Below are 45337 nucleotides of genomic sequence, written 5' to 3'. Positions count from 1 at the left end.
GGCTACTGCCGGGGGCCTCGCCGTGCTGCCCGGAGGAGACCGCCGTGCCCACCTTCGAGACACTCCCCCGCTTCACCACCGACCTCCAGCACCTCGCCCCCACCCAGCGTCGGCGTTTCCACCGCGTCGTCCTCGACTCCTTCGTCCTCGACCTCCGCACCGGGCTGTTCCGCCCCGGCCTCCATAAAGGGCGTGCGCTGTACGCCCGGCACCTTCGAGCTCACCTGGGATGGCAATGGCCGCGCGACGTGGGAGTGCGGACCGGAACAGATACCGGGCCTCTGCCACGTCGTGTGGCATTGGATCGGCGGACACGGCATCTTCACCGGCCCGTGACGGCGGGTGCGTCCAGGGGCCTGATCGGCGTGAGGGCGCTGTGGCGGCCATCATGTGATCTTGGCGGGCATGACGGAGTGCGCCGTACATCGTTGGGTGGGACGTGAAGCTGACTACCGAGTCGGGCGGAGTGGGGCGCTGGCCGAACAGGTGGTCGTCGCCGCGTGCGAGCTAACTGACGCCACCGACCCGACGCAGTGGAGCGCAAGCGCGGTGGAGGACGTGGCTGCCGCTCTGGAAGTGTTGGTCGGCGCCCTCGCCCGGCTGGACCCGGAGTGCGCGGAGATCCTCGCCGTCGTACCCGCTGCTGCGGCTGCCGTCCTTGAACRCGCTGAGCAGGCACGCGCCGGGACCGTCCCGCAGGGCCGGGCAGCTGGTGGTCAACGTGCTGCCGGTACCAGCACGGCGCTGCGTCAGGCGCTCGCCGCCCATGGCYTCRCCCGGTATCGCGTCCACCAGCTCGGTGCCGCACTGGTCACCGTGACCCTGGACCCGCCCGACGCCCAGGCCCTGGCCGTGCTGCTCACCCGGTGCGCCGGGGTTTCCCACCAGGCGCAGCACGCTGATGACGGGGCGGGCGAAGGGCCGGCCGAAACCGCGGCTGCCGCGCTCGCGGACGCCCTCCGCGCCCATGGAGCAGGCTCATCCGCTCGGGTCCTGGCCTCCGGACAGGTCAGTGCCGGGGTCACCCCGCAGACCGCGCAGGCCGTGGTGGCGGCGCTGGCTTCCCTGCCGGCCGCCGCGTCACGCGGCCGGCGGCGCGGGCTTGGGCCGGGCTTCAAGGGTGTAGCCGCCCGGTAGAGCGCCCGCCAGGCTTGCCGTCCCGCCGGCCCGAGAGGATGAGTCGTCGAGGTGTGTGCCCGGTCCCGTCCAGGAGCGTCCGTCGGTGTCGCAGCCTGGTACCGGAGTGTCCGATGGTCAGCGGTTACGGGGCGACTTCGTACGCCACGACCGTGTCCGGGCAGGTGTCGGCGAGTTTCACCAGCGCGGCGCGTTCCTTCTCGTCGACGGTCAGCTGCCACCGCAGCTTGGTTCCGGTCCAGTCCGCGGCGTAGGTGCAGTGGGCGCTCTTGGCCGGCGGGAGCCAGGCGGCCGGGTCCTTGTCGGCCTTGGAGCGGTTCGTCTTCGCGGTGACCGCGACCAGCGAGCGTTCCGCGCCGAGGTCGTTGGCGTAGGCCTGGCGGCGCTCGGGCGTCCAGGCGTGGGCGCCGCTGTCCCACGCTTCGGCGAGCGGCACCAGGTGGTCGATGTCCAGCTTGCCCGGGTCGGTGACCTCGACCTCGTCGTAGTACGACCTCCACACCCCGCCGCTCAGCGCGCACCGCTCCCCCTGCTTGGGCTTCGTGGTGGCCTCCGCGATCAGGACCTCGGCCCGGGTCGCGCAGCCGTCGCCGTCCTCGTCGACCCAGTGCTTGAAGCTGTCGCGTTTGTAGCCGTCCCGCTGCTCGTCCCCGTCCGGGATCTTCGCGATGGCGTCCGCGAGCGGCAGGCCGCCGTCGGCGGGTCCGCCGCCTGGCGCGCCGGACGGTGCGGGCTTACCGGGGAGCGCGCTGGAGTTTGTGGAGTCGGGCTTCGCGTCGTCTTCGATGACTTGTGGGGTGCAGCCGACCAGCGAGACGCTCAGGAGCGCGGTGGCAAGCGGTATGAGATGGCGGCGGGTCACGGTCGTGGTCCTGGAGGTGAGGCAGTGGTAGCCCCTCATACTCCCAGGTCAGCCGTGAGAGGTGACAGGAGGTCATATGTGCTGGCTGTAGCCCTCTTCAGCCGCAGTCGCCCGCCTATCTCGCCCCCGTCTCTTCTCCTTCACCGGGACATGGGCGAAAGCGGCCGCAGTGACCTGTGCAGACACGATGCCAGTCCGGCGGGTCGCGCAGCAGGAGGTGCAGCCCCTGTCGCAGCAGATGGTGCAACGTCTGTCGCAGCGGTGCCCCGGTCAGCGGTCCAGTGCGGGCAGGTGGGCCAGGCCGGTGTCGAGCATGATGCGGTCGAGGGTCTCGTGCAGGGCGCTGTCGGCACCGATGACGGTCTCGAGCCCGCCGGGCAGCAGATCGCGCTCCCGGTACCAGTCACGCAGCTGCGTCTCGTTGACGTCATCGGCGATCGGTTTTGTGGCATGCCGGGCGAGGGTTTCGTCGAACGGCACGTCCAGGTAGTAGCCGTGGGTCGGGCCGCGGTGGTCGGCGCGCAGCGCCGCGAGCATGTCGCCGTAGCGGTCGACGTAGAGGATGCCTTCGACCACGAGGTGATAGCCGGCGTCCAGGGCGTAGCGTGCCGTCAGGTCGATCAGTCCGATGTTCGCCGCTCCCGGCCAATCGTGTTCGCGGAGCACGATGCGGCGGAGGTTGTCCTGGCCGACCAGGGCCAGGCCGCGGCCGAACCTCTCGCGGAGGCCGGCCGCGACGGACGACTTCCCCGAGGCGCTGTTGCCGCGCAGCACGATGAGCCGGGTTTCTTCGGTGCCCACCATCACGGTGGTCACGCTACCGACGTCCGCTGACACCGTTGGGGCGTTCCCGGCGCCGACTGCGTCGATGCCGGGACGAGTGGCTTACGTAGTCCTAGCGGCGCGTGGATCTGCTCCCTGCAGTCGCGCGGGATGCCGCAGGGGATGCTGCCGCCCGACCTGGGCTCGAATCGAATAGTCGTGCCAGTCTGGCCGCTGTCCTGCAGGTGAGGTGATGGGAAGGTCGCCCGGAAAAGGGCCACGATGACCACTCCCCCGCCCTCGATCACGGATCCCGTGGGGCAGCCGTCTCGGACGGCACCGGAGGGCAGCCTCAGAATGGTGTGCCCCGGGTCTGTTGGATTCTTCGGGGCGGACTCCGAGTTGATCTGCCAGAGGAAGGACCGGCCGGGCCACACGCCGCCCGAATTCGGTGAGTTGCATGGACCGGCCTTGGGACGCGCGCTCCACGAGTTGACCGCCGAGGCCGGGCTTGTAGGAGAGGACGCGGTCCACCGAGGCTGGCGTGGAGCCTGCCGTGGAGGACCGCGTCCTCTGGTCGTCGCTTACTGACGCGTGAAATTGACGCCGTGCCAGCTCGCGCCGTTGTTCGGAAGTGGTCAGTCGGAGGCGAGGTCCCCGACCGCGAAGCGGCGAATAGCGGCCGCCTGAAGCTACTTGGTCTCGCTCTCCATCGCCTTTCAGTGGAGGACCGAGACGCGTGGGGTCAGTCGACCCGTGTGGCTGCCTGTTCAGCGAGTGACTGTGCCAGTTCACCGAGTCGGCTCGGGTTGCGCTTCATTGCTTTCGTGCTGAGGAACTGGAGTAGGTCGAAGAAGACGTCTTCGTCGGGGATCTTCTGGTCAAGGAGCATGGCGAGGGAGCCGGGCTCGTCGTACGGCACCTTGCGGGCTGGCCGTTCCTCGTCTGCGGCATCCTCACTCGCGCTTGGAGAGGCCGTGTCAGACCGCGGTTCCGGCACTGCTTGCTGGAGTGCTCGATCGCCAGGGGTGTCTTCTGACGGAGGACTGGAGGGCGATTCGTTCGTCTCGCCGTTTCCTATTACGCCGTAATAGCCGTCGGGCTTCCCGGCGTCCTGAGCGATAGACCCGGCACCCTTCGCCGGGTTCTTCCGGTTGCGTTCCCGCTTCTCCGTCTCCTTGCGGGTTCGCTCTTCCTTGAGTTCCTTGAGTGCTGTCTCCTGTTGCTCAGCTGGCTTGTTGCCCACGGCGCGCAGCAGGTCGATGGGCTCTTCGCCGATCCGGGCCTGTAGTTCTGGGGTGAGGTTGAGCAGGGCCAGGCGTTGTGACACCCATCCCTGGGAGCGGTGGAGTCTTTTGGCCAGGGCGGTCTGGCTGCCGTGGATGGCCAGGAGTCGTTGGAGGGCGCGGGCTTCGTCGAGCTCTTCGAGGTCTTGGCGGTGGATGTTGGCGACGAGGGCCGATTCGAGGAGTTCTTCGGAGGTGGTGCCCTGGTCGTCGCTGACCATGACCTTGACTGTGGCGATGTTGGCTTCGCGGGCGGCGGCGAGGCGGCTGCTGCCGTCGATGACGACGTGGGTGGTGTCGGGCTGGAGGTCGGCTTCGCGCTCTGGGTTGGCCTGGATGTAGGCGTCTCGGTTCATGACCGTGATCGCCTGCTTCTGGCCATGGGTTTTGAGGCTGCCTGCTAGGTCGGTGAGGTCGCCGAGGCTGGAGCGGGGGTTGTCGGGGTTGAGGCTGATGCGGTGTGTGGGGAGTTCGGTTGGTGGGGCGATGCCGTCGGTGGGGACTCCTGTGGCGGCGGCGACGGCCTGTCGGCGTGCGCTGATGGTGCGGGCTCCTCCGCCGAAGCGGCCGGCACCGAGCTGGTCGGCCTTGCTCATGCGATCTCCCGGGCCAGTGCGCGCATGCCGATTGCCTGCTGTGATTTGGGTGCGTACGCCAGCAGGGGCTGCTTCATCCGGACTGCTTCTTTCTGTTCCTTGAGGTCGCCGATGAGGCCGACGACTCGTGGGTCCTTTATGTCGACCCACCCCTGTAGTGATGAGGTGGCGATGAACCCGCGGCGGGAGTCGTAGAGGTTGACGACGATGCCGAGGTAGTCGATGTCGACTTGTAGGTCGCTGCGCAGATCGTCGATCTGTGTGGTGAGTAGTTCGTAGGCGTCGGCTGAGCTGTCTTCGGCTTGGACAACGATCAGGGCGCCGGACTGGCCGGGCTTTTCGCCGTCGCGTCGGCGGCCGTAGTAGGCGGCGGCGTCCATGCTGAGGCCGAGGCTGGGCGGGCAGTCGACAAGGATCACGTCGTAGTCGGCTTCGAGCGGGGCCAGTGCCCGCTCGAGCGCGGCTTCCCGGGCGCGCACAGCTGAGAGGCGGACGTCGAGGAGGAAGGCGTCGTTGCAGGCGGGTAGAAGGTGGAGTCGGCCGCCGAAGGTGTTGTTGTCGATGGGGACGATGAGGTCGCGGAGGTCGCCCTTGGGGTCGCCTGCCATGTGGTTGGTGAGACTGTCGCCGTTCATCGGTAGGCGTTCGGCGCCGAGTTGGTTGGTGAGGTGGCACTGCGGGTCGAAGTCGACCAGGAGGACTCTCATTCCGAGGCCGGGCAGGTTCTCGATGTCGAGGGGGTCGTTGGCCGGCTCGTGGTCGGTTTGTGTGTCACTCGCGCGTAGGGCTTTGGAGAGTGCCTTGGCGACCTGGGCGGCGTGCAGTGTGTTGGGGTCTTCGGCGAGTGCTTCACCGAGGCCGGCGGTGATCGCTGTTTTGCCGACTCCTCCCTTCTGGTTGCAGACGATGATGCGGCGAGTGATCTCGGGCCGTTCGACGTCTGGTGTGGGGTTGAAGTCGAGCCACAGCTGGACGGACTGGGCCATGCCTTGGATGAGGGAGACACGGCGGTCTGCGGCGACTTGGCGGAACTCTTCCCACTGGCTGGGCGGTAGGAAGGTCGAGAAGGAGTCGGCGCCGGAGGTGTCGACGGTTGCAGTGGCGGAAGCGAGGCTGCACCAGTCCCTGATCCCCTGTTCCACGGCGGCCTGGATCTCGATGCCATGTTGGGCTGCTCTGATTTTGAGGTTCTGCCGGAGCCATCCCGGCAGTTTGGAGACGACCTTCTCGCGGTCGCTGGAAGCGGCTGACGAACTCATGGGGGACACCTTACTAACGTTCATGATCCTTTGGGACATCGACACGTTAGCTAGGGGTGCTCGTTGGCGCATCGAAGTGGATGCCCCGGCTGCTCCGGGCTATTACGCCGTAATAGCTGACGTCGCCTCACTGAGACCGCCGCACGCTATTACGTCGTAATAGCTCGGCCCGGGCGCAGGGGAAGGTGAGTGAAACGCGAGAAGGCCCGGCTCCCCAGCGATCATCTGTGGGGAAGCCGGGCCTTCGGCTGTCAGGACGCCCAGTTCGTGGGAATGGAGCCGTGGTCGGGGTTGGGAAGGCTGGCGGCCGGGGCTGGGGAGGCGGGGTGCCGCATGGCGGTGATCGGGACGGCGCCGAGCTCAGTGCCCAGACCATGGCCAGGTGTGGTCCCACTCGCAGCCGCAGGAGTGGTCCGGGTGCGAGTGCCGTGAGAAGACGCCGTGAGTCAGGACGGCGCGCGGTATGCGGGGGATGAGGACCGAGGGGTCGTCGCCGGGGTGCAGGTGGAGGTTGCGCCAGCCGTGAACGCAGGCCATGGACGCTGTGCGCAGGTTCAGCGGGTGAGGTTGGCGAGGAAGGACTCGGCTGCCGACCACGGGGTCAGCTCGATGCCGAAACCACTGTGTGAGTCAGGGCCTTGGATGTGGACCAGCCGGCCGGACAGGTAGACGACGTCGCCGGTGCGGAACGCCCCGGTGTACGCACCGAGGTAGCTGCGAAGGTGGGTGATTCGGCGGGCGAACACGGACGGCTCGTCGACCGTGGACTCCGTGACCGTGTCCACCTCGATCCCGTAGAGCGCCGGCGTGACCAGGCCTTCGGAGTGATCCGTGATCCGGGCAAGGACGGAGATCGCCCCTACCTCTTTGGCGACCACCCCGGCGAACGTCTTGTCGCCGTCGGCCCTCAGCGGCTCACAGTTGATGTGCGCCCCCGCACCGGCTGTGAGGCCCTGCAGTTTGCGGGCCTCCTGGCGGATGAGCGCGTCGAAGCTTCCCCCCACCATGTACTTGGCGCGCCGCACGTACAGCCGGGTGAGGGTGTCGCCCTCGTAGGGGTGGATGAGGGCGCGTTCGGCGAACAGTGCTTGCGCCGCCTCGTAGCCGCGCGGCCCGTAGCAGACGAGATCGATGTCGGAGCGGGCGTTGCAGGCGCCGACCAGGAAGGACCCGGTCACGCCGATGACGTCCGCAGCGCCGGCTGCGACGATCCAGTTGATGATGGCGAGCAGGTCCTCGCTGACCGCTGTTTGGTCCAGGAGGCCGGGGGTCTGGTGGAGTGCGGCGAGGGTCTGGCGGCAGGAGTAGTGGGTGACGATGTCCTCGCGGGGTACGCCGGTGATGACGCATCCGACGGCGGGGGAGTAGAGGTAGCACTCGGGCCGGTCGGCGAGGATCCCGAATGCTTTGGACACGATGCTGTTCTGCCGGTACGTCCGGCCGAACAGCACGCGGTCGCCGCGGGTGTCCGGGTAGTACTTGACGTACCCCAGGAAGTGCGTGCCGGGGTGGACATCGCCGATGACTTTGAAGATCACCCCGGCGCGGTCCAGGAGGTAGTCGCGGTCACGGATGGTCGCCAGCGCTGTGCCCAGCGGCGAACTCTTTGAGGCCGGGGAAGAGGGCGGTATCGACCGTCCCGGTGCGCTCATACTGCTCGAGTCCCTTCGTGAAGAGGTGACGGCGGTACTGCCACTTCAGGTGCTTGTCCGTGCGGGAGGGGTCGGTGGGCCGCATCAGGGCGAGGAAGAACAGGGCCTTGACGAGCAGGTAGGCGCCCAGGTTCTGGCTGACCGGCTGTCCGCTGGCGTGCAGGCTCGCGTCGTCCAGCACGGCGAGGTAGCGGTGTCGCTGGCCGGGGCTGGCGGTGTAGCCCTTGTTGCCGCCCTTGAAGGCGATGATTTCCAGGGCCGGGAGGACGTCGTATCCGAGTGGGACCAGGCCGTGGTGCTGCCAGTCGATGACCCCGGCCGGCAGGACGTTGGGCAGGCCGTAGTCGAGGTGGCCCCGCGCCAGCGGAACCGTGCCGAGGCGGTCCAGCGCGTGGTCGAGCGCGGCGTGCGTGCGGGTGTTGTCCAGGTCGGGGTTCTCCTGGAAGACGTTGTGGGTGAACCCGGCACTGTCCAGCCACTGTCGCAGTGCGCCGGGCGTGGGCTGGACGCGGTGGGCGGCCTGTGCGCGCAGCAGCCGGGCGGCGACCTGCGCGGCGGTGTCGGTGACGTCGTCGGCGAGGTCGCGGCCGCCGTCCAGTGATGCCACCGCCCTCTCGTGCAGGGTCTGGTCGCCCAGCGACTCCTCCACGATGTAGTAGTGGCCGTCGTCGGTGACGCCCTCCTCCAGGACGTGCGGGACCGGGTAGTTAAGGTCCGCGATCCGGCGCTGGAATTGTGCCTCCGCTTGGAGCTCGGCTCCGCCGGTGCGCCGGTAGCGCGTTTTGTCGGCGGAGACGTACACCGCGCCGTTGGCGGTGGTCCGCTTCTTGACGAACCGCCAGGTGTTCTCGTTCATCAGCTCGCTCCTTCCGGCTCCTGTGCGGAGCCGTGGGTGACGGGGGTGTCGGGGATGGCCCGGGCCAGGGTCCGGACGTCCATGACCCAGCGCATATCACCCGCCGCGATACAGCGCCGCAGTTCGGCGAGGACGTCACTCCCGGGTGTGTCCGGCCGGGCCAGGTGGGCGCGGCGCCAGAATTTCAGCAGGGCCGGAAGCTGCGCCGGGGTGATGCCCGCCCGGAGGTGCAGTGAGCACAGGGGCAGGAACCAGGCGAGGAACTGCTCTCGTAGTGCCGGGCTGACGCGGTGCACTTCGCACAGCCGCTGCAGCCCCGTGGTGTCGTCGTACGGGATGCGCCCGTGCAGCGCGTACCGCAGCCGCGTTCCGTTGTGCCTGCGGAACAGGGCCCCGTAGGCGGCGATGTTCGCCGCGGCGTTCTCGGTGACCGTCATCACCGGCCGCCCGGCGCTGTGCCGGGCAGCGGCGGCCAATACGGCGATGTGCACGCCGGCCCGCGGGTCCAGGACCAGGCCGTCGAGCCCGAGCGGCACGAGGCTGATGCCGTGGTCGCGGGTGCGAGACAGGATCAGCCGCTGCGGGACGTTCTGGGCGATGGTCAGCAGATGTCCCGGTGGCCGGGCCCGGTGGGCGTGGAAGTCATCACGTGCGAGCACTGATGTGCCGGGGGGCCGGTCCCAGACCAGCAACCGCCGGGTGTGCGGCCGGGAGCCCTGGTTCCCGCATAACCGGCAAGGGTGGGCGACGGCGCCGGTCATGTGACCGCAGCGGGCGCAGAGACGGACTGCGGTGGGAACGACCGCCAGGGCGCCTTCCAGCAGGAGGTGTTCGGTCATCTCCAGCGCGAGGGCGGCCACGACGGGCGTGGTGTCGGTGAGAACGCCACCGGCCGGGGCCGCACCCGGTGTGTACTTGGCGGCGATCGTGCGTTCCTCCCGCTCCTGCCGGCCGACGGTGTCCCGGTCGGGGGCGTCACGGTGGCGCAGGTCTCCGGCCAGAGTGACGGTGTTCCACAGATGCGGGACCGGCCCGGCGCCAAGGAGGGTGTTGAGTGCTTCGGCCGCGCGGATGCCAGCTGCCTTGCCCGGCCGTTCGGCGATGGTGAAGGGGCCGTTCTGCACGGGCCCGTTGAGGTACAGGACGTTCATGGCCGTGGCCTCCTCAGCAGTCCGGCTGGGTGGTGCCGCGGGCGTGGAACAGGCCCTCGGCCTGTTCGTAGACCAGGACGGCGGCGTTGGGTGTCTTGCGCACACGGGCCTCGTCGACCAGTTCGGTCACCGGCCGGCGCTCCAGGACCGCGCGCAGCGCGAGGATCGCGGTGTGGTGCGTGAATGCCACGACATCCGCCGCGGACGCGGTGTGCAGGCCGTCGACGAACGCCGTGGCCCGCCGCAGGACGCCGCGGGCGAGGGACTCCCCGTCGGCGCCGGGGGGCGTCCACAGGTGCTTGCGGGTCTGCCGGTCCTGTGTCCCCTCGGGGTAGGTGGCGTACAGCTCTTGTTTGGTCATGTAGGTGGCTGCGCCGTAGTGCTGCTCGTTGAGGAGCGCGGTCACCTCGTAGGACAGGCCGGGCAGAGCGAGCACGGCGGTGTCGATGGCGCGGCGGTACTGCGAGGTGCGGATCGCCGGGTCGGGTCCGGTCAGCTCCCGCAGCGTCTGCCGCAACCACAGGCACTGGAGGAAGCCACGGGGCGTCAGGCCGACAACGTCCCGGGACAGGGCATGCGCGGCCGACCCGGTCCACGGACGGGGGTTCTCGTAGAAGCCGGTGTACTTGGTGGCGTTCTCGATGGATTCGGCGTGTCGAACGAGGAAGAGCATCTTCATCCTCTCTGGGAAGGTGTCGTGCCAGACAGCGCCGTGCCCGCACGGGAGGCGGGCACGGCGCTCTGTGTGTTCGAGGGCTACTGGGGAGTGGCGTTGGCGACCACAAGGAACTGGTCGCTCGCCAGGTCCATCACAACCTGAGCCTGGATCCACCGTGTAACCCCGGGCCGGGGCTGGTGCTGGAACGAGGAAGTGCCTTGTGACCTGCGATGATGGGAGTTCTCTACGCTTCCAGCACGCACGATCAGCAAGGCACTTCGTAAGTGAAATCCTCCCATACCCCAGCGGCGACCTTCGCGGCAGCCGATGATGCGTCCGTTCTCGGGTACGGCGGGCTCGCCGCCGCTGTCCGGCTCGCCGAGCGGTGCGATCTGCCGGGCCAGGTCACAGCGAAGGTCCGGCTGACCGGGGCCGGCAACGGTGCCGGAACGGCTGTGGACGCGAAGGCGATGTCGCTGGTGGCGGGCATGGTGGCGGGCGCGGACAGCATCGACGACCTCGACGTACTGCGGCACGGCGCGATGCAGAAGGCGTTTGCCGGGGTGCGGGCACCGTCCACCCTGGGCGCCTTCCTGCGCGCCTTCACCTGGGGACACGTGCGCCAACTACAGTCCGCCACACGGGCGTTCACCGGGAATCTGGTGGCGCACTGCAATCTGCTGCCGGGCGCGGACCGGGTGGTGTTCCTGGACATCGACTCCAAGGTGAAGCAGGTCTACGGCCCGGCCAAACAGGGCGCCTCCTTCGGCTACACCAAGGTCCGCGGCCTGCACTTCCAGATCGTCACCGCCTCCACCCCCATCGCCGCGCCGGTGATCGTCGCCTCCCGGCTGCGCAAGGGGGCGGCCGGATCCGCCAAGGGCGCCGCCTCCCTGGTCACCGAGGCGGTCAACGCGGTGCGGGCGATGGGTATACGCGGGCAGATCATCGTGCGCGCCGACTCCGCGTTCTGCTCGCACAAGGTGGTGGCGGCCTGCCACCGCGCGGGGGTGCGCTTCTCCTTCACCATCGCCCAGCACAAGAAGGTCCGCGAGACCGTCGCGGGCATCGACCCCGGCGCCTGGACGGCGATCAAGTACCCGAACGCCGTCTTCGACGAGGACGAACAACGCTGGGTCTCCGACGCCGAGGTCGCCGAGACCTCCTACACCGCGTTCACCGGGAAGCGGAAGGAGTACCACACCACTGCCCGGCTCCTTGTCCGCCGCGTCCGACGGCTGAATGCCGCCCAGGTCCCTGACGGGCAGGGCGAGTTGTTCGCCGCCCACCGCTTCCACGCCGTGTTCACCGACAGCCCTCTCGCCCTCCTCGATGCGGAGGCCGACCACCGCCGTCACGCCATCGTCGAGCAGGTCTTCGCCGACCTGGAGGACTCCGCTCTGGCCCACCTGCCATCGGGGAAGTTCACCGCGAACGCCGCCTGGCTGACCCTCGCGACCATCGCCCACAACCTCACCCGCGCCCTCGGCGCCCTGGCCTCCACGTTCCACGCCAGGGCCCGCACCGGCACCATCCGCCGCCACCTCATCGCCGTCCCCGCCCGCCTCACCCTCGGCGGACGCACCCTGACCTGGCACTTTCCCGACCGGTGGCCCTGGTGGGCGGCGCTGGAGAACCTGTGGACGGCCACCGGACACCGCCTGCGCACCTGACCGCCCGACCCGAACGCCCACCCACGACCCGAAAGATCTTGGAGACCCCGCCACCGGAACGGCCATCCGGCACCCACCCCTGCCCGAAACCCGAAAAAGCCCTCCCGGAACCGGCTCAGAAGCCTGATCAGGATTCACACGGTGGATCCAGGCTCAACCGTCGGTCGACGGGATTCAATATGTCACCCTGCTCGATCTGCGCAACTTCACGCAACCGCACCCAAGGCCCGCCAGGGACTGCCGCGTAGGCGTCGTCCAGGCACAGCTTTCGCCAGAACTTTTCCCAACTTTCGTCATGTCCGTCTACCTGCTGCCGCAGATAGTCAAGGTTGGACTTCGACCGGTCTAGCAGCGTTATCCGGGCGCACCAGGGCAGCATGGAGAGGGCCGGATAGAGATTGGCGCCGGCACCTACGTCGATCCCATGGACCAGCGGCTCGGAAATGTCACGAAAATGATCACTGAAGTGCGCTCGGACGATCGATATGATCGTCTCGTCGACGGAGAGTAATCTACTGTAGTTCTCCTGAACGTAAAGCGTGGGATCGAATTTTTCCCACTGCGCCTCCGCTTTCGACTGTGCCTGTTCTTCTGGTGATCCCAAAGGAATGCCCCACGGTATCGATGCGGTCAGTCCCCTGCTCCCCCTCCTCCTGGCCCGCTTCGGTGCAAGGAGGCACGGGGGGGCGCACGGCAGGCATCGGCACCGGACACGTGATCCGGGGGCTTGAACGGTCGGAGGCATCAGGCAATTCTGGTTCGATGTCGGCACTTCACCCTCCGTCCGTCCGGGTACGCAACGTCGTCGGGCAGGACATGCCCGACCTGCTCCGCTTGGATCGGGAAGTCTTTCTCGATGACCCGATGCCGCACTCCATCCTGCGCCAGTTCGTGGACATGTTCGCAGACCACCTGCTGGTAGCTGAAGACGAGGACGGCCGACTGTGCGCATACGTGCTGGCCACGCCGCCGCACAGGGGGCGGAGCTGGATCGTCAGTCTTGGGGTCGCCTCCGCCATGCGCAGGCGGGGGCTGGCCGAGCAGCTGATGCGGGAATCGCTGGAGAACTTGCGCACCGAGGGCGCGCACACCGTCCTGCTCTGGGTCGAGCCGACCAACAAGCCGGCTACAGCGCTCTACGACTCCCTCGGTTTCGTACCCGACCGCGAGGGCCCCCGTCCGGACCACTTCGGCCCTGGCGCCGACCGCATCCTCATGACCCTGCACACCACCCCGTAGCCCGCATCCGTGACGAGGTGCCGTGGTTCGCGGCACCAGGCCCGACCCGGCCCGGAGACCGGCTTGCCGGTCAGGACGGTGTCCGGGCCGCCGTCAGCAGGCGGGTCACGTCGTCCGAGCAGATGGTGAGGGCGGCGCCCACGGTGGCCAGGGCGTCGCGTTCGGCGGGGGTGTAGGGGCCGTCGGCGAGGGCGATGCGGGCGCCGCCCAGGAGGATCGATTCGCGGCCCGGGGCGGCGAGGTGCGGGGCCAGCGGGTCGAGGGCCTCGTGGAGTTCTATGGCGAGGCCCGCCGTACAGGGCTCGCCGGTGAAGCGGCCGGTGTCGGCGGCCAGCGCCTCGACGAGCGTGGCCAGCCGGTCCTCGGTGCAGTCGTCGAAGCCGGCCGCGCGGACGGCGGCGACGGCGGTCTCCAGGGACGCCCGCGAGCAGGTGCCCGCGGCCAGCACCGCGAGGGCGACGGTGTGCACGGCGTCGCGGAGCATCGCGGAGAAGCGGGTGGTGGTGGGGTGGTCCAGGACGTCGGTGCCGAAGTGGCGGAGGCAGGCCGCGCATTCGACGACCGGGCCGGCCGTGCCGCGCGGCACCACGGGCACGCCGAGGAGGGTGAAGCGGCGCTGTCCGGTCAGCCGCCGGTAGTTGCGGTCGCCGCCGCAACCGGGGCAGAAGAACTCCCCGTCGCCGACGGCCGTCCACGCGGTCCGGGTTCCCAGCAGGCGCGAGAGTCTGGTGACAGCGGCACGGCCGTCGGGTCCCCGTCCTGGCAGCACGTCGCACCTCCACATCGCCCCGGCATCGTCGCCGCGCTTGCGTGATGTTAGCCACATCGAAGAGTCTTCGTCAGCACCTCGCACGAGACCTTCCCGTGACCCGCACGGGGATTGGCCGGTAACCGACGGGGCCCCGCCCGCCGGAAACGGCGGACGGGACCCCCCGGACCTCTCGGAGCGGCTGTTCAGCGGGCCGCCCGGTTGACGGCCGAGACGACCGCCTTCAGCGAGGCACGCGTGGTGTTCGCGTCGATTCCGATGCCCCACAGCACCTTGTCACCGACCGCGCACTCGATGTACGAGGCGGCCTGCGCGGAGGCGCCCTCGCTCATCGTGTGCTCCTGGTAGTCGAGCAGGCGCACGTCGATGCCGAGGGACTGCAGGGCCTCGAAGAACGCGGAGATCGGACCGTTGCCGCTGCCGGTCAGCACGGTGGGCTCGCCGTCGACGGTGGCCTCGACGGTGAGCGTGTCGACGCCGTCCCGGTCGGTGGTGGACTGGCCGTTCCTGACCTGGATGCGGCCCCAGGCGTTGTCCGGGTTGGGCAGGTACTCGTCCTGGAACACCGACCAGATGTCGGCCGGGGTGACCTCGCCGCCCTCGGCGTCCGTCTTGGCCTGGATGATCTTCGAGAACTCGATCTGCATGCGGCGCGGCAGGTCCAGCTTGTGGTCGTTCTTCAGGACGTAGGCGATACCGCCCTTGCCGGACTGCGAGTTGACGCGGATGACGGCCTCGTAGGAGCGGCCGACGTCCTTGGGGTCGATGGGCAGGTACGGCACCGCCCACTCGATGTCGTCGACGGTGACGCCCTGGGCCTTCGCGTCGGCCTCCATGGCGTCGAAGCCCTTCTTGATGGCGTCCTGGTGGGAGCCGGAGAAGGACGTGTAGACCAGGTCGCCCACGTACGGGTGGCGCGGGTGGACCTCCATCTGGTTGCAGTACTCCCACGTGCGACGGATCTCGTCGATGTCGGAGAAGTCGATCTGCGGGTCGACGCCCTGGGAGAACAGGTTCATGCCCAGGGTGACCAGGTCGACGTTGCCGGTGCGCTCGCCCTGCCCGAACAGGCAGCCCTCGACGCGGTCGGCGCCGGCCATCAGGGACAGCTCGGCGGCGGCCACGGCCGTACCGCGGTCGTTGTGCGGGTGGACGGACAGGCAGACGTACTCGCGGCGGGACAGGTTGCGGCCCATCCACTCGAAGCGGTCGGCGTGGGTGGAGGGGGTGGAGCGCTCGACGGTCGCCGGCAGGTTGAGGATGATCTCGCGGTCCGGACCGGGCTGGTAGACGTCCATCACCGCCTCGCAGACCTCCAGCGCGAAGTCCAGCTCGGTGTCGGTGAAGATCTCGGGGCTGTACTGGTAGCCGAAGTGCGTCTCCGGGCCCAGCAGCTTCTCCGCGTACTCCACGACCAGGCGGGTGCCGTCGACGGCGATCTGCTTGATGTCCTCCTTGGAGCCGCGGAAGACGACCCGGCGGAAGACCGGCGCGGTGGCGTTGTACAGGTGCACCGTGGCGCGCTTGGCGCCCTTCAGGGACTCGACCGTACGCTCGATCAGGTCCTCGCGGGCCTGGGTCAGTACGGAGATCGTGACGTCCTCGGGGATGGCGTCCGGGTCCTCGATGATGGAGCGCACGAAGTCGAAGTCGGTCTGGCCGGAAGCCGGGAAGCCGACCTCGATCTCCTTGTAGCCCATCTTGACCAGCAGGTCGAACATCGCGCGCTTGCGGGCGGGCGACATGGGGTCGATCAGGGCCTGGTTGCCGTCGCGCAGATCGGTGGAGAGCCAGCGGGGGGCGGTGGTGATCCGGTTGCCCGGCCACGTCCGGTCGGGGATGTCGACCTGCTCGTAGCGGCCGTACTTGTGGATCGGCATGGAACTGGGCTGCTGGCGGTTGACCATGGTGCGTGGGCTCCTCGAGGGTCCGCGGTGATCCGGGATGAGACCGGAAAGGGACGGCCGACGGCGCAGCGCCAAACTCCGCGGGGAGGGGGTCGGCCTACTGCAGACCCTCACCGCGGCAGCTAAGGAGAAGCAGCCCGAAACGCATGATGCTGCGCAGCTTAACCGAGACACGGGCCCGTGCGAGCGTCCGTATCAGTATGCGGGACCAGAGGGAGGAACGGGACAAAAAGTGCCGTATACCACTCCAAGGCGCCCGATCACAGGGATCGGCTGCACTTTTCACCAATCATGGTTGCGGATGGTGACAGATCCATCACACAGTGCAAAGGTGCCGGATATGACCACCAACGGGGGCTTCGAGCCCGTCTTCTGCACCATCGTCCCGCCGCACGTCCTCGACCGGCTCGCGCAGGCCGAGGACCCCGCGCTCGCCGGACCCGCCCGCCGCACCCTCCAGCGCGACGCCTACGAGCGCACCCAGCGCCGCCTGACCACGGTCGTCGGCGCCGCCGCCGTCGCCCCGCTCGCCGCGGCCGAGTCCGGCAAGCCGCACCGCACCGTCCACGACGCCCGGCACGGCACGAAGCTGCCGGGGGCGGCGGTCCGCCGGGAGGGCGAGGAGCCCGGCAAGGACGCCACCGTCAACCGCGCCTACGCGGGCCTCGGCGCCACCTTCGAACTCTTCCTCAGGGCGTTCTCCCGCGACTCGATCGACGGCGCCGGGCTGCCGCTGGTCGCGACCGTGCACTACGACCGGGACTACAACAACGCCTTCTGGAACGGCGATCAGATGGTCTTCGGCGACGGGGACGGGGAGATCTTCCTCGACTTCACCCTCCCCATCGACGTCATCGGCCACGAACTCGCGCACGGCGTCACCCAGTACACCGCCAACCTGGACTACTTCGGCCAGTCCGGCGCGCTCAACGAGTCGGTGTCGGACGTCTTCGGCTCCCTGATCAAGCAGTACACGCTCGGCCAGACCGCCGGCGAGGCCGACTGGCTGATCGGCGCGGGGCTGCTCGCCCCGCGGGTCACCGGCAAGGCGCTGCGCTCCATGAAGGAGCCGGGCACCGCGTACGACGACGACGTCCTCGGCAAGGACCCGCAGCCCTCGACGATGGACGACTACGTCCGCACCGGCCGCGACAACGGCGGCGTCCACATCAACTCCGGCATCCCCAACCACGCCTTCTACCTCGCCGCCACCACCCTCGGCGGGCACTCCTGGGAGCGGGCGGGGCAGGTCTGGTACGACGTGCTGACCGGCGGCGAGCTGACGCAGGACGCGCAGTTCACGGACTTCGCGACGCTGACGGTGAAGGCGGCGCGGGCCCGCTTCGGGGAGGGCGAGGAGCTGCGGGCGGTGTCGAAGGCCTGGGAGCGGGTGGGGGTGCGGACGCTGTAGTTCCGTACTAGACACAGAACCATGCGCATTCAGGTGACACGCACCGGTGGATTCGCCGGTATCGAGCGGCGGGCCGAGGTGGACACCTCGGGACGGGCCGACGCGCCCGAGTGGCACGCCCTGGCCGAGGGGGCCGTGGCCGCCGGCCGGGGCACGCCGCCGGCCGGGGTGCCGGACGGCTTCAGCTACCGGATCACGGTGGACGGGCGGTCGGTGTACTGCGCGGACCCCCGGCTGACCGAGGAACAGCGCACGCTGATCAGCAGAGTGCTCAAGGAGGGCGCGTAACCACCGTTCCCCGCAGGGACGTTGACTTGGATCGCGGTCGGTGCGGATGATCCGTGCCATGGCGACGACGAACCCGATCCCCCGCTTCCCGGACGGCTTCCTGTGGGGCGTGTCGACCTCGGCGCACCAGATCGAGGGCGCGGTGGACGAACGCGGGCCGTCCGTGTGGGACGAGTTCAGCGCCGAGCCGGGGCGGGTGCGGGACGGCTCGACGGCGGCGGTGGCCTGTGACCACGTCCACCGCCACGGCGAGGACGTGGCGCTCCTGGCCGGACTGGGGGTGGACGCGTACCGCTTCTCGGTCTCCTGGCCGCGGGTGCGGGCGAAGGGCGGCCTGGACTTCTACGACCGGCTGGTCGACGACCTGTGCGCGGCGGGCGTGCGACCGGTGCCGACGCTGTTCCACTGGGATCTTCCGGCCGGCCTGGACTGGCTGGAGCGGAGCACGGCGGAGCGTTTCGCGCAGTACGCGTCCACGGTCGCCGACCGGCTCGGCGACCGCGTGGCGCGCTGGATCACCCTCAACGAACCCGCCGAACACACCCTGCTGGGCCATGCGTTGGGCGTCCACGCCCCTGGCCGGAAGCTTCTCCTCGACGCGCTGCCGGTGGCCCACCACCAGCTCCTCGCGCACGGGCTGGCGGTACGCGCCCTGCGCGCGGCCGGTGCCGGTGACATCGGCATCGCCAACTCCCACGGCCCGGTCTGGCCGGCCGGCTCGGACCCGGCGGACGTGGCGGCGGCGGACTTCTACGACACGCTCCTGAACCGCCTGTTCGCCGACCCCGTACTGCTCGGCCGCTACCCGGACGGCATCGGCGAACTGATGCCGGGCGACGTCGAGGCGGACCTGGGGGTCATCGCGGAGCCGGTCGACTGGTACGGCGTCAACTACTACGCGCCGACCCGGGTGGGCGCCCCGCAGGGCACCGAGACCGAGTTCGGCGGTGTCCGCATGCCGGCCGAACTCCCCTTCTCGGTACGGGAGATCGAGGGCTATCCGGTGACGGACTTCGGCTGGCCGGTGGTCCCCGGGGCCCTGACCGAACTCCTCACCACCTTCCACGCCCGCTACGACGACCGGCTCCCCCCGGTCGTCATCACCGAGAACGGCTGCTCCTACGAGGGCGTCGACGACCAGGCCCGCATCGTCTACCTCGACGGCCATGTCCGCGCCCTGCACCGGGCGCTGGAGGCGGGCGTGGACGTACGGGGCTACTTCGTGTGGTCCCTGATGGACAACTTCGAGTGGGCGGAGGGCTACACCCGTCGCTTCGGCCTGGTCCACGTGGACTTCGAGACCCTCGAGCGCACCCCGAAGGCGTCCTACGGCTGGTTCCGGGAGATGCTGCGCGAGCAGCGCCTCTGACACCGCCGCCGGGTCAGAAGCCCAGCCGCCGCAACTGCTTCGGATCCCGCTGCCAGTCCTTGGCGACCTTCACATGGAGGTCCAGGCTGCATCAACATGCGGCTACCGCCGCGCGGCGGGGTGCCGAGGAGGGCCTCGATCTGCTTGCGGGACTCGATGCCGACGCCCCTCAGGCCCTCGCCGAAACACCCACCCGSGTCAGAACCCCAGCCGCCGCAACTGCTTCGGATCCCGCTGCCAGTCCTTGGCGACCTTCACATGGAGGTCCAGGAACACCGGGGTGCCGAGGAGGGCCTCGATCTGCTTGCGGGACTTGATGCCGACGTCCTTCAGGCGCTTGCCCTTGGGGCCGATGACGATGCCCTTCTGGCTGGTGCGCTCGATGAACAGGTTGGCGTGGATGTCCAGGAGGGGCTTGTCGGCGGGGCGGTCCTCGCGGGGCAGCATCTCCTCCACGACCACGGCGATGGAGTGGGGCAGCTCGTCGCGGACGCCCTCCAGGGCGGCCTCGCGGATCAGCTCCGCCACCATGACCTGCTCGGGCTCGTCCGTCAGGTCGCCCTCGGGGTAGAGGGCGGGGCCCTCGGGCATCAGCGGGATCAGCAGGTCGGCCAGCAGGTCGACCTGCTTGTCCGTGGTCGCCGACACCGGGACGATCTCCGCCCAGGTGATCCCCAGCTCCTGACCCAGCCGGTCGACGGCGATGAGCTGCTCGGCCAGGGTCTTGTTGTCCACCAGGTCGGTCTTGGTGACGATGGCGACCTTCGGGGTCTTCTTGATCCCGGCCAGTTCCTTGGCGATGAAGCGGTCGCCGGGGCCGATCTTCTGGTCCGCGGGAAGGCAGAAGCCGATCACGTCGACCTCGGCCCAGGTGGTGCGGACCACGTCGTTCAGCCGCTCACCGAGCAGCGTGCGCGGCTTGTGCAGGCCGGGGGTGTCGACGAGGATCAGCTGCGCCTCGGGGCGGTGGACGATGCCGCGCACGGTGTGCCGGGTCGTCTGCGGCCGGTTGGAGGTGATCGCCACCTTCTGCCCGACCAGAGCGTTCGTGAGGGTGGACTTGCCCGCGTTGGGGCGGCCCACGAAGCAGGCGAAGCCGGCCCGGTGGACAGCTTCGGCGGGCTGCTCGGATGACTGGGTACGAACACTCATGCCGCCCATTCTCCCTGATCGTCGGAGCCCCCCTGTACCACCCGCCCACAGGGCGGCCGGACACCCGGTGAGGTGCCCGGCCCGGTGGGGACTGGGGAGTGGGAGCCGGGGATCAGTCGAAGACGAACGGGCCCGGTGACTGCGGTCCGCCGGCCGTGCACGTGATGGTGATGAAGCCGAACGCGGTCACCTTCAGCGTGCCGCCGAACGCCTCCAGGCTGTCGCCGGACGCCACGGTCCCGGAGAGCGGGCCGACCTCGAGGGCGTTCCCGGTCGCCATGGCCGGGTTCTTGGTGCCCTTGAAGACGGTGGTGTCGCCGCCGGCCTTGACCAGGGTGAGCTGCGAGACGAGCGAGTCCTTGCTGATCGCGAGGGGCGCGGTGACCGCGGAGGTGTTGATGGTGACGGTGGCGGACGTGCCGCTCTGGGTGGCCGTGAGGGTGGCGGCACCACCGCCCCAGCTTCCGCAGTCGGCGTTGACGGTCGCCGTCCCGGGGGCGACGGCGGCGGCGGAGGGGGCGAAGGCGAGCCCGCAGGCCGCCACGGCGGCGGCCAGGGACGCGCCGGTGCCGATTCGTGTGCCTCTCATGGAGTCCGGTTCCCTTTCCGTGGGGGGAAGTGCTCGGGCAGGTGGGAGCGGTGACGCTGCACGAGACGAAGGGGTCCGACGGGCCGGCTCTGACGGCCCGTCGGATTCAACGGTTCCATTGATGCGCGGGGGACGAGGCAGCGACAAGGTGGAAATCCGGCCTATTTACCGCCGGTAACACCTTGCGGGGCTCATCCCGCGGCGAGTGTCTCCCGGACCGTCCCGTCCGGGCCGGCCAGCAGCACCGGGGTCCCGGGGCCGCCGAGGTCCCGTACCGCCGCGAGGTCCGCGGCCGGCACCGACTCCTCCGTCGTCACCACGGCCGCCGCCTCCAACGACTTCGCCCCGGACGCCACCGCCATCGCCACCGCCGTCTGCAGGGCGGTCAGCCGCAGGGAGTCCAGGGCCACGGTCCCCGCGACATAGGTCCGCCCGTTCTCGTCCCGTACGGCGGCCCCCTCGGGCACGCCGTTACGGGCCCGCGCGGAACGGGCCAGGGTGACGATCTTGTGGTCCTCGGGGTCGAGCACGTTGCTGTCGGTCATGGACCTGAGCATACGGAGCCCGTCTCAGGGGCGGTCGAGGCGGAGGCGGTCGGCGCGCGGCAGGCCGGCGACGACCAGGTCGTAGGAGTCCTCGACCAGCTCCCGGGCCAGCCCGTCCGGGAGATCGGCGTCGACGGTCACCGTGTTCCAGTGCCGTTTGTTCAGGTGCCAGCCCGGGACGATCAGGCCGGGGTGCTCGGCGCGGAGCCGGACCGCGTCCTCCGGGTCGCACTTGAGGCTGACCGTCAGGGGCCGCTCGTCCAGGGCCGTCAGGGCGAAGACCTTGCCCAGGACCTTGAAGACCGAGGTCTCCGGGTTGAACGGGAAGTCCTCCACGGCGGCCTCGAAGGAGAGACAGAGGGCACGCAGGTCCTCCGGGGTCATCGCGTCGGCTCCTCCTCGACCCGGGACGGGTCCACCGGCTCCCCCGGGTCTCCCGGCGCCACCGGCTCCACCAGCACGGTGACGATCTTGTTGCGGCGGCCGGCCGCCGCCTCCGCCGTCAGCCGCAGCCGGCGCTCGTCGGGCAGGCCGACCACGGCGGACGCGCCCGCGATCGGCACCCGGCCGAGCAGCTTGGCGAGCAGTCCGCCGACGGTCTCCACGTCCTCGTCGTCGTACTCCTCCAGGCCGTACAGCTCGCCGAGGTCGGTGATGTCGAGACGGGCGGTGACCCGGTAGCGGTCCTCGCCCAGCTCCTCCACCGGCGCGATCTCCCGGTCGTACTCGTCGGTGATCTCACCGACGATCTCCTCGAGGATGTCCTCGATGGTGACGATGCCGGCGGTGCCGCCGTACTCGTCGACGACGACGGCGACGTGGTTGCGGTCCTTCTGCATCTCGCGCAGCAGATCGCCGGCGTTCTTGGTGTCGGGCACGAAGAACGCCGGCCGCATCGCCGTGGACACCAGCTCGCTCTCCGCGTCCCGGCTGATGTGCGTCTTGCGGGCCAGGTCCTTCAGATACACGATGCCGACGATGTCGTCCTCGCTCTCGCCGGTCACCGGCATCCGGGAGAAACCGGAGCGCAGGGCGAGGGTGAGGGTCTGGCGGATGGTCTTGTAGCGCTCGACCATCACCAGGTCCGTACGCGGGACCATGACCTCACGGACCAGGGTGTCCCCCAGTTCGAAGACCGAGTGCACCATGCGGCGCTCCTCGTCCTCGATCAGCGACTCCTGCTCCGCGAGGTCGACCAGCGCGCGCAGTTCCGCCTCGGAGGCGAAGGGGCCGCGCCGGAACCCCTTGCCGGGAGTGAACGCGTTGCCGATGAGGATCAGCAGGGACGGGATCGGCCCCATGATCCTGGCCAGCGGCAGCAGCACGTACGCCGCCGCCGTGGCCGTGTTCATCGGGTGCTGACGGCCGATGGTGCGCGGGGAGACGCCGACGGCGACGTAGGAGACGAGGACCATGACCGCGATGGCGACCAGCAGGGCCTCGGCGGTGCCGTCGAACTGCCGGAGGCAGGCGTAGGTGACCAGCGCGGCGGCGGCCATCTCGCAGCCGACGCGGACCAGCAGCGCCACGTTGAGGTAGCGGGTGGGGTCGGCGGCGAGCCTGGCGAGCTTCGCGCTGCCCCGGCGGCCGGAGCGCACGGCCTCCTCGGCGCGGAAGCCGGAGACGCGCGCGATGCCCGTCTCCGCGCAGGCGAACAGCCAGGCCACGACGATCAGGGCGACCGCGCCGAGGACGAGCCCGGGGCTCATGACACGGTCGGGGCGGGGGACGGACCGGTCATGCCCTTCTCCGCGCGCCAGCCGTCCACGATGGCGGCCTGCAGGCCGAACATCTCGGCCTTCTCGTCGGGCTCCTCGTGGTCGTAGCCCAGCAGGTGCAGCACACCGTGGACGGTGAGCAGTTGCAGCTCCTCGTCCATGGTGTGCCGCGTCGGCGCCTCGGCGCCCTGCCGGGCGGCGACCTCGGGACACAGCACGATGTCGCCGAGCAGGCCCTGCGGGGGCTCCTCACCGTCCTTGGACGGCGGCCGCAACTCGTCCATCGGGAACGACATCACGTCCGTCGGGCCGGGCAGGTCCATCCACTGGATGTGGAGCTGTTCCATCGCTCCGGAGTCCACGACGATCACCGAGAGCTCGGAGAGCGGGTGGATGCGCATCCGCGCGAGCGCGTAGCGGGCGATGTCGAGGATCGCCCGCTCGTCGACCTCGGTTCCGGACTCGTTGTTGACGTCGATCGACATCTGCTGCTCGGTCTACTTCCCCTTGTGCCCGGACTTGCCCCGGCCGCCGCTCTTGTGCGTGCCGTTCTGGGTGCCGTGCTCGCTGTCGTACTGCTCGTACGCGTCGACGATACGGCCCACCAGCCGGTGGCGTACGACGTCGTGCGACGACAGCCGGGAGAAGTGGACGTCCTCGACGCCCTCCAGGATGTCCTGCACCTGGCGCAGGCCGGACTTGGTCCCGCTCGGCAGGTCGACCTGGGTGACGTCACCCGTGATCACTATCTTCGAGTCGAAGCCGAGCCGGGTGAGGAACATCTTCATCTGCTCGGGGCTGGTGTTCTGCGCCTCGTCCAGGATGATGAAGGCGTCGTTGAGCGTCCGGCCGCGCATGTACGCCAGCGGGGCGACCTCGATCGTGCCCGCCGCCATCAGGCGCGGGATGGAGTCGGGGTCGAGCATGTCGTGCAGGGCGTCGTAGAGCGGGCGCAGGTACGGGTCGATCTTCTCGTAGAGGGTGCCGGGCAGGAAACCCAGGCGCTCTCCGGCCTCGACCGCGGGGCGGGTCAGGATGATGCGGTTGACCTGCTTGGACTGCAGGGCCTGCACCGCCTTGGCCATGGCGAGATAGGTCTTGCCGGTACCGGCGGGACCGATGCCGAAGACGACGGTGTGCTTGTCGATCGCGTCCACGTAGCGCTTCTGGTTGAGCGTCTTGGGACGGATCGTGCGGCCGCGCGAGGACAGGATGTTCTGTGTGAGCACCTGGGCCGGGGTCTCCTGGCCGTCGCTCTCCCCGTTCTCGCTCGCCTTCAGCATGGCGATCGAGCGTTCCACCGCGTCCTCCGTCATCGGCTGCCCGGTGCGCAGCACCAGCATCATCTCGTCGAAAACGCGCGAGACGAGGGCAACCTCTGCGGCATCGCCGACCGCGCTGATCTCATTGCCCCGGACATGGATGTCGGCCCCCGGGAAGGCCTTCTCGATCACGCGCAGGAGGGAGTCGCCGGAACCCAGCACGGTCACCATGGGGTGTTTGGCCGGGACGGTGAACTGCACTCTCGCCTGCTCCTGCGCGGGGGTCTGAGCTGTGGGTGTCTGAGTCATGGGCCGGCGCTGAAGGCCTGCGATTCCTCCTCGTCAGGGCCGCGCAGCTGAGGGCGGCCTCGCGCCTCCAGGGTACGACGCGGGGGTGACAACCCCGTAGACCTTTTCCCAGCGGGGCGGTTGCGGACCGGTGGGCAGGAGGTGACGGCCGGGGGCGTGGGTCAGGTGGACCGGCCGAAGCCGATGGTGGGGACCGCTCTGCGGAGGGGCCAGGGGCGGACCAGGCCGTCGGGGATCAGGTCATCGAGGAACGCGTACCGGCTCAGGGCGGCCGGGTCCTGGCCCTCGACGGACTGGACCTCCCGCCACCAGGCCGCGATCTCCGACCAGCCGGGCGCCGACAGGGAGCCGCCGAACTCCTGGACGGAGAGGGCCGCGGTCAGGCCGGCGAAGCCGAGGCGGTCGGCGAGCGGCCAGCCGGCCAGGCTGCCGGTGACGAAGCCCGCCACGAAGACGTCCCCGGCGCCGGTCGGGTCGAGGGCCTCCACGGCGATGGCGGGCACCTCGGCGCTCTCCCCGGTGCGCCGGTCCACGGCGTACGCCCCGTCCGCGCCGAGGGTGACCACCGCGACCGGCACGTACTCGGTGAGGGCGTGCGCGGCGGCGCGGGGGCAGTCGGTGCCGGTGTAGCGCATGGCCTCCTCGGCGTTCGGCAGGAACGCCTCGCAGTGCCGCAGGTCGGGCAGTGCGGCGAGGTCCCACAGGCCGGTGTCGTCCCAGCCGACGTCGCCGAAGATCCTGGTTCCCTGCCGCGCGGCGCGGGCGATCCAGGGTTCGCTGCGGCCCGGGGCGAGGGAGGCGACCGCGCCCCGCGCGCGGGGCGGGCAGGGCGACAGGTCCGCGCCGGGCGGGAGCAGCTTGCCGCTGCTGGAGGCCGACCGGTGGGAGGGGTCCTCCGGGGGCGGTTCGTGGCCGTGGGTGACCATGGTGCGCTCCCCCTCGTAGGCCATGGAGACGGTGACCGGGGAGTGCCAGCCGGGCACGGTGCGCGACGCGGAGAGGTCGATGGCCTCGCCCTGCTCCAGGGCGTCCCAGCAGTACTCCCCGTAGTGGTCGTCGCCGAAGGCCGCCGCGAGGGAGGTGCGCAGGCCGAGGCGGGCGAGGGCGGTGGCCATGTTGGCGACGCCGCCGGGGCTCGACCCCATCCCGCGCGCCCAGGACTCGGTCCCGCGCACCGGGGCGGAGTCGAGCCCGGTGAAGATGATGTCGAGGAAGACGGTGCCGGTGAGGTGGACGTCCCAGGGCGGGTCGCCGGGTGTGCGCAGCGCGGCGAGCGGGTCGACGTGGGGCACGCCGTGCGCCCCCGCCGGGACGCCACTGTGGCCGATGACGCCCCGGGGGGCGCTGTCGGTGATTCCCTCTCCGGCTGACGTGGTGGACGTGGTGGACGCCTTCACGATGCGCTCCCTGGCCTGGTGCGGTTCTGGCCAGTGTGCACCAATCCACCGACAACACGGACGACGCGCCGTCCGTCACGGCCGGGGACGCCTCACCAGCGGGGCACCGCCGGGGCGGCCCACGCGGGGTCGGTGACCCGCATGGCCGCCGCGTCGTCGCGGTCGCGGAGCGCGCCGTCGTCCGCCAGCCACCGCCGGTGCAGGGCGGCGAGCCGGTCGTGGTCGAGGGTGACGCCGAGGCCGGGGGCGTCGGACACCCGCACGGTGCCGTCCTCGAAGGTGAGGCGTTCGGTGAGCACGTCCTCGGACTGCCACGGGTAGTGGGAGTCGCAGGCGTGGTGCAGGTTCGGCACGGTGGCCGCGACGTGGGTCATCGCGGCGAGGCTGATGCCCAGGTGGGTGTTGGAGTGCATGGAGACGCCCACGCCGAAGGTGCGGCAGACGGCGGCCAGGTGCAGCGTGTTGCGCAGTCCGCCCCAGTAGTGGTGGTCGGAGAGGACCACCTGGACGGCGTCCGTGGTGAACGCCTCCTTGATCTCGGGGAAGGTCGTCACGCACATGTTGGTGGCGAGCGGCACTCCGGTGCGCGCGGCGACCTCGGCCATGGCGGGGGTGCCGAGCGTCGGGTCCTCCAGGTACTCCAGGAGCCCGCCGACCTCCTCGGCCACCCGGACCGAGGTCTCGACGGACCAGGCGCCGTTGGGGTCGAGCCGCAGCGGGTGGCCGGGGAAGGACTCGGCGAGGGCGCGGACGGCGGCGATCTCCTCCTCGGGCGGGAAGACGCCGCCCTTGAGCTTGAACGAGGTGAAGCCGTACCGCTCCTTGAAGGCACGGGCCTGCGCGACGACGCCGGCCGGGTCCAGGGCGGCACCCCAGTCGTCCTTCTCGGCGGGGACGCCCTCGGGGTGGTCGGCGTACCGGTAGAAGAGGTACGCGCTGTACTCCACGGCGTCGCGGACCTTGCCGCCGAGCAGGGCGTGCACGGGCAGTCCGAGCGCCTTGCCGAGGGCGTCGAGGCAGGCGACCTCGAAGGCGGAGGCGATGGACAGCCGCAGCTTGTCGGCGGTCTGCACGCCGCGCAGCCCGCCGACGTCGACGGCGTTCTCCACCCGGGGGGCTGCCACGGAGACCTCGTCCAGGTGCGTGAAGAGGCCGTTCACATCCGTGATCTGGCGCCCCTTCATCTGCTCGGCGAAGGGGTGGGCGATCTCCAGGTACTTGGTGTCGCCGTAGGTCTCCCCCACGCCGGTGGTCCCGTCCGCCGTGACGATCTCGACGACCAGCCGGGGCGTGTACGGCTGGTGCACTCCCTGGGTGTTCAGCAGCGGCGGGTCGGCGACCAGGATCGGCGTGAGCCGTACCTCGGTGACGGTCAGGTCGCGGGTGGGCGGCACGGTCACGGGGCAGCTCCTACGAGGTCCAGGCCGGTGGCGAGCGGGGCCTTGCGGTCGGCGGGGCCGACGGACGGGGGACGCCGTCCCCGTTCCCGCACCGAGGCCCACCCGCGCTGTCTCCCCGTACGAACGTCATCCATGCATGGGAACAGAGGTTAAATAGGCGAACGGGGGCCGTCAATGGGGCGGTGACGGCATGCTCGGCGCCGGGAACCGCGGGAACTACGGGAAAACGTAGGCCTCCACCTCGGCGAGATAACGCGCCCGGCGCTCCTCGTCGTCGTCCAGGAACGCGGCGAGGAAGGAGTTGCGGGCCAGTTCGCGCAGCCGCTCCGGGCCGAGGCCGAGCGTGTCGCGCACCGCGTCGAAGTTGTCCCCGGCGTAGCCGCCGAAGTAGGCGGGGTCGTCGGAGTTCACCGTGCACAGCAGGCCGGCGTCGAGCATCGCGGGCAGCGGGTGGTCGGCGAGGGTGTCCACGGTGCGCAGCCGGACGTTGGACAGCGGGCACAGGGTCAGCGGAACGCGGTCCCGCACCAGCCGCTCCACCAGCGCCGGGTCCTCCATGCAGCGCAGTCCGTGATCGACGCGTTCGACGCCGAGGACGTCCAGCGCCTCGGTGATGTACTCCGGCGGCCCCTCCTCACCGGCGTGCGCCACCCGCCGCAGTCCGAGCGCGGCGGCCGCCTCGTACACCTCGCGGAACTTCGCCGGCGGGTGTCCGACCTCGGCCGAGTCGAGGCCGACACCGGTGATCCGGTCCAGGTGGGGCTTGGCGGCGTCCAGGGCCGCCAGGGCCGACTCGGCGGACTCGTCCCGCAGGAAGCACATGATCAGCCGGGTCGAGACGCCGTGCGTCCGCTCCCCGCGTTCCAGTGCCCGCCACAGCCCGTCGACCACCGTGTCCATGGCGACACCCCGGGACAGATGGGCCTGCGGGTCGAAGAAGATCTCCGCGTGCCGCACGCCCTGGGCGGCGGCGCGGGCCAGGTAGGCGTCGGCGAGGTCCTCGAAGTCCTGCTCGGTGCGCAGCACCGCCATGAGTTCGTAGTACAGGTTCAGGAACGACTGGAGGTCCTCGAACCGGTACGCCTCGCGCAGGGCGTCGGTGTCGGCGTAGGGCAGTTCGACGCCGTTGCGTGCGGCGAGGGCGAAGGCGAGCTCGGGCTCGAGGGTGCCTTCGATGTGAAGGTGCAGTTCGGCTTTGGGTACGGGCATCGAAATATCGTACGGCGATCTCACCGGCGCTTGGGGAGCGGTACGCGCAGCAGATCGCGCGCCACGGTCAGTTCCCCCTCGTACCCGGCGGCCCGCGCCTGCCGTTCGAACTCCTCCGGGTCGCCGTAGCGCTGGCTGAAGTGGGTGAGCACCAGATGCCGCACGCCCCCGTCCCGTGCCACCCGGGCCGCCTGACCTGCCGTCAGATGCCCGTGCTCGACGGCGAGTTCCTCGTCCTCGTCGAGGAACGTGGACTCGATGACGAGCAGGTCGCAGCCCTCGGCCAGCGCGTACACCCCCGCACAGAGCCGGGTGTCCATGACGAACGCGAACCGCTGGCCGCGCCGCACCTCGCTCACGTCCTCCAGCGGGACCCCGTCGAGCGTGCCCTCGCGCTGGATGCGGCCGACGTCCGGGCCCTTGATGCCGTGCGCGGCGAGCCGGTCGGGCAGCATCCGCCGGCCGTCGGGTTCGACCAGCCGGTAGCCGTACGACTCCACGGGGTGCGACAGTTTCCGCGCTTCCAGGGTGTACCCGGCGGTGCGGGCGAGCGGGCCGTCGGCGCCGACCGGCGCCTCGGTGATGCCGACCGTCTCACGGTAGGCGGTGGCGTAGCGCAGCCGGTCGAAGAAACGCTGCCCGGAGCCCGGGTAGTGGGCGGTGACCGGGTGCGGCACCCGGTCGAGGTTGATGCGCTGGATCACTCCGGCGAGGCCGAGCGAGTGGTCGCCGTGGAAGTGGGTGACGCAGATCCGGTTCAGGTCGTGCGCGGCGACCCCGGCTCGCAGCATCTGGCGCTGGGTGCCCTCGCCGGGGTCGAACAGGATGCCCTCACCGTCCCAGCGCAACAGATAGCCGTTGTGGTTGCGGTGGCGGGTGGGGACCTGGCTGGCGGTGCCGAGCACCACCAGTTCGCGCACGGACAAGGAGCCGCCTATCCGGGGGGCCACTCGAGACCGCGGCCCCCCAGGACGTGGGCGTGCGCGTGCCAGACGGTCTGCCCGGCGCCGCTGCCGGTGTTGAAGACGACGCGGTGGCTCTCCAACTGCTCCTGGTCCGCGACGGCCTGGGCCTCCCGCAGGACGTCCGCCGCGACCTCGGGAGCGGCCACGGCCAGGGCTGCCGCGTCCTTGTGGTGCGCCTTCGGGATGACCAGGACGTGCGTCGGCGCCTGCGGGTTTATGTCGCGGAACGCGACGGTCGTCTCCGTCTCGCGGACGATCGTCGACGGAACCTGCCCGGCGACGATCTTGCAGAACAGGCAGTCGTCCTGCGGTTCCCCTGCCATGGGTGTGCCTCCTCGCCCGGTTGATCGCCTACCCGGGCATCGTATCCGTCCCGGCCGTCAGGAAAGGGACGGCGGCTCCTTCGCGGGGTTCTCCTCCAGGGCCGCCAGCGCCAGCCGGACCGCCTCGTCCAGCTGCGCGTCCCGCCCCGCCGCGTGGTCCTGCGGGCGCTGCACCACCTCGACGTCCGGGTCCACGCCGTGGTTCTCCACGCCCCAGCCGTACCCCTCCAGCCAGAAGGCGTACTTGGGCTGGGTGACGAGGGTGCCGTCGACGAGCCGGTAGCGGCTGTCGATGCCGATGACGCCGCCCCAGGTGCGGGTGCCGACGACCGGGCCGATACCGAGCGCCTTGATCGCCGCGTTGACGATGTCGCCGTCGGAGCCGGAGAACTCGTTGGCGACGGCGACGACGGGACCGCGCGGCGCGTCCTGCGGGTAGCTGTCCGCACGCATGCCGCGCGGCAGGCCCCAGCCGACGATCCGCCGGGCCAGCTTCTCGACGACGAGCTGGGAGGTGTGCCCGCCGCGGTTCTCCCGGACGTCCACGATCAGGCCTTCGCGGGTCACCTCGACCCGCAGGTCGCGGTGGATCTGGGCCCAGCCGGGGGCCTGCATGTCGGGCACGTGGATGTAGCCGAGCCGGCCACCGGACAGTTCGTGGACGTGGGCCCGCCGGTCGGCGACCCAGGCGTGGTAGCGCAGCGGCTCCTCGTCGGCGACGGGGACGACGACCGCGTGCCGCGGGTCCCCGCCGCCGGCCGGGGAGACGGTCAGCTCGACCGGTTTGCCCGCGGTGCCGACCAGCAGCGGCGCCGGTCCGGCCACCGGGTCGACCGGCTGTCCGGCCACGGCGACGATCGCGTCACCGGTGCGGATCGCGACGCCGGGCGCGGCCAGCGGGGAGCGGCCCTGCGGGTCGGAGGTCTCCGCGGGAAGGATCCGGTCGACGCGCCAACTGCCGCCCTCATGACGGGAGATGTCCGCGCCGAGCAGGCCCTGCCGGGCACCGCCGCCGTAGCCGCCGCCCGGTGTGACGTAGGCGTGCGAGGTGCCGAGTTCGCCCTGCACCTCCCAGAGGAGGTCGACCAGGTCGTCGTGGGTGGCGAGCCGGTCGAGGACGGGCCGGTAGCGGTCGAGGACGCCGTCCCAGTCGACGCCGTTCATGTCCGGTCGCCAGTAGTTGTCCCGCATGATGCGGCCGGCCTCGTCGAACATCTGCCGCCACTCGGCGGCCGGGTCGACGAACTGGCGCACCCGATCGAGGTCGACGGTGATGTTGCCGTCGCTGTCGTCGTCGTTCGGCGCGCGCCGGTCGCTGGGGACGACCTTCAGCCGCCCGTCGGTCCACAGCAGCACCCGCTTGCCGTCGCCGCTGACCTCGAAGTGGTCGGCGTCCACGGCCAGATGCTCGATGCGCTGCTGGGCGAGGTCGTAGCGCTCCAGCTCGGTCTTGGGGTCGGGGTCGTCGGGGGTGGCCCTGGAGGCGCCGAGCACGCCGCGCACCGGGTGCCGCAGCCACAGCACCCCGTCCTTGGCGGCGCGCAGGTTGGAGTAGCGGGCGGCCTCGACCGGGAACGGCACGATCCGGTCGGCCAGCCCCTCGAGGTCGATACGGGTGGTGGGGGTGCCCTCGCTGTCGGGGGTCTCGTCCCGGTCCGGCGTCTCGAAGGGGCGGCCGTGCCGCTGCGGGCCGAACGGGGACGGCGTCGTCGCGGCGAGGGTGATCAGGTGCGGGCGGTCGCCCTCGACGAAGGCGAGGTCGAAGACGTGCTCGTCGTAGACGGGGTCGAAGGAGCGGGTCGACAGGAAGGCGAGGTGCTTGCCGTCGAGGGTGAACGCGGGCGCGTAGTCCTGGAAGCGCAGCGGGGTCGCCTCGGTGACCGACAGGTCGGTGGTGTTGGCGAGCCGCAGCTGGCTGAGCGGGCGGGGGCCGGGATGGGACCAGGCGAGCCAGGCGGAGTCGGGCGAGAAGGTCAGCCCGGAGACGTCGCCGTGCTCGCTGCGGTCGACCTCGCGGACCTCGCCGGTCTCCCGCTCGACGAGCAGGACCCGGCCGTCGTGCGAGGCGACCGCGGCGCGGCTGCCGTCAGGGGCCATGGCGAGGCCCAGGACGCGGCCGAGCTGTCCGGCGGCGATCCGGCGCGGGGCCGCTCCGGGGGCGAGGCCGGTGGCGGGGGCGAACTCCAGGGCGTCGTCGCCGTCGGCGTCCGTCACCCACACCACCCATTCCTCGCCGTCCGCGCGGAAGGTGCGCGGGCGGCGGGCCCGTACGCCGGGGGTGGCGGCGAGCGCGCGGGCGGGGCCGGCGCGGTGGGTGACCCAGTGGACGGTGCCGCGCACGCAGACGGCGCTGCCGCGCGCGGTGTGGTCGGGGGAGGCGGAACCGAACCAGCGGGCGGCGTTCACCGGGAACGGCTGGAGGTCGACGCGCTGCCCGCCCAGCCGGATGTCGAGCCGGCGCGGCTCGGCCCCGTCCAGGTCGTCGAGGATCCACAGTTCACCGGCGCAGGAGTACACGACGCGGGTGCCGTCGGTGGCGGCGTGCCGGGCGTAGAAACCCCCGAGGGGGGTGTGCCGGCGCAGGTCGGACCCGTCGGCGAGGGAGGAGTACAGCGCGCCGGTGCCCTCGTGGTCGGAGAGGAACCCAACCCTCCCCCAAGTTCTCGGCTCCGCTCGAACAGGGGGGACCCCCATCCCCACCCACAACGGGTACTCGATGTTCCCGTCGAGGTCGCCGTGCAGCCGGACGAACTCTCCTGAGCCGCCGACCGAGTCTTCGGCACCGTCGCCGGTCTCCTGTGCGATCCACAGCTTGCCCGCCGTGCCGCCCCGGTACCGCTTCCACCAGGCGGCCTCGCGGCCCATCGTCGCGGACAGCAGGACCGTGCGCGGCCCGTGGGCGACGTCGCCGACGGGGCCGTACGGCAGGGTGGTGGCGGGTCCGCCGTCGAGGGGGATCGCGCGGGCCCAGGTGCGGCGCAGACTGGCCTGGCCCTGGGTGCTGAGCGCGAGGACCTTCCCGTCCGGGGTCCAGCCGCGCACCTGGGTCTTCCCGCTCCCCCAGTACGTCAGGCGCCGGCCGGGGCCGCCCTCGACGGGCGCGGTGTGCACCTCGGGGGCGCCGTCACGGGTGGAGGTCCAGGCGACGGTGGTGCCGTCGGGCGAGATACGGGGGAGCGTCACCGGCACGTTGTCGGCGCTCACCCGCCAGGCCCGGCCGCCGTCGAGCGGGGCGAGCCACACGTCGTCCTCGGCGGTGAAGGCGACCAACTCGCCGTGCGGATGCGGGAACCGGAGATACGCGGCGGGGGCGACCGATGCAGGCTGTGTCACTCGATCACCCTATGCACGCGCGGTCGGCCTGGACAGAGGTTTGGATCACTTGCCCTCGACGGGGCGACAGGACGGGTACTGCTCGCACCACACGGTCGTGGTGACCGTCACGGTGACGGTGGGCCGCGGACCGCGGTTCGTGGGCTCGCCCACCGCGGGCGGGCTGGTGGCGTCGCAGTCGCCCAGACCGTCGACCCGGAACCACTGCTTGCCGTCCACTTTCGCGGTGATGTCCCCGCGCACACAGGCGCCGTCGACGGCATGGGTGATCTTCCCGGTGACGGTGATCTCCTTGCCGTCCTCGGTCTCCCCGTCGCAGTCCACGGTGGCCGCGGTGTCCTCACTCGCGGGCCGCGACGACGCGCCGTCCTGGTTCCCGTAGGAGGCGGTGCAGCTGAGCCAACGCACCCCGGCCTTCTGCCGGTTGAGCTCCCGGGTGACCGTCTCGTCGGTCGTGTACGCCACCGCCGCCGTGCCGACCGAACCCGGCTCGCACGCCACGGCCCCGCCCACGACGACCACGACGAACCCGACGGCCGGCACCGCCCGCCGCCACCGCGCCCCGCCCCGAACCCACCTCAATGCCCCCATGCCCGGCAGCCTGCCACCGCCCCACGCGTGACGGTAGGGCGCATACGGCCACTCCTCACCACCGTGGAGTGAGCCGTCTCCCGCACATGGCCGGCCGGGCCGTCAGGACCAGCGGCCCGTGCGGGCCAGCAGGACGGCCGTGGCGGCGGTGCCTGCGGTGGAGGTGCGCAGGACGCTGCGGCCCAGGCGGTAGGGCCTGGCGCCGGCCTGCGCGAAGAGCGCCAACTCCTCCGGCGAGACCCCGCCTTCGGGGCCGACGACCAGCACGATGCTGCCGGAGCCGGGGAGTTCGACGGTCGCGAGGGGTTCGGTGCCGCTCTCGTGGAGCACGGCGGCGAAGTCGGCTTCGGCCAGAAGTGAGGCAACCTGCTTGGTCGTCGCCGCGTCCGCGACCTCCGGGAAGCGCGCCCGGCGGGACTGCTTGCCGGCCTCCCGGGCCGTCGCCCGCCATTTGCCGAGGGACTTCAGTCCGCGCTCGCCCTTCCACTGCGTGACGCAGCGCGCCGCGGACCACGGCACGATCGCGTCGACGCCGACCTCGGTCATCGTCTCCACGGCCAGCTCGCCACGGTCGCCCTTGGGCAGCGCCTGGACGACGGTGATCCGGGGCGACTCCACGGGCTCCTCGACGACGTCCCCGAGGCGCACGATCAGCCGGTCCTTGCCCTCGGTGCCGGTCACCTCGCCCTCGGCCCTGCGGCCCGCGCCGTCGGTGAGGACGACGCTCTCCCCGACCCGCAGCCGCTTCACGGAGACGGCGTGCCGCCCCTCGGGGCCGTCGAGCACCTGGTGTCCGGAGCCGTCCGTGTCGAAGTGCTCCACCACGAAGACCGGCGCGGTCATCCGGCACCCCCCGCCGACAACGCCGTCCGGGCGGCGGCGAGTTCGGCGACCAGCACCTCCACCAGCTGCCCGGCGGGCAGCTCCCGGGCCATCCGGTGGCCCTGTCCCGCCCACAGCGCCATGCCTTGTGCGTCCCCCGCCTTGGCGGCGGCCCTGCGCAGCGGCGCGGCGAGATGGTGGACGTCCGGGTAGGCGGCGGGCGCGTACGGGCCGTGTTCGCGCAGGAACCGGTTGACCAGGCCGCGGGCCGGGCGTCCCGAGAAGGCGCGGGTCAGTTCGGTGCGGACGTAGAGGGGGTCGGTCAGCGCCTGCTTGTGCAAGGCGTGCGCGCCGGACTCGTGGGTGGCGACGAAGGCGGTGCCGAGCTGGGCCGCCGAGGCTCCGGCCGCGAGCACCGCGGCGATCTGGCTGCCGCGCATGATGCCGCCGGCGGCGACGATCGGGATGCCCACCGTCTCCCGCACCTCGGCGACCAGGGACAGCAGTCCGATGCCGGAGCCGTCGTTCTCCGGGAGGTCCCGGTGGGTGCCCTGGTGGCCGCCGGCCTCGACGCCCTGCGCGATCACCGCGTCGGCGCCCGCCCGCTCCACGGCCCGCGCCTCCTCGGCGGTGGTGGCGGTGACCAGGGTGAACGTGCCGACGCGGCGCAGGGAGTCCAGGGCCTCGCGGGTCGGCACACCGAAGTGGAACGACACCACCGGCACCGGGTTGTCGAGCAGGACGGCGAGTTTGGCGTCGTAGCCGTCGTCGCGGCCGCTGTCGGGGTCGCCGAGCTCGGTCTCGTACCAGGAGGCCTCACCGGCCAACTGGTGGGCGTAGACGCCGACGGCGGCCGGGTCGGGCGTCTCGGGCTGCGGCATGAAGACGTTGACGCCGAACGGGTGGCCGGTCAGTCCGCGCAGCTGCTTGATCTCCTGGTACATCCCGTCCGCGGTCTTGTACCCGGCGGCCAGGAAACCGAGCCCGCCCGCCTCGGAGACGGCCGCGGCGAGCCGCGGCACGGAGACACCGCCCGCCATGGGGGCCTGCACGACGGGGTGCGGAAGGAGATCGGTGAGCGCCAAGGACATGACGGCATGTTGCCACGTCCTTCGGACATCTCCGAATCGGGGCTTAATCGGCCCTTGCCCTTGGCACAGGCCGTGTCCGGGGCGCCTTCAGGGCGCCTTCAGGGCAGCTTCCGGGGCACCTTCAGAATGCCTTCCGGAGCACCGCGGGAGCCGTTTCCGGCCCCCGCGCGCAGCACCGTCGGTGTCGTCCGTCAGCGCCCGTTGAAGGCGTCCTTCAACCGGGAGAACAACCCCTGCTGCCCCGGCTGGAACTGGCCCAGCGGGCGCTCCTCGCCGCGGAGCTTGGCGAGTTCGCGCAGCAGGCGTTCCTGTTCGGGGTCGAGCTTGCTCGGGGTCTGCACCTCGACGTGCACGATGAGGTCGCCCCGGCCGCCGCCGCGCAGATGCGTGACGCCCCGGCCGTGCAGCGGGATCGACTGGCCGGACTGGGTGCCGGGCCGGATGTCGACCTCCTCCATGCCGTCCAGCGTCTCCAGCGGCACTTTGGTGCCGAGGGCGGCCGCCGTCATCGGGATGGTGACCGTGCAGTGCAGGTCGTCGCCGCGCCGCTGGAAGGTGCTGTGCGGCAGCTCGTGGATCTCGACGTACAGGTCGCCGGCGGGACCGCCGCCGGGGCCGACCTCGCCCTCGCCGGCCAGCTGGATCCGGGTGCCGTTGTCGACACCGGCCGGGATCTTCACGGTCAGGGTGCGGCGGGAGCGGACGCGTCCGTCGCCGGCGCACTCCGGGCACGGGTTCGGAACGACGGTGCCGAAGCCCTGGCACTGCGGGCAGGGGCGCGAGGTCATGACCTGGCCCAGGAAGGACCGGGTGACCTGCGAGACCTCACCGCGGCCGCGGCACATGTCACAGGTCTGCGCGCTGGTCCCCGGCGCGGCGCCCTCACCGCTGCACGTGGTGCACACGATCGCCGTGTCGACCTGGATGTCCTTGGTCGTGCCGAACGCGGCCTCGTCCAGCTCGACCTCGATCCGGATCATCGCGTCCTGGCCGCGGCGGGTGCGCGAGCGCGGACCGCGCTGCGACGCCGTGCCGAAGAACGCGTCCATGATGTCGGAGAAGTTCCCGAAGCCGCCCGCGCCGAAGCCGCCCGCGCCGCCACCGGCCCCGGCCTGCTGGAGCGGGTCGCCGCCGAGGTCGTAGACCTGCTTCTTCTGCGGGTCCGACAGCACCTCGTAGGCGGCGTTGATCTCCTTGAACCGCTCCTGGGTCTTCGGATCCGGGTTGACGTCCGGATGCAGCTCGCGGGCGAGCCGCCGGAAGGCCTTTTTGATCTCCTCCTGCGAAGCGTCGCGGCGCACGCCGAGTACGGCGTAGTAGTCCGTGGCCACTACGACTCCGCCAGGATCTGTCCGACGTACCGTGCCACTGCGCGTACCGCTCCCATCGTTCCTGGGTAATCCATGCGGGTCGGACCGACCACGCCGAGCTTGGCAACAGCCTCGCCGCCCGAACCGTAGCCCACCGACACCACTGAGGTGGAGTTGAGTCCCTCGTGGGCGTTCTCGTGGCCGATACGCACGGTCACGCCCGGATCCTTCGCCTCGCCCAGCAGCTTGAGGAGCACGACCTGCTCCTCGAGCGCCTCCAGCACGGGCCGGATCACGAGGGGAAAGTCATGTCCGAAGCGGGTCAGATTGGCGGTACCGCCGATCATCAGCCGCTCCTCGTTGTCCTCGACGAGCGTCTCCAGGAGGGTGGAGAGCACGGTCGAGACCGTACCGCGCTCCTCGGGGTCGAAGGCCTCGGGGAGATCCTCGACGAGAGACGGTACATCGGTGAAACGGCGGCCCGCGACACGGCTGTTGAGCCGCGCCCGCAGATCCCCCAGGGTCGCCTCGCCGATCGGCGCCGGACAGTCGATCATGCGCTGCTCGACCCGCCCGGTGTCCGTGATCAGCACCAGCATGGCGCGCGCGGGCGCCATCTGGAGCAGCTCCACGTGCCGCACGGTCGAGCGGGTCAGCGACGGGTACTGCACGACGGCGACCTGCCGGGTGAGCTGCGCGAGCAGCCGCACCGTGCGGGCCACGACGTCGTCCAGGTCGACGGCGCCCTCGAGGAAGTTCTGGATGGCGCGCCGCTCGGGCGCGGTCATCGGCTTGACACCGGCGAGCTTGTCCACGAAGAGCCGGTAGCCCTTGTCCGTGGGGATGCGCCCGGCGCTGGTGTGCGGCTGGGCGATGAACCCCTCGTCCTCCAGGGCCGCCATGTCGTTGCGCACGGTGGCCGGGGAGACGCCCAGGTTGTGCCGCTCGGTGAGGGCCTTGGAGCCGACGGGTTCCTCGGTTCCGACGTAGTCCTGGACGATGGCGCGCAGCACCTGGAGCCTGCGTTCACTGAGCATGGCGCACACCTCCAGAAGCCTTCCGCCCGGCCCGTTCCCTGAATGTCCTGGCACTCTTCGCACGCGAGTGCCAGACTTCCCCGCCCAGTGTACGGCCGGTGGGTACACCCCGGGCAAGGCCGGTCCCACGCCGTCGCGCGGGGAAGCCGTGGGCGATTAGCGTCGCGGTATGACGGTGAGTTGGGAAGAGTCGGGATGGGAACGGCTGGCGCCGGGAGTGGGCCGGTGCCGACTGCCGGTGTGGGACTGCACGGCGGGGCTCGTCGTCGGCGCGGGCGCGGCGCTGCTCGTGGACGCCGGTTCGAGCCTGGGCGAGGGCGCCCGGTTGCGGGCACGGGCGCAGGCGCTCGCCGGTGGGCGTGTGACACATCTCGCGCTCACCCACCCCCATTTCGACCACGTGCTGGGGGCGGCGGTGTTCGCGGGCGCGGAGGTGTTCGGCGCGGTGGGCGTGGACACGGTGCTGGCGCGGGGGCGCGAGGAACTGCGCGCGGACGCGGAGCGCGAGGGTCTGGACGCGCGGGCGGCGGAGGAGGCCGTGGACGCGCTGTCGCTGGTCCGCCCCCGGCACACGGTGTCCGGCGAGTGGACCCTCGACCTGGGCGGCGGACGGCAGGTCCTCCTCGCGAACGTGGGCCCCGGGCACACGGCGCACGATCTGGCGGTGCTGGTGCCCGGCGACCCGGAGGTGGTCTTCTGCGGCGACCTGGTGGAGGAGTCCGGCGAGCCGCAGGCGGGCCCCGACGCCGTCCCGTCGCGGTGGCCGGCCGCCCTGGACCGGCTGCTGGCCCTGGGCGGCGAGGACGCGGTGTACGTACCCGGTCACGGAGCGGTGGTGGACGCGGCGTTCGTACGGGCCCAGCGCGACGCCCTCGCGGCTCGTTTCGGCGTGTCGGGCTGACCCTTCGGCCGAACGGGGGCCCGGTTCTCCTATCGTCATCAGAATGCGCCAGTACTCCCCTGACCTGACCCCTGGGTGGAAGAAGTCCCGGCCCGTCCCCGAGGTCCCGGCCGAGCCCGGTCTGGTGGTGGAGGAGCCCGGCAGCGGATTCTGCGGCGCGGTGATCCGCTGCGAGGCGGGCACGGTGACCCTGGAGGACCGCTTCGGCAAGCACCGGGTCTTCCCGCTGGAACCGCGCGGCTTCCTGCTGGAGGGCCGCGCGGTGACGCTGGTGCGGCCCGCCGCGGGCCCGGCGCGTCCGACCCGTACGGCATCCGGTTCGGTGGCCGTCCCGGGCGCACGCGCGCGCGTGGCGCGCGCCGGGCGCATCTACGTCGAGGGCCGCCACGACGCCGAACTGGTCGAGAAGGTGTGGGGCGACGACCTGCGCATCGAGGGCGTGGTCGTGGAGTACCTGGAGGGCGTCGACGACCTGCCCGCGATCGTCGAGGAGTTCGGGCCGGGTCCGGACGCGCGGCTGGGCGTCCTGGTGGACCACCTGGTGCCGGGTTCGAAGGAGTGGCGCATCGCGGAGTCGGTCACCAGCGAGCACGCCCTGGTGCTGGGCCATCCGTACATCGACGTCTGGGAGGCGGTGAAGCCGTCGTCCCTCGGCATCGAGGCGTGGCCCCGGGTGCCGCACGGCCAGGACTGGAAGACGGGGGTGTGCCGGGCGCTGGGCTGGCGCGTGGCGAACACGGGGGAGGCGTGGCAGCGGATCCTCGGCTCGGTGCACTCGTACCGGGACCTGGAGCCGGCGCTCCTGGGCAGGGTCGAGGAGTTGATCGACTTCGTGACGGCCCCGGCCTGATTCCAGCCCGTCCGGCGTTTGAGGACGAGGCCGTTCAGGCCGAGGGGGGTCTGGGGGCGCAGTCCCCAGGGGACGGGAAGGGAAGGGGCGGCGGGGGCGAAAAACCCTCCCGGCACCCGTTCAGTCGACCAAGTCCCGCACCACCGCGTCCGCCAGCAGCCGCCCCCGCAGGGTGAGGGCCGCACGGCCCTCGTCGTACGCCCCCTGTCGCAGCAGCCCGTCCGTCAGGGCCCGACGCGCCGCCGACAGCCCCTCCGCACGGAGAAGGGCGAGCGGAACCCCTTCCTCGAGCCGAAGCTCCAGCAGGATCCGCTCCACCCGCCGATCCTCGTCCGACAGGACCTCCCGCCCGGCCCCCGGCGACCGCCCCGCCGCCAGCGCCGCCGCGTACGCTCCTGGATGCTTCACGTTCCACCAGCGCACCCCGCCCACGTGCGAGTGCGCCCCGGGTCCCGCACCCCACCAGTCCGCGCCGCGCCAGTACAGCTCGTTGTGCAGGCAGCGCCCCGCGTCGGAGGTGGCCCAGTTCGACACCTCGTACCAGTCGAAGCCGGCCGCCGACAGGGCCTCCTCGGCGATCAGGTACCGGTCCGCGTGCACGTCGTCGTCGGTCATCGGCACCTCACCGCGCCGGATGCGGCGGGCGAGCTGCGTGCCCTCCTCGACGATGAGCGCGTACGCGGAGACGTGGTCGGGCCCGGCGCCGAGGGCCGCGTCCAGCGAGGCCCGCCAGTCGTCGTCGGACTCGCCGGGGGTGCCGTAGATCAGGTCGAGGTTGACGTGCTCGAAACCCGCCGCCCGCGCCTCGGCGACACACGCTTCCGGGCGGCCGGGGGTGTGCGTGCGGTCGAGGACCTTCAGCACGTGCTGCCGGGCGCTCTGCATGCCGAAGGAGATCCGGTTGAAGCCGCCCGCGCGGAGGGTCGCCAGGTAGGCCGGATCGACCGACTCCGGGTTCGCCTCCGTCGTCACCTCCGCGTCCGCCGCCAGCCCGAACTCGTCGCGGATCGCGCCCAGCATCCGTACGAGGTCGTCGGCGGCCAGCAGGGTGGGGGTGCCGCCGCCGACGAACACCGTGCGGACCTCGCGCGGGTCGTCGCCGAGCACCTTGCGGGCCAGGCGGACCTCGTCGATCAGGGTCTCGGCGTAGTTGTCGCGGGAGGCGAGCACGCCGCCGCTGCCGCGCAGCTCGGTGGCGGTGTAGGTGTTGAAGTCGCAGTAGCCGCAGCGGGTCGCGCAGTACGGAACGTGGAGGTAGAACCCGAGGGGGCGGCCCGCGGCCCCGGCGAGCGCGGACGCGGGCAGCGCGCCGTCGGCGGGGACGGGCTCGCCGTCGGGGAGTGCGGAAGGCATGTGCTCCATTGTCCCGCACTCGCTCCGGTCCCTTCCCGCGCCGTCGGCGCCCCGGGTGTCAGTCCGCCTGGAGCACCAGCAGGGCGAGATCGTCCGCCGGCGGCCGCGCCCCGAACTCGTGGACCAGTCGGCTGATGCGTTCCGCTATCAGGTCGGCGTCCAGTCCCGCGCAGCCGGCCAGCGCGGTGGCGAGCCCGTCGCCGTCGTCGAACTGGCGGGAACCGGAGCGCCGCTCGGTGACGCCGTCGGTGACGCAGAGCAGGGTGTCGCCGGAGCGCAGCTCGAAGGAGTCGCTGGTGTAGGTGGCGTCCTCGACGACCCCGAGCAGGGTCTGCGACCGGGCCACGGTACGGACCGTCCCGTCGGGCGAGAGCAGCAGCGGCAGGGGGTGTCCGGCGGAGGCGAGGGTGACGCGGGCGCCGCCCTCGACGAGGGTGAGTTCGCCGTAGAGCAGGGAGAGGAAGCGGGTCTGGGGGCCGTCCCCGGGGGCGGTGGGGCGGGCGCCGGCGGCGACGAGCGCGCGGGCGGCGGCGTCGGCGGCTTCCGTGGCGTCGTCCAGGAGCAGTTGGTTGAGGCGGTCGAGGACGTCGGCAACGCGGTAGCCCTCGCGGGCGAGCAGCCGCAGCCAGGGGCGGGCCAGGCCGATGACGACGGCCGCCTCGGGGCCCTTGCCCTGGACGTCGCCGATGGCGAAGCACCAGCGGCCCGGCCCGGCCGGGAACAGGTCGTAGAAGTCGCCGCTCGGTCCGCCCTTGTCGTGGGGCTCGTAGACGAGGGCGGAGCGCACGCCGGGGATCTCGGCGACGGCGCCGGGCAGCAGCCCGCGCTGGAGCACGGCGCTGATGGTGGCCTGGCGGGCGTACTGCCGGGCGGCGCCGATGGCAAGCGCCACGCGCCGCCCGAGGTCCTCCACCAGCCCGGTGACCTCGTCCGGGAACCGCCCGATCCCGGCCCGCCCGATCACCAGCGTCCCCAGCGGCCGGCCACCGGCGACGAGCCGGTAGGCGAGGGCGGTGCCGGGACCGGTGTCCTCCTCGCGGCCCTCGGTCAGGTGGAGCGCCTTCTCCGGCCAGGGGTAGACGACCGGTCCGGTGCTCAGCGGATCGGAGGGAGGCGGCGGATCCTGCTCCAGCGCCCGGCTCAGCTCCTCGACGCGGCCCTCGTCGGCGTGCCAGACACGGGCGAGGCGGGGTCCGTCGGCCCGTGCCCCGTCGCTCCAGCCGCTGTGGCCGGTGGTCTCGTCCTCGAGCCACACCGCGCACCAGTCCGCCAGCCGCGGCACGATCAGCTGCCCGGTGAGCGCGGCGACCATGTCCTCGTCCAGCTGCCCGGCGAGCAGATCGGACGCCTCGGCGAGGAAGGAGAGCGCCCCACGCCCCAGCCAGGCCCCGTCCCGCCGGTACGGCCGGGGTGAACGCCATTCCTCGCCGCCGGGCTCCGCCTCCCAGACGTACGCGTCGAACGGAATGCCCGCGCTCCCTGCGCTCTCCGTTTCCTCCGCGTTCTCCGCACTCTCCTCCGCGCCCTCCGTGCCGTCCGCCGCGAAGTCCCCTCCCACGGGGATCCGGGCCCAGATGGTTTTGGTGCCGGGGCGGTAGGTGATCCCCCAGGCCTCGGAGAGCGCGGCGACGAGGCGCAGGCCGCGCCCGTGCTCGGGGCTCTCGTAGGGCGGTGCCTCCGGATCGCCGCCGCGCGGGGCGCGGGAGGGGTGGAGGTCGGTGACCTCGACGACGAGGGCGCCGGTCTCCCCCTCGAGGCGGCAGGTCAGCCGTACCTCGGTGCCGGCGTGCACGACGGCGTTGGTGACCAGTTCGCTGGCGATCAGCGTGGCGTCGTCGCCGGCGCGGGCGGTGAGGTGCTCGGCACCGGGCAGGGCGCGCTCCGTCCAGTCGGCGAGCGCCGCCCGCACCAGGGCCCGCGCGGTGCCCGGCGCGAGGGAGCCGCCGGACAGCGCCGCGTCCGCCCGCGCGCACGCCCGCGCGGGCGCCTCCGAGACGGCACTCGGGGTCTCCCGTTGCGTCGGAATGGCCCTCATGGGCAGCTCCCCGGGCAGTTCGTACGAATACACCTCGATCAATGCCGCCAGGGTGACAGACCGACCCCACCCATAAGCAACGAGTTACCGAAGTGGACCCCCTGGAGCGAGAACAGTGCTAAGCACACAGCCAACAACCGGCCGAAAGCCGACCACTTTCGAGCAACACCGAAAAGTGTGAGGGCACCGGTACCTGTCCCCTTGACGTCAGCGCACGCCCCGGCCTTCATGCCTCATGGGCGCAGGTGATCCAGGAGCCCGTCGGGAGCGGGGTGGGGCGGCTCGTGGGGAAGAAGCCGCCGGGCGGCCTCCAGGCCGCCGCCCCGCACCTGCCCGTGGATCTCGTGCGCCAGAGCGGTGGCGTCGGCGACGGAGACCGTCCACTCGTCCGCGTAACGGCGTGCCGCCTCACCGGCGAGCCCGAGCCGCAGCGAGCGGTGGGCGAGCGGCCGCAGCTGCACATCGCGCTCGGGGTCCCACTGGACCCGCGCCGGGGCCCGCTTCACCCGCCGCTTCCAGGCGGCCCGGTCGGCGTGCAGTCCGCGCTCGTGGTGCGCCAGGCAGGCGTGCTCCAGCGCCCACTCGAAGCCCTCGCGGGTGATCTCGACCGCGAGGACGACCTCCTGCCCTTCCTCGGCCCCCGCCCGCAGCGGTACATCATCCAGAGGAAGGACGGCTTGATCCACGTCAAGCCGCGCTCACAGTCCTTGTCCCTCAAGGTGGGCGGCGGGATCTCTCGGGAGAGTGGCAGGCCGGGCATCGGCGGCCCGCGGATCAGGCGGCCCTGGCGATCAGATCGAGCAGGCCCGCACGCGTCTTCAGGTGCTCGCGGCGAGGGTCAGCCGATGGCATGAGGAAATTCGCGCGCAGAGCAAAACGGTTGACCTTCGGGCTGGACATGATGGCCTGGGCTTGCGGTCGTCACGGGGCGGCCGGGAAGCTGAGGGAGGCATGAATGCGGGTCGTATTCGTCCATGGCGCGTGCGCGCAGGATGCCGACTGGTGGTGGAACCGGATGGTGGAGCCACTCGCCGCCCTGGGGCTGGAGAGCCGCAGTGTGGAACTGCCCAGCTGCGGCGAGCGGGCGGGCGCCGCGTACGGAGCGGATTTGTACGCCGACGCTGACGCGGTGCGGTCCGTGCTGGACCAGGAGCCTGGGCACCCCGCCTTGCTGTGCGGGCACTCCTACGGCGGGATGGTGATCACCGACGCCGCCGCGGGCAGGGACGACGTCACCCACCTCCTCTACATCACCGCGGTCGTGCCGGACCGCGGCGAATCCCTCGCCTCCCTGGCTGGACCCGACCCCGCCCCCTGGGTCGTCCCGCGGGATGATGGCACGGTCGTCCCGAATACGGCGGTCGACCTGCGGGGCGCCTTCCTGCACGACTGCGACGAGGAGGCCGAGGCGGGCGCCTTCCGGCGGTTGGGACCGCAGTCACAGGCGGTCTTCGCTCAGGCTCCGCGCGGCATTGCCTGGCACAAGACCCCCTCGACGTACGTCGTCTGTACCGGGGACCGGGCCACGCCGCCGGCGAAGCAGCGGGAGTTCGCCCGGCGGGCGTCCGGTGTGATCGACCTGCCGACCGGCCACCATCCGTTTCTGTCCCACCCGGGGCTACTGGCCGACCTGATCGGTGAGGTCGCCCGCGGGGTCGGAGAGTAGATCTGCTTGGGGTCCGCATCCTGCAAGGACCACGGATGGGGCTGTGAACGCGGCTTGGTGATCCACGTCAAGCCGTGTTCATGACCCCTTTCTCGGCAGAGCCGTGGTCATCCTCGGGTCTGGAGACGCCTGCAAGGGGTCGGCCTTCGCCATCGAGTCGCCGCTGCCGGGGCGGGTCCGGCCGGTCGGAGGACTGCTCCTCGTCCCGGTCGTTCGATGTGGCTGACGGCGTGGTGATCCAGGTATGGGCAAGAGCGGTCGCGGCCTGATCAGAGCACCGCGAGTGCTTTGTCTATGCGCCGCGACGTGCCCTTGTGCGTGACCCATCTGCTCAGGGTCTCCAGTTCCGTCCGTGCTGCCCGATTCCCGAGCAGAGCCAGCGCGACGATGCCCGCCTCAGCCACTTGAGGCGAGCGGGGAGCGTCTCCGGACCGATGATCCAGGGAGGTCTCGGCGAGGCCGACGAGAGCATGGACGGTGTCCGGCCGAGGCGGAAGGAGGGAAAGCATCCAAGCGAGTCCACGTAGCACGTGGGAGTTGTAGGGGTCGAAACACGCGTTCACATCGAACGGGAGGTGCGGATGACCGAGAAGCGGGAAGGTTC

General features: G+C 71.1%; 42 protein-coding genes and 1 pseudogene. 10 read left to right on the top strand and 33 right to left on the bottom strand.

The features are described 5' to 3' along the window. Window positions 1–432 precede the first annotated feature (432 nt). Window positions 433–1137, top strand: coding sequence for a hypothetical protein (locus DIZ27_RS45055; RefSeq protein WP_146228903.1), 705 nt, complete (start codon window positions 433–435; stop codon window positions 1135–1137). 124 nt (window positions 1138–1261) lie between these two features. Here the strand turns inward: DIZ27_RS45055 and DIZ27_RS04770 are convergent, their stop codons facing one another. The 8 genes from DIZ27_RS04770 to DIZ27_RS04730 all read right to left on the bottom strand — a co-directional run bounded on the left by DIZ27_RS04770 (window position 1262) and on the right by DIZ27_RS04730 (window position 10234). Then, on the bottom strand, window positions 1262–1999 hold the full coding sequence (locus tag DIZ27_RS04770; RefSeq protein ID WP_258308228.1) for an HNH endonuclease family protein: 738 nt from the start codon (window positions 1997–1999) through the stop codon (window positions 1262–1264). A gap of 270 nt (window positions 2000–2269) precedes the next feature. Further along, entirely contained in the window at window positions 2270–2803 is a 534-nt protein-coding gene (locus tag DIZ27_RS04765) for a kinase (RefSeq protein ID WP_181383389.1), read from the bottom strand. Between the two features lie 703 nt (window positions 2804–3506). Next, entirely contained in the window at window positions 3507–4643 is a 1137-nt protein-coding gene (locus DIZ27_RS04760) for a ParB/RepB/Spo0J family partition protein (RefSeq protein ID WP_109376992.1), read from the bottom strand. Then, window positions 4640–5902, bottom strand: coding sequence for a ParA family protein (locus DIZ27_RS04755; protein WP_109376991.1), 1263 nt, complete (start codon window positions 5900–5902; stop codon window positions 4640–4642). Before DIZ27_RS04755 ends, DIZ27_RS04760 begins: the two co-directional genes overlap by 4 nt. A gap of 554 nt (window positions 5903–6456) precedes the next feature. Beyond that, complete coding sequence (locus tag DIZ27_RS04745; protein WP_258308227.1) at window positions 6457–7554, bottom strand: hypothetical protein; 1098 nt, start codon at window positions 7552–7554, stop codon at window positions 6457–6459. Further along, entirely contained in the window at window positions 7469–8410 is a 942-nt protein-coding gene (locus DIZ27_RS04740; protein WP_109376989.1) for a phosphotransferase, read from the bottom strand. The genes DIZ27_RS04745 and DIZ27_RS04740 overlap by 86 nt, the downstream gene beginning before the upstream one ends. Beyond that, window positions 8410–9561, bottom strand: a complete 1152-nt coding sequence (locus DIZ27_RS04735; RefSeq protein ID WP_109376988.1) for a hypothetical protein — start codon at window positions 9559–9561, stop codon at window positions 8410–8412. Before DIZ27_RS04735 ends, DIZ27_RS04740 begins: the two co-directional genes overlap by 1 nt. A gap of 13 nt (window positions 9562–9574) precedes the next feature. Next, complete coding sequence (locus tag DIZ27_RS04730; protein ID WP_181383377.1) at window positions 9575–10234, bottom strand: histidine phosphatase family protein; 660 nt, start codon at window positions 10232–10234, stop codon at window positions 9575–9577. Between the two features lie 24 nt (window positions 10235–10258). On the opposite strand from DIZ27_RS04730, the gene DIZ27_RS46800 reads away from it, so the two are divergent. Both DIZ27_RS46800 and DIZ27_RS04725 read left to right on the top strand, forming a co-directional pair. Then, window positions 10259–10381 (top strand): hypothetical protein, encoded by a 123-nt coding sequence (locus DIZ27_RS46800; RefSeq protein WP_258308226.1) that lies wholly within the window; start codon window positions 10259–10261, stop codon window positions 10379–10381. 122 nt (window positions 10382–10503) lie between these two features. Next, window positions 10504–11892 (top strand): IS1380 family transposase, encoded by a 1389-nt coding sequence (locus tag DIZ27_RS04725; RefSeq protein WP_109376986.1) that lies wholly within the window; start codon window positions 10504–10506, stop codon window positions 11890–11892. Window positions 11893–12019: 127 nt separating this feature from the next. Here DIZ27_RS04725 and DIZ27_RS04720 read toward each other — a convergent pair whose 3' ends face one another. After that, window positions 12020–12496 (bottom strand): hypothetical protein, encoded by a 477-nt coding sequence (locus DIZ27_RS04720; protein ID WP_181383376.1) that lies wholly within the window; start codon window positions 12494–12496, stop codon window positions 12020–12022. A 20-nt stretch (window positions 12497–12516) separates the two neighbouring features. Between DIZ27_RS04720 and DIZ27_RS04715 the strand changes: the two genes are divergently transcribed. Further along, on the top strand, window positions 12517–13131 hold the full coding sequence (locus DIZ27_RS04715) for a GNAT family N-acetyltransferase (protein WP_309074840.1): 615 nt from the start codon (window positions 12517–12519) through the stop codon (window positions 13129–13131). A 70-nt stretch (window positions 13132–13201) separates the two neighbouring features. On the opposite strand, the gene DIZ27_RS04710 is transcribed toward DIZ27_RS04715, so the two are convergent. Together DIZ27_RS04710 and leuA are read right to left on the bottom strand one after the other, a co-directional pair. Continuing rightward, window positions 13202–13900 carry a TerB family tellurite resistance protein gene (locus DIZ27_RS04710; protein ID WP_109376984.1) on the bottom strand — a complete coding sequence of 233 codons (699 nt, stop codon included), beginning with the start codon at window positions 13898–13900 and terminating at the stop codon, window positions 13202–13204. Window positions 13901–14085: 185 nt separating this feature from the next. Then, a complete protein-coding gene (leuA, locus tag DIZ27_RS04705) occupies window positions 14086–15807 on the bottom strand; it encodes a 2-isopropylmalate synthase (protein ID WP_109376983.1) in 1722 nt (573 codons plus the stop codon). Window positions 15808–16147: 340 nt separating this feature from the next. Here leuA and DIZ27_RS04695 point away from each other — a divergent pair, with 340 nt between their 5' ends. From DIZ27_RS04695 to DIZ27_RS04685, 3 genes are read left to right on the top strand one after another with little or no spacing between them, the layout of a single operon-like run. Then, window positions 16148–17218 carry a M4 family metallopeptidase gene (locus DIZ27_RS04695; protein WP_109376982.1) on the top strand — a complete coding sequence of 357 codons (1071 nt, stop codon included), beginning with the start codon at window positions 16148–16150 and terminating at the stop codon, window positions 17216–17218. Between the two features lie 21 nt (window positions 17219–17239). Beyond that, window positions 17240–17506 carry a protealysin inhibitor emfourin gene (locus DIZ27_RS04690; RefSeq protein WP_109376981.1) on the top strand — a complete coding sequence of 89 codons (267 nt, stop codon included), beginning with the start codon at window positions 17240–17242 and terminating at the stop codon, window positions 17504–17506. Between the two features lie 58 nt (window positions 17507–17564). Then, entirely contained in the window at window positions 17565–18875 is a 1311-nt protein-coding gene (locus tag DIZ27_RS04685) for a GH1 family beta-glucosidase (protein ID WP_181383375.1), read from the top strand. A gap of 198 nt (window positions 18876–19073) precedes the next feature. On the opposite strand, the gene era is transcribed toward DIZ27_RS04685, so the two are convergent. The 18 genes from era to hrcA form a co-directional block, all read right to left on the bottom strand. Beyond that, entirely contained in the window at window positions 19074–20027 is a 954-nt protein-coding gene (gene era, locus DIZ27_RS04680; RefSeq protein WP_181383374.1) for a GTPase Era, read from the bottom strand. A gap of 112 nt (window positions 20028–20139) precedes the next feature. Further along, window positions 20140–20616, bottom strand: coding sequence for a hypothetical protein (locus DIZ27_RS04675; protein ID WP_109376978.1), 477 nt, complete (start codon window positions 20614–20616; stop codon window positions 20140–20142). A 191-nt stretch (window positions 20617–20807) separates the two neighbouring features. Beyond that, on the bottom strand, window positions 20808–21161 hold the full coding sequence (locus DIZ27_RS04670) for a cytidine deaminase (protein ID WP_109377030.1): 354 nt from the start codon (window positions 21159–21161) through the stop codon (window positions 20808–20810). A gap of 24 nt (window positions 21162–21185) precedes the next feature. After that, window positions 21186–21545: an MmcQ/YjbR family DNA-binding protein gene (locus tag DIZ27_RS04665; RefSeq protein ID WP_109376977.1), complete on the bottom strand. Its 360-nt coding sequence runs from the start codon at window positions 21543–21545 to the stop codon at window positions 21186–21188. Beyond that, window positions 21542–22870, bottom strand: coding sequence for a hemolysin family protein (locus tag DIZ27_RS04660; protein WP_109376976.1), 1329 nt, complete (start codon window positions 22868–22870; stop codon window positions 21542–21544). The genes DIZ27_RS04665 and DIZ27_RS04660 overlap by 4 nt, the downstream gene beginning before the upstream one ends. Further along, complete coding sequence (gene ybeY, locus DIZ27_RS04655) at window positions 22867–23364, bottom strand: rRNA maturation RNase YbeY (RefSeq protein ID WP_109376975.1); 498 nt, start codon at window positions 23362–23364, stop codon at window positions 22867–22869. Before ybeY ends, DIZ27_RS04660 begins: the two co-directional genes overlap by 4 nt. 12 nt (window positions 23365–23376) lie before the next feature. Continuing rightward, on the bottom strand, window positions 23377–24450 hold the full coding sequence (locus DIZ27_RS04650; protein WP_109376974.1) for a PhoH family protein: 1074 nt from the start codon (window positions 24448–24450) through the stop codon (window positions 23377–23379). Window positions 24451–24611: 161 nt separating this feature from the next. Continuing rightward, entirely contained in the window at window positions 24612–25778 is a 1167-nt protein-coding gene (locus tag DIZ27_RS04645) for a carbohydrate kinase family protein (RefSeq protein WP_258308235.1), read from the bottom strand. Window positions 25779–25939: 161 nt separating this feature from the next. Then, window positions 25940–27241, bottom strand: a complete 1302-nt coding sequence (locus DIZ27_RS04640) for a glucarate dehydratase family protein (RefSeq protein WP_109377029.1) — start codon at window positions 27239–27241, stop codon at window positions 25940–25942. 222 nt (window positions 27242–27463) lie between these two features. Beyond that, window positions 27464–28456, bottom strand: coding sequence for an adenosine deaminase (locus DIZ27_RS04635; RefSeq protein WP_181383373.1), 993 nt, complete (start codon window positions 28454–28456; stop codon window positions 27464–27466). Window positions 28457–28476: 20 nt separating this feature from the next. After that, window positions 28477–29382 carry a ribonuclease Z gene (locus tag DIZ27_RS04630; protein ID WP_109376971.1) on the bottom strand — a complete coding sequence of 302 codons (906 nt, stop codon included), beginning with the start codon at window positions 29380–29382 and terminating at the stop codon, window positions 28477–28479. An 8-nt stretch (window positions 29383–29390) separates the two neighbouring features. Beyond that, entirely contained in the window at window positions 29391–29744 is a 354-nt protein-coding gene (locus tag DIZ27_RS04625; protein WP_109376970.1) for an HIT domain-containing protein, read from the bottom strand. 57 nt (window positions 29745–29801) lie between these two features. Further along, a complete protein-coding gene (locus tag DIZ27_RS04620) occupies window positions 29802–33077 on the bottom strand; it encodes a S41 family peptidase (RefSeq protein ID WP_109376969.1) in 3276 nt (1091 codons plus the stop codon). A 45-nt stretch (window positions 33078–33122) separates the two neighbouring features. Next, window positions 33123–33668, bottom strand: a complete 546-nt coding sequence (locus DIZ27_RS04615; protein ID WP_109376968.1) for a hypothetical protein — start codon at window positions 33666–33668, stop codon at window positions 33123–33125. Between the two features lie 102 nt (window positions 33669–33770). Beyond that, entirely contained in the window at window positions 33771–34511 is a 741-nt protein-coding gene (locus DIZ27_RS04610) for a 16S rRNA (uracil(1498)-N(3))-methyltransferase (protein ID WP_109376967.1), read from the bottom strand. Continuing rightward, complete coding sequence (locus DIZ27_RS04605) at window positions 34508–35581, bottom strand: nitronate monooxygenase (protein WP_109376966.1); 1074 nt, start codon at window positions 35579–35581, stop codon at window positions 34508–34510. The genes DIZ27_RS04610 and DIZ27_RS04605 overlap by 4 nt, the downstream gene beginning before the upstream one ends. Before the next feature lie 191 nt (window positions 35582–35772). Beyond that, the gene (gene dnaJ, locus DIZ27_RS04600; protein ID WP_109376965.1) at window positions 35773–36912 is read right to left on the bottom strand and encodes a molecular chaperone DnaJ; all 1140 of its coding nucleotides are present in this window, start codon (window positions 36910–36912) and stop codon (window positions 35773–35775) included. Beyond that, window positions 36912–37928 (bottom strand): heat-inducible transcriptional repressor HrcA, encoded by a 1017-nt coding sequence (gene hrcA / locus DIZ27_RS04595; protein ID WP_109376964.1) that lies wholly within the window; start codon window positions 37926–37928, stop codon window positions 36912–36914. Before hrcA ends, dnaJ begins: the two co-directional genes overlap by 1 nt. A 169-nt stretch (window positions 37929–38097) precedes the next feature. On the opposite strand from hrcA, the gene DIZ27_RS04590 reads away from it, so the two are divergent. Further along, window positions 38098–38829, top strand: coding sequence for an MBL fold metallo-hydrolase (locus tag DIZ27_RS04590; RefSeq protein WP_109376963.1), 732 nt, complete (start codon window positions 38098–38100; stop codon window positions 38827–38829). A 43-nt stretch (window positions 38830–38872) separates the two neighbouring features. Then, window positions 38873–39679 (top strand): DUF3097 domain-containing protein, encoded by an 807-nt coding sequence (locus DIZ27_RS04585; protein WP_109376962.1) that lies wholly within the window; start codon window positions 38873–38875, stop codon window positions 39677–39679. Window positions 39680–39799: 120 nt separating this feature from the next. On the opposite strand, the gene hemW is transcribed toward DIZ27_RS04585, so the two are convergent. From hemW to DIZ27_RS46795, 4 genes and pseudogenes are all read right to left on the bottom strand, one after another. Further along, the gene (hemW, locus tag DIZ27_RS04580) at window positions 39800–41032 is read right to left on the bottom strand and encodes a radical SAM family heme chaperone HemW (protein ID WP_109377028.1); all 1233 of its coding nucleotides are present in this window, start codon (window positions 41030–41032) and stop codon (window positions 39800–39802) included. 58 nt (window positions 41033–41090) lie between these two features. Beyond that, entirely contained in the window at window positions 41091–43067 is a 1977-nt protein-coding gene (locus DIZ27_RS04575; RefSeq protein WP_181383387.1) for a SpoIIE family protein phosphatase, read from the bottom strand. A 233-nt stretch (window positions 43068–43300) separates the two neighbouring features. After that, window positions 43301–43827, bottom strand: a pseudogene (locus DIZ27_RS04570) (DUF4291 domain-containing protein). 14 nt (window positions 43828–43841) lie between these two features. Further along, entirely contained in the window at window positions 43842–43967 is a 126-nt protein-coding gene (locus tag DIZ27_RS46795; RefSeq protein WP_258308225.1) for a hypothetical protein, read from the bottom strand. Window positions 43968–44022: 55 nt separating this feature from the next. On the opposite strand from DIZ27_RS46795, the gene DIZ27_RS04565 reads away from it, so the two are divergent. Continuing rightward, window positions 44023–44733 carry an alpha/beta hydrolase gene (locus DIZ27_RS04565; RefSeq protein ID WP_109376960.1) on the top strand — a complete coding sequence of 237 codons (711 nt, stop codon included), beginning with the start codon at window positions 44023–44025 and terminating at the stop codon, window positions 44731–44733. The last annotated feature ends 604 nt before the right edge of the window (window positions 44734–45337 follow it).

Origin of the sequence: Streptomyces sp. NWU339, from assembly GCF_003143855.1 — a bacterium.
Lineage (GTDB): Bacteria > Actinomycetota > Actinomycetes > Streptomycetales > Streptomycetaceae > Streptomyces.
This window is presented reverse-complemented; position numbering and strand designations above follow the sequence as displayed.

Bases quoted from the DNA above. Each gene is read 5' to 3' on its own strand.
- DIZ27_RS04765 (WP_181383389.1), bottom strand. From the start codon at position 2,803: ATGGTGGGCACCGAAGAAACCCGGCTCATCGTGCTGCGCGGCAACAGC.
- DIZ27_RS04760 (WP_109376992.1), bottom strand. From the start codon at position 4,643: ATGAGCAAGGCCGACCAGCTCGGTGCCGGCCGCTTCGGCGGAGGAGCC.
- DIZ27_RS04755 (WP_109376991.1), bottom strand. From the start codon at position 5,902: ATGAGTTCGTCAGCCGCTTCCAGCGACCGCGAGAAGGTCGTCTCCAAA.
- DIZ27_RS04745 (WP_258308227.1), bottom strand. From the start codon at position 7,554: ATGAGCGCACCGGGACGGTCGATACCGCCCTCTTCCCCGGCCTCAAAG.
- DIZ27_RS04740 (WP_109376989.1), bottom strand. From the start codon at position 8,410: ATGAACGAGAACACCTGGCGGTTCGTCAAGAAGCGGACCACCGCCAAC.
- DIZ27_RS04735 (WP_109376988.1), bottom strand. From the start codon at position 9,561: ATGAACGTCCTGTACCTCAACGGGCCCGTGCAGAACGGCCCCTTCACC.
- DIZ27_RS04730 (WP_181383377.1), bottom strand. From the start codon at position 10,234: ATGCTCTTCCTCGTTCGACACGCCGAATCCATCGAGAACGCCACCAAG.
- DIZ27_RS04715 (WP_309074840.1), top strand. From the start codon at position 12,517: ATGCGGTCAGTCCCCTGCTCCCCCTCCTCCTGGCCCGCTTCGGTGCAA.
- leuA (WP_109376983.1), bottom strand. From the start codon at position 15,807: ATGGTCAACCGCCAGCAGCCCAGTTCCATGCCGATCCACAAGTACGGC.
- DIZ27_RS04695 (WP_109376982.1), top strand. From the start codon at position 16,148: ATGACCACCAACGGGGGCTTCGAGCCCGTCTTCTGCACCATCGTCCCG.
- DIZ27_RS04690 (WP_109376981.1), top strand. From the start codon at position 17,240: ATGCGCATTCAGGTGACACGCACCGGTGGATTCGCCGGTATCGAGCGG.
- DIZ27_RS04685 (WP_181383375.1), top strand. From the start codon at position 17,565: ATGGCGACGACGAACCCGATCCCCCGCTTCCCGGACGGCTTCCTGTGG.
- era (WP_181383374.1), bottom strand. From the start codon at position 20,027: ATGAGTGTTCGTACCCAGTCATCCGAGCAGCCCGCCGAAGCTGTCCAC.
- DIZ27_RS04675 (WP_109376978.1), bottom strand. From the start codon at position 20,616: ATGAGAGGCACACGAATCGGCACCGGCGCGTCCCTGGCCGCCGCCGTG.
- DIZ27_RS04670 (WP_109377030.1), bottom strand. From the start codon at position 21,161: ATGACCGACAGCAACGTGCTCGACCCCGAGGACCACAAGATCGTCACC.
- DIZ27_RS04665 (WP_109376977.1), bottom strand. From the start codon at position 21,545: ATGACCCCGGAGGACCTGCGTGCCCTCTGTCTCTCCTTCGAGGCCGCC.
- DIZ27_RS04660 (WP_109376976.1), bottom strand. From the start codon at position 22,870: ATGAGCCCCGGGCTCGTCCTCGGCGCGGTCGCCCTGATCGTCGTGGCC.
- ybeY (WP_109376975.1), bottom strand. From the start codon at position 23,364: ATGTCGATCGACGTCAACAACGAGTCCGGAACCGAGGTCGACGAGCGG.
- DIZ27_RS04650 (WP_109376974.1), bottom strand. From the start codon at position 24,450: ATGACTCAGACACCCACAGCTCAGACCCCCGCGCAGGAGCAGGCGAGA.
- DIZ27_RS04635 (WP_181383373.1), bottom strand. From the start codon at position 28,456: ATGCCCGTACCCAAAGCCGAACTGCACCTTCACATCGAAGGCACCCTC.
- DIZ27_RS04625 (WP_109376970.1), bottom strand. From the start codon at position 29,744: ATGGCAGGGGAACCGCAGGACGACTGCCTGTTCTGCAAGATCGTCGCC.
- DIZ27_RS04615 (WP_109376968.1), bottom strand. From the start codon at position 33,668: ATGGGGGCATTGAGGTGGGTTCGGGGCGGGGCGCGGTGGCGGCGGGCG.
- DIZ27_RS04610 (WP_109376967.1), bottom strand. From the start codon at position 34,511: ATGACCGCGCCGGTCTTCGTGGTGGAGCACTTCGACACGGACGGCTCC.
- DIZ27_RS04605 (WP_109376966.1), bottom strand. From the start codon at position 35,581: ATGTCCTTGGCGCTCACCGATCTCCTTCCGCACCCCGTCGTGCAGGCC.
- hrcA (WP_109376964.1), bottom strand. From the start codon at position 37,928: ATGCTCAGTGAACGCAGGCTCCAGGTGCTGCGCGCCATCGTCCAGGAC.
- DIZ27_RS04590 (WP_109376963.1), top strand. From the start codon at position 38,098: ATGACGGTGAGTTGGGAAGAGTCGGGATGGGAACGGCTGGCGCCGGGA.
- DIZ27_RS04585 (WP_109376962.1), top strand. From the start codon at position 38,873: ATGCGCCAGTACTCCCCTGACCTGACCCCTGGGTGGAAGAAGTCCCGG.
- hemW (WP_109377028.1), bottom strand. From the start codon at position 41,032: ATGCCTTCCGCACTCCCCGACGGCGAGCCCGTCCCCGCCGACGGCGCG.
- DIZ27_RS04575 (WP_181383387.1), bottom strand. From the start codon at position 43,067: ATGAGGGCCATTCCGACGCAACGGGAGACCCCGAGTGCCGTCTCGGAG.
- DIZ27_RS46795 (WP_258308225.1), bottom strand. From the start codon at position 43,967: ATGTCCAGCCCGAAGGTCAACCGTTTTGCTCTGCGCGCGAATTTCCTC.
- DIZ27_RS04565 (WP_109376960.1), top strand. From the start codon at position 44,023: ATGCGGGTCGTATTCGTCCATGGCGCGTGCGCGCAGGATGCCGACTGG.